This is a genomic window from Murimonas intestini (assembly GCF_024622195.1).
Taxonomy (GTDB): domain Bacteria; phylum Bacillota; class Clostridia; order Lachnospirales; family Lachnospiraceae; genus Murimonas; species Murimonas intestini.
In genome coordinates this window covers 461,372-519,042 of record NZ_JANKBI010000001.1, presented here as the reverse complement: position 1 = coordinate 519,042, position 57,671 = coordinate 461,372, and the positions used below count along the sequence as shown (strand labels likewise).

Annotated in this window: 42 protein-coding genes, 1 pseudogene and 1 other annotated feature (2 of these 44 running past the window's edge); of the genes and pseudogenes, 29 read left to right on the top strand and 14 right to left on the bottom strand. The window is 46.4% G+C overall.

From position 1 onward, the window contains the following. The 16 genes from NSB28_RS02400 to NSB28_RS02325 all read left to right on the top strand — a co-directional run. Nucleotides 1–1,910, top strand: partial view of a DUF5050 domain-containing protein gene (locus NSB28_RS02400; protein WP_109624377.1) — the 3' portion only. It extends 1,681 nt beyond the left edge of the window; the window shows 1,910 of its 3,591 coding nt (coding positions 1,682–3,591); its start codon lies beyond the left edge, outside the window; it ends in the stop codon at nucleotides 1,908–1,910. Nucleotides 1,911–2,012: 102 nt separating this feature from the next. Beyond that, on the top strand, nucleotides 2,013–5,357 hold the full coding sequence (locus NSB28_RS02395; RefSeq protein WP_257497400.1) for a DUF5050 domain-containing protein: 3,345 nt from the start codon (nucleotides 2,013–2,015) through the stop codon (nucleotides 5,355–5,357). A gap of 86 nt (nucleotides 5,358–5,443) precedes the next feature. After that, nucleotides 5,444–6,097 carry an FHA domain-containing protein gene (locus NSB28_RS02390; RefSeq protein ID WP_109624379.1) on the top strand — a complete coding sequence of 218 codons (654 nt, stop codon included), beginning with the start codon at nucleotides 5,444–5,446 and terminating at the stop codon, nucleotides 6,095–6,097. Then, on the top strand, nucleotides 6,079–7,668 hold the full coding sequence (locus NSB28_RS02385; RefSeq protein WP_109624380.1) for a protein phosphatase 2C domain-containing protein: 1,590 nt from the start codon (nucleotides 6,079–6,081) through the stop codon (nucleotides 7,666–7,668). Before NSB28_RS02390 ends, NSB28_RS02385 begins: the two co-directional genes overlap by 19 nt. After that, the gene (locus tag NSB28_RS02380) at nucleotides 7,655–9,070 is read left to right on the top strand and encodes an FHA domain-containing protein (RefSeq protein WP_187374090.1); all 1,416 of its coding nucleotides are present in this window, start codon (nucleotides 7,655–7,657) and stop codon (nucleotides 9,068–9,070) included. The genes NSB28_RS02385 and NSB28_RS02380 overlap by 14 nt, the downstream gene beginning before the upstream one ends. 10 nt (nucleotides 9,071–9,080) lie before the next feature. Then, nucleotides 9,081–10,487, top strand: coding sequence for a trypsin-like peptidase domain-containing protein (locus tag NSB28_RS02375; RefSeq protein WP_109624382.1), 1,407 nt, complete (start codon nucleotides 9,081–9,083; stop codon nucleotides 10,485–10,487). A gap of 11 nt (nucleotides 10,488–10,498) precedes the next feature. After that, nucleotides 10,499–11,890, top strand: a complete 1,392-nt coding sequence (locus NSB28_RS02370) for a PrsW family glutamic-type intramembrane protease (RefSeq protein ID WP_109624383.1) — start codon at nucleotides 10,499–10,501, stop codon at nucleotides 11,888–11,890. Between the two features lies 1 nt (nucleotide 11,891). Continuing rightward, the gene (locus NSB28_RS02365) at nucleotides 11,892–13,877 is read left to right on the top strand and encodes a protein kinase domain-containing protein (RefSeq protein WP_109624384.1); all 1,986 of its coding nucleotides are present in this window, start codon (nucleotides 11,892–11,894) and stop codon (nucleotides 13,875–13,877) included. Nucleotides 13,878–13,893: 16 nt separating this feature from the next. Continuing rightward, nucleotides 13,894–14,628, top strand: a complete 735-nt coding sequence (locus NSB28_RS02360; RefSeq protein WP_109624385.1) for a PP2C family protein-serine/threonine phosphatase — start codon at nucleotides 13,894–13,896, stop codon at nucleotides 14,626–14,628. Between the two features lie 245 nt (nucleotides 14,629–14,873). Next, nucleotides 14,874–15,743, top strand: coding sequence for a hypothetical protein (locus tag NSB28_RS02355; RefSeq protein WP_257497399.1), 870 nt, complete (start codon nucleotides 14,874–14,876; stop codon nucleotides 15,741–15,743). Further along, nucleotides 15,736–16,431 carry a polyphosphate polymerase domain-containing protein gene (locus NSB28_RS02350; protein ID WP_109624387.1) on the top strand — a complete coding sequence of 232 codons (696 nt, stop codon included), beginning with the start codon at nucleotides 15,736–15,738 and terminating at the stop codon, nucleotides 16,429–16,431. The genes NSB28_RS02355 and NSB28_RS02350 overlap by 8 nt, the downstream gene beginning before the upstream one ends. A gap of 13 nt (nucleotides 16,432–16,444) precedes the next feature. Next, nucleotides 16,445–17,122: a DUF4956 domain-containing protein gene (locus NSB28_RS02345; RefSeq protein WP_109624388.1), complete on the top strand. Its 678-nt coding sequence runs from the start codon at nucleotides 16,445–16,447 to the stop codon at nucleotides 17,120–17,122. Between the two features lie 5 nt (nucleotides 17,123–17,127). Next, the gene (locus tag NSB28_RS02340) at nucleotides 17,128–18,600 is read left to right on the top strand and encodes a CotH kinase family protein (RefSeq protein ID WP_109624389.1); all 1,473 of its coding nucleotides are present in this window, start codon (nucleotides 17,128–17,130) and stop codon (nucleotides 18,598–18,600) included. A 9-nt stretch (nucleotides 18,601–18,609) separates the two neighbouring features. Continuing rightward, nucleotides 18,610–20,748, top strand: coding sequence for a hypothetical protein (locus NSB28_RS02335; protein ID WP_109624390.1), 2,139 nt, complete (start codon nucleotides 18,610–18,612; stop codon nucleotides 20,746–20,748). Nucleotide 20,749: 1 nt separating this feature from the next. After that, entirely contained in the window at nucleotides 20,750–21,850 is a 1,101-nt protein-coding gene (locus NSB28_RS02330; protein WP_109624391.1) for a HEAT repeat domain-containing protein, read from the top strand. Then, a complete protein-coding gene (locus tag NSB28_RS02325; protein ID WP_109624392.1) occupies nucleotides 21,847–23,277 on the top strand; it encodes a glycosyltransferase family 2 protein in 1,431 nt (476 codons plus the stop codon). Before NSB28_RS02330 ends, NSB28_RS02325 begins: the two co-directional genes overlap by 4 nt. 7 nt (nucleotides 23,278–23,284) lie before the next feature. Here the strand turns inward: NSB28_RS02325 and NSB28_RS02320 are convergent, their stop codons facing one another. From NSB28_RS02320 to NSB28_RS02310, 3 genes are read right to left on the bottom strand one after another with little or no spacing between them, the layout of a single operon-like run. Further along, entirely contained in the window at nucleotides 23,285–24,001 is a 717-nt protein-coding gene (locus tag NSB28_RS02320; RefSeq protein ID WP_109624393.1) for an ABC transporter permease, read from the bottom strand. After that, on the bottom strand, nucleotides 23,998–24,813 hold the full coding sequence (locus tag NSB28_RS02315; RefSeq protein ID WP_109624394.1) for an ABC transporter ATP-binding protein: 816 nt from the start codon (nucleotides 24,811–24,813) through the stop codon (nucleotides 23,998–24,000). The genes NSB28_RS02320 and NSB28_RS02315 overlap by 4 nt, the downstream gene beginning before the upstream one ends. A 2-nt stretch (nucleotides 24,814–24,815) precedes the next feature. Next, nucleotides 24,816–25,622 (bottom strand): MerR family transcriptional regulator, encoded by an 807-nt coding sequence (locus tag NSB28_RS02310; protein ID WP_109624395.1) that lies wholly within the window; start codon nucleotides 25,620–25,622, stop codon nucleotides 24,816–24,818. 304 nt (nucleotides 25,623–25,926) lie between these two features. Here NSB28_RS02310 and NSB28_RS02305 point away from each other — a divergent pair, with 304 nt between their 5' ends. Continuing rightward, nucleotides 25,927–27,330 carry an amidophosphoribosyltransferase gene (locus NSB28_RS02305; protein ID WP_109624798.1) on the top strand — a complete coding sequence of 468 codons (1,404 nt, stop codon included), beginning with the start codon at nucleotides 25,927–25,929 and terminating at the stop codon, nucleotides 27,328–27,330. 113 nt (nucleotides 27,331–27,443) lie between these two features. Here the strand turns inward: NSB28_RS02305 and aroA are convergent, their stop codons facing one another. The 3 genes from aroA to aroF are packed head-to-tail and all read right to left on the bottom strand — an operon-like array spanning nucleotide 27,444 to nucleotide 30,867. Further along, nucleotides 27,444–28,730: a 3-phosphoshikimate 1-carboxyvinyltransferase gene (aroA, locus tag NSB28_RS02300; protein WP_109624396.1), complete on the bottom strand. Its 1,287-nt coding sequence runs from the start codon at nucleotides 28,728–28,730 to the stop codon at nucleotides 27,444–27,446. A 23-nt stretch (nucleotides 28,731–28,753) separates the two neighbouring features. Continuing rightward, nucleotides 28,754–29,854: a prephenate dehydrogenase gene (locus tag NSB28_RS02295; RefSeq protein WP_109624397.1), complete on the bottom strand. Its 1,101-nt coding sequence runs from the start codon at nucleotides 29,852–29,854 to the stop codon at nucleotides 28,754–28,756. Then, a complete protein-coding gene (gene aroF / locus NSB28_RS02290) occupies nucleotides 29,851–30,867 on the bottom strand; it encodes a 3-deoxy-7-phosphoheptulonate synthase (protein WP_109624398.1) in 1,017 nt (338 codons plus the stop codon). Before aroF ends, NSB28_RS02295 begins: the two co-directional genes overlap by 4 nt. A 332-nt stretch (nucleotides 30,868–31,199) precedes the next feature. On the opposite strand from aroF, the gene NSB28_RS02285 reads away from it, so the two are divergent. The 7 genes from NSB28_RS02285 to NSB28_RS02255 all read left to right on the top strand — a co-directional run bounded on the left by NSB28_RS02285 (nucleotide 31,200) and on the right by NSB28_RS02255 (nucleotide 42,257). Beyond that, complete coding sequence (locus NSB28_RS02285; RefSeq protein ID WP_109624399.1) at nucleotides 31,200–33,290, top strand: elongation factor G; 2,091 nt, start codon at nucleotides 31,200–31,202, stop codon at nucleotides 33,288–33,290. 71 nt (nucleotides 33,291–33,361) lie between these two features. Continuing rightward, complete coding sequence (gene scfA, locus NSB28_RS02280) at nucleotides 33,362–33,505, top strand: six-cysteine ranthipeptide SCIFF (protein WP_109624400.1); 144 nt, start codon at nucleotides 33,362–33,364, stop codon at nucleotides 33,503–33,505. 176 nt (nucleotides 33,506–33,681) lie between these two features. Continuing rightward, nucleotides 33,682–35,049: a thioether cross-link-forming SCIFF peptide maturase gene (gene scfB, locus NSB28_RS02275; protein WP_109624401.1), complete on the top strand. Its 1,368-nt coding sequence runs from the start codon at nucleotides 33,682–33,684 to the stop codon at nucleotides 35,047–35,049. Nucleotides 35,050–35,072: 23 nt separating this feature from the next. Further along, nucleotides 35,073–37,250, top strand: a complete 2,178-nt coding sequence (gene secD / locus NSB28_RS02270; RefSeq protein WP_109624402.1) for a protein translocase subunit SecD — start codon at nucleotides 35,073–35,075, stop codon at nucleotides 37,248–37,250. A 61-nt stretch (nucleotides 37,251–37,311) separates the two neighbouring features. Then, nucleotides 37,312–39,072 carry a single-stranded-DNA-specific exonuclease RecJ gene (gene recJ, locus NSB28_RS02265; protein WP_109624403.1) on the top strand — a complete coding sequence of 587 codons (1,761 nt, stop codon included), beginning with the start codon at nucleotides 37,312–37,314 and terminating at the stop codon, nucleotides 39,070–39,072. A gap of 23 nt (nucleotides 39,073–39,095) precedes the next feature. Then, nucleotides 39,096–40,691 carry a hypothetical protein gene (locus NSB28_RS02260; protein ID WP_109624404.1) on the top strand — a complete coding sequence of 532 codons (1,596 nt, stop codon included), beginning with the start codon at nucleotides 39,096–39,098 and terminating at the stop codon, nucleotides 40,689–40,691. Between the two features lie 120 nt (nucleotides 40,692–40,811). After that, nucleotides 40,812–42,257 carry a family 43 glycosylhydrolase gene (locus NSB28_RS02255; RefSeq protein WP_109624405.1) on the top strand — a complete coding sequence of 482 codons (1,446 nt, stop codon included), beginning with the start codon at nucleotides 40,812–40,814 and terminating at the stop codon, nucleotides 42,255–42,257. Between the two features lie 38 nt (nucleotides 42,258–42,295). Here NSB28_RS02255 and NSB28_RS02250 read toward each other — a convergent pair whose 3' ends face one another. Beyond that, nucleotides 42,296–43,150, bottom strand: coding sequence for an AraC family transcriptional regulator (locus NSB28_RS02250; RefSeq protein WP_109624406.1), 855 nt, complete (start codon nucleotides 43,148–43,150; stop codon nucleotides 42,296–42,298). Between the two features lie 80 nt (nucleotides 43,151–43,230). On the opposite strand from NSB28_RS02250, the gene NSB28_RS02245 reads away from it, so the two are divergent. Continuing rightward, nucleotides 43,231–44,643, top strand: coding sequence for an MATE family efflux transporter (locus NSB28_RS02245; RefSeq protein ID WP_109624407.1), 1,413 nt, complete (start codon nucleotides 43,231–43,233; stop codon nucleotides 44,641–44,643). A 30-nt stretch (nucleotides 44,644–44,673) separates the two neighbouring features. Here the strand turns inward: NSB28_RS02245 and NSB28_RS02240 are convergent, their stop codons facing one another. Further along, entirely contained in the window at nucleotides 44,674–45,324 is a 651-nt protein-coding gene (locus tag NSB28_RS02240) for a TIGR01906 family membrane protein (RefSeq protein WP_109624408.1), read from the bottom strand. Nucleotides 45,325–45,424: 100 nt separating this feature from the next. Next, nucleotides 45,425–45,706: a binding site (T-box leader), on the top strand. A gap of 64 nt (nucleotides 45,707–45,770) precedes the next feature. Between NSB28_RS02240 and leuS the strand changes: the two genes are divergently transcribed. Continuing rightward, nucleotides 45,771–48,182: a leucine--tRNA ligase gene (leuS, locus tag NSB28_RS02235; protein ID WP_109624409.1), complete on the top strand. Its 2,412-nt coding sequence runs from the start codon at nucleotides 45,771–45,773 to the stop codon at nucleotides 48,180–48,182. A gap of 60 nt (nucleotides 48,183–48,242) precedes the next feature. Here the strand turns inward: leuS and NSB28_RS02230 are convergent, their stop codons facing one another. The 6 genes and pseudogenes from NSB28_RS02230 to NSB28_RS02205 form a co-directional block, all read right to left on the bottom strand. Next, on the bottom strand, nucleotides 48,243–50,438 hold the full coding sequence (locus NSB28_RS02230; RefSeq protein WP_109624410.1) for an alpha-galactosidase: 2,196 nt from the start codon (nucleotides 50,436–50,438) through the stop codon (nucleotides 48,243–48,245). 43 nt (nucleotides 50,439–50,481) lie between these two features. Beyond that, a complete protein-coding gene (locus NSB28_RS02225) occupies nucleotides 50,482–51,345 on the bottom strand; it encodes a carbohydrate ABC transporter permease (RefSeq protein ID WP_109624411.1) in 864 nt (287 codons plus the stop codon). Beyond that, nucleotides 51,345–52,215, bottom strand: a pseudogene (locus tag NSB28_RS24950) (carbohydrate ABC transporter permease). Before NSB28_RS24950 ends, NSB28_RS02225 begins: the two are co-directional and overlap by 1 nt. Nucleotides 52,216–52,239: 24 nt before the next feature. After that, nucleotides 52,240–53,514, bottom strand: a complete 1,275-nt coding sequence (locus NSB28_RS02215; protein WP_109624412.1) for an ABC transporter substrate-binding protein — start codon at nucleotides 53,512–53,514, stop codon at nucleotides 52,240–52,242. A gap of 273 nt (nucleotides 53,515–53,787) precedes the next feature. Next, nucleotides 53,788–54,018 (bottom strand): hypothetical protein, encoded by a 231-nt coding sequence (locus tag NSB28_RS02210; RefSeq protein ID WP_109624413.1) that lies wholly within the window; start codon nucleotides 54,016–54,018, stop codon nucleotides 53,788–53,790. Between the two features lie 102 nt (nucleotides 54,019–54,120). Further along, nucleotides 54,121–55,626, bottom strand: coding sequence for a PucR family transcriptional regulator (locus tag NSB28_RS02205; RefSeq protein ID WP_109624414.1), 1,506 nt, complete (start codon nucleotides 55,624–55,626; stop codon nucleotides 54,121–54,123). 198 nt (nucleotides 55,627–55,824) lie between these two features. Here NSB28_RS02205 and NSB28_RS02200 point away from each other — a divergent pair, with 198 nt between their 5' ends. The 3 genes in view from NSB28_RS02200 to NSB28_RS02190 are tightly spaced (at most 55 nt apart) and all read left to right on the top strand, a layout consistent with a single transcriptional unit that may run on beyond the window. Next, the gene (locus tag NSB28_RS02200; protein WP_109624415.1) at nucleotides 55,825–56,574 is read left to right on the top strand and encodes an MFS transporter; all 750 of its coding nucleotides are present in this window, start codon (nucleotides 55,825–55,827) and stop codon (nucleotides 56,572–56,574) included. Next, entirely contained in the window at nucleotides 56,565–57,014 is a 450-nt protein-coding gene (locus tag NSB28_RS02195) for an MFS transporter (RefSeq protein ID WP_109624416.1), read from the top strand. Before NSB28_RS02200 ends, NSB28_RS02195 begins: the two co-directional genes overlap by 10 nt. Before the next feature lie 55 nt (nucleotides 57,015–57,069). Beyond that, nucleotides 57,070–57,671 carry the 5' end (the start) of a uroporphyrinogen decarboxylase/cobalamine-independent methonine synthase family protein gene (locus NSB28_RS02190; protein WP_109624417.1) on the top strand. 640 nt of this gene lie beyond the right edge of the window, so the window shows 602 of its 1,242 coding nt (coding positions 1–602); the start codon lies at nucleotides 57,070–57,072; the stop codon falls past the right edge of the window.

The window sequence follows — 57,671 nt, the reverse complement described above, 5'->3', positions numbered from 1 at the left end:
TGGAAGCGGACGGTTCATCGTGCACTGCCTTTGTCAATGGCCCGTGCGGAGCCTGTATAGGCGTCTGGGACGGATGGGTTTATTATTCAAAGCGTGAGGGCGGACAGCATAAGATTTACAGGATCAGGGCGGACAGGACAGAAAATACCTTTGTTTTTGCAATGGATGAGACACCTATATTTGCAGTGACGGAGAATGGGATCTACTATGAAGAGACGGATGAAGAAAAATGGAATGTGTCATTTTTAAAAAAGAAGAACCTGGATGGCAGCGAGGCGTCCATGCCCAGGATAGCAATGGAGACATCCGCGAATGACGCAATGTTTAATGTACATGACGGGTGGATCTACTATGGAAATGCTGACGAAGGGGCTGTCCTGTACCGCATCCGCGAAGACGGCACAGGAAAAGAAAAGATTACAGATAAGAAGCCCATGGCCGTCTATGAGGCTGGGAGCCATATTGTATTTGTAGATCAGGATTACCAATGGTACATGTGTGACGGGTCAGACGTATGGCCGAAATATTCAGGCGGGAAAGTGGAGAAGATGGAGGGCACAGCAGACGGGGAAGCGGTGGAAATGACAGAGGCAGCTGTGCAGCATTACGGGAACACTCCGGGCAACATCCTGAATATGGGTTTGGCGGCACAGACGGCAGAAGATAAATATTGCCGCATAGTAACTAAAATCGGGGAAGAAACCGGAGAAATAGCGGGCGTTTACCAGGATGCGGCAGAAAATTACAGGAAACGCCCATCACAGGTGATCACAAACGAGGAGGTACTTTTCTACAATGTGTGGGAAGACTGGCTTTATTGCCTGAATGGAAGAAGTCAGCTCTGCAGGGTAAAACTGGGTGGAACAGGGATGGAGATTATCAGAGATGATCCTATTAGCATGATATATCAGATCATGGATGGAAAAATTTATTATGTGGATTCGGGAGATGGTTTCCTGTATGAGATGGATGCTTCCAGCCTGGCTGAAAATTTACTGGCTGGCGTGGAATGTGGCTCCTGCCTGGGCGTTTGGGATAAGTCAGTTTATTACTGCAGGCGGAATAAGAACTCGGGGTCGGACATTTGCAGGCGGAATGTGGACAGCGGTGAAGAAAAGCGGATCACCACTATAGCTGAAGAAAATGCTTCCTTTTACGTGGCAGACGGCAGCATCTATTATTGTAAAGATATAGGTGATAAAGAGGGGATGAGAAGGCTGATACGCCTCTCTGCTGAAGATGGGACAGCCCAAAATGTTCCTGCTATATATGTAGCCGTGCCTTCGGATCTTCCGGGGATTGGGATAAATATAATCAATGGCTGGATCTATTACTGTGATGCCGAAAGGGACGGAGCCTTAAGCCGGGCAAAGCTGGAGGGCGGAGTAAAGGAAAATGTGTCAGAAAACTATCCGGCAGCCATCCTGGAGATTCAGGGCCATGCTGTCTATATGACTTATGACTTTGATTGGTATGCGGTAGAGGATAACGGCGGCTATGCAGCAGAATATGCCATAGAGCTCAACAGCGGCAGTACGGTAAAAGACAATAAACAGGAAGAAACACAGGCTGCGGCAGATTCCCAATCTGAAGAAGCGGAAAATCCGGCTGCAGAGCTTGAAGTCCTAATCGCAGGCTTAGCAGGTTTCGACGACTTAGATGACGAGGCTTTTTGGCAGAAGTGGGCTGATATCTGTAATGATTTTGAGGAGACTTATCATGTGACTATACAGACAAGCAGGATAAGCGCGGCTGATTTTGAGACCCAGCTGCAGGTGAGGATATCAGCGGGGATGGTTCCGGATGTAGCTATACTGGGAAAAGAAGCACAGATTCCTGAGGAAACGGAAAATCTACAACTGGCTGCAGCGTTTGTTGACTATTTAAGAGAAAAGGGGTATATCGCCTAGGCACCCCCTGTACTGCCGGAAAAAGAGATGTGCAGTAAGTGCGCAGAACTGCTGAACAGTTACAAAGTATGTATACAGGATTTGAAACAGGGAGGACATTCTATGAGGAAAGAGATTGACCCTAATATGCTATGTATGGGGTGCATGAGGGAGAGAGAAAAACTGCAGGGGCCATGCCAGTTCTGCGGCTTTGATGAGGAGGCCCAGGCAGGCCCCAGCTACCATCTGCCGTGCCGCTCTATCTTAAACGGAAAGTACCTTGTGGGAAGGGTGCTGGGGGAAGGCGGCTTCGGCATCACCTATCTGGGGTGGGACTTAAACCTGGATATGAAGGTGGCCATCAAGGAATATTATCCGTCCGGGCTGGTGACAAGGCAGGCTCCCGGGGTATCTGACGTGGTAAACTATGGTGGGGAAAAGGCCGTATACTTTGACAGCGGGAAAAATAAGTTCATGGATGAGGCGAAGACCCTGGCCAAATTCTATTCCATGCCCGGAATTGTCAGTGTGAAAGATTTCTTCATGGAGAGCAATACTTCATATATTGTCATGGAGTATCTGGATGGGATGACTCTGAAACAGTATCTGAAGGTACAGGGCGGAAGGATACCGGTACAGGTAGTGATAAATTGGATGAGGCCGGTCATCCATTCCATGGCGAAGGTACATAAAGCCGGGCTGATCCACCGTGATATCAGTCCGGATAATATCATGCTGACGACTGAGAGCGGGATAAAGCTTCTGGACTTTGGCTCTGCCAGAGACGTATCGCCGGACGGTGAGAGAAGCCTGTCTGTACTGCTAAAGCCGGGCTATGCCCCGGAGGAGCAGTACAGAAGCCATGGAAACCAGGGCGCATGGACAGACGTGTATGCCCTGTGCGCCACCATCTATAAATGCATTACAGGCGAGACGCCGCCTGAGCCACTGGAAAGGATGATAGAGGACAGCCTCGTGCCTCCGTCTAAGCTGGGAGTGGTTCTGCCGGAACATCAGGAGAAAGCCATCTTAAAAGGACTGTCTTTGCGGGCGGAGGACAGGTATCAGAGCATGGAAGAGCTGGAAGCGGCGCTGTATGGGGATGCAGTAACCGGACAGGGAGAACAGGCTGCTGTTCCTGTACGGGTGGATTTGCCGTATAAAAGCGCAGTGCTGGAAAAAGCGGACGCCAAGACAGAAGACAGGACATCCGACAGGATATCCGGCGGCCAGGAGGAAGAGAAGAAAGAGACAGATACTTCGTGGGAGGAACTTCGAAAATTATCTGGAATATATAAAACGGAAGGGAAGTCTGGGGAAAAACGAGAGGGCAATGCCAAAAAGAAAAAAATCCTGGCGGCAGCGGCGGCTGTAGCTGTGATATTTTGTATTGTATTGGCAGTGGGCCTGCATAAAGGGGAGAGTAAGTATGGGAACTCGCCGTGCAATCTTATGCTGAATGGTGGATATATGGTAAAAGCAGAGGAAAATAAATATATTTACTCAGACCTGCAGAAGATCGGGGGCGAAATTAAGTTAACAGAGATAAAAGAAGTATCCGGAATAAATAAATATTCCACTCCGGAAGATTTTATGAAGGAACCTGCGTGTCGTTTTAGTGTGTGGAATGATTCGCTTTATTATCTAAAGTGGAATGATTCATCCCTGTACAGGTCAACATTATGGGGCGCTGATGAGACAAAACTTCTGGAAGACTGTTCTGTATATCAGATAGTGGATGGGGATATCTATTATGTGGATACATCTGGAACGCTGTATTTAACAGATATTAATGGGGAAGAGAAAACAGAACTTGCGGGGTATACAGCAGGATGTTTTGCGGTAAGAAAGGGGGAGGTCTATTACATGGATGTTGGAGAGGTTGACGGCAGGTTTTGCTATAAACTGTATAAAACAAAAAAAGGCGGGAAAGAAAGGGAATTACTGGCTTTTCTGGATACCTCGGCCTTTGTGGTTGATAAAGATTATATTTATGCTTATCAAAAAAATGAAAACACAGGATATTATATTGAGAAGATTTCTTTGGACGGGAAGAAGCGTGAAAATACGGAGATTGTGATAAATAATGCGGCCTTTAATATTACTGATGATCAAATCTACTACTCTAATGCGGAAGATAGTGGTTATCTCTATACAGCTAATAAAGATGGAACGCAAAAGAGGAAGGTTTCTGATTTGATTCCAATCTCAATTTACGTACTTGAATCTAAAAATAGTTCCGGTTCAGAGGATGTCATATGCCTGGGCAGTGATTTTAAGTGGTATGACTGTTATTATAGTGAGCCAGAGCTTATCTTTGAAGAAAGTATTGACGGTGAAGCCGAGGGGATTACAGAGAAGGAAATAAAGGCAGAAAAATCCGAGACAGAAAAACCGCAGACAGAAAAACCACAGATAGAAAAACCACAGGTTCAGACAGAAGAAACAGCGGCGGCTGAGACAACAGCACCGCAGTACCAAGAGCCCGGGACTGGGGAAATACAGGCTGTGCAAGAAGAAACTGCGATGATGGACAGCGGAGTCATGATAAACGGAGTAAAGTACGGGAATACTCCGTGCAATATGATGCAGTCAGATCTGCACAGTGCAGTCATTGCAGCAGATGGAACATTTTTTGAATCAAGGTATGGAGAAGGGATAGAGGGACACACTGATGCAGGCAGTGCAATTCAAAAATTAGATTCAGGTCAGGATTTTTCGCGGTTAAGTATCTATGAAGGATATTTATATTATGTGGATAACTTCGAACTTTACCGTAAAGATTTACAGAAGGATTCTGAACCGGAATTAATTGTGAAGCATATTTACACTTATCAAATAGTAGATGGAATCATTTATTATACAAATGCGAGCAGTGAACTTAAGTCTGTTAATATAAATGATTTTACATGGAAAATGATAAAACGAAATGTGAATTATCACTTCCTTTCTGTTGAAGACAATTGGATTTATTTCTGCCTGGAAGCAGAGAAGAATGAGGAAAGTGAGGTTTATAATTATGCGCTTTATAAAATCAGGACAGATGGGAGTGATGAAAGGAAAATCTGTGATATTCCGGGGGAAGACTATCCAGGGCCTTATTTTTGTGTTGTAGATAGTAAAATTTATTATTCAGAGCCTTTTGAAGGGGAGTTTCTATTAAAAAGTATAGATGTGGAAGGCGCCCCGGTACAACTGCCAAAGATTTCGATGAAAGAAAGTGATTTGTTCCAAATCATAGATGGGTGGATTTATTATGCAGATTCAAGGCATCCGTATGATTTGATGAAAACACCAATAGATGGTTCTGAACCTTCGGTTGGAATCTTTAATGAGTATGTGGGAAACTTTTATCAAGTAGGTAATAGGCTCCATGTGTATACATTAAGTGATAATCTTTGGAGTTTCTACAGTATAGATTTCGATGGCGGCAATAAAACCAAAATATATGATTTTTCAAAATTCTAATCAGTGCCATCTATATCACAGCGCCTGCCTATCACCACCCACAGCCAGGTAACAATCAAAATTATAAATAAACGGAGGAATGAATTATGGAAATGAAACGTTGTCCAAACGGCCATTTTTATGACCAGTCGAAAAGTGCTGAGTGTCCTTATTGCCAGGGAGGGTCGGCAAATGCTAATGTGACGGTACCCCTGGGGGGCGCTGCTGGGGGAGTAGGGCCGACTGTCCCGGTGAGGCCTGCAGGAAACATGCCGCCTCAGGGGCAGCCCCAGGGAATGCCTCCTCAGGGAATACCCGGACAGAACGGTATGGGGGCCGGCGCTGTACCTTTCTACGCAGGCGTAGAGGAGGATTCTCCCACGATCGGGCTTTACAGCAAGAAGGTGGGGATAGACCCTGTAGTGGGCTGGCTGGTCTGTGTGGAAGGCAAGGATAAGGGAAATGATTACAGGATCCATGCGGATAATAATTTTATCGGGCGCTCTGAGAGGATGGACATCTGTGTACACGGAGATGAGACTATTTCAAGGGACAACCATGCTGTGATCAGCTATGACAGTATGGAAAAAGTCTATTATTTCTCATCCGGCGGAGGACGTAATATTGTCAGGGTAAACGGCAAGGTAGTTATCAGCGGAAGTATACTGCTTCAGCCATATGACAGAATAAAGATTGGAAATACTGTTTTAGTATTTATTCCATTGTGCGGGGAGGAGTTCGATTGGGAAAACGAACAATAAAAACGTTTCTGTGCATTACCGCACTGCTTGTATCCGTGACATTTTCAGCGGCGGGCTGCGGCAGCAGCGGTAATGGAGGCAGTGAGGGTCAAAAAGATGGCCCAAAAACAGAGACGCAGGAGGAAAAAAGTCAGGAGACTGCTGCTCTGGGCAGTGAGGAGCAGCAAGAAACCGGCGGGACGCCGGAAATACAGTCTGAGATCCAGAATATACTGGGACCGGCAATAGGCGAAGCAGAGAGCGGCGGTGATGAGAACGGCGTGAGCGGAGCGAAGAAAGCAGACGGCCAGACAGGAGAAACCCAAAAGGATGGAGCAGGATCACAGATAACAGAAAACAAAGAGGATGGAGCTGGATCTCAAATTACAGAAAACAAAGAAGACGGAGCAGGATCTCAGGAGACAGAAGATAAAGAAAGCGGCGCAGAACCCAATGAGACAGAAAATAAAGAAGAAGTCACAGAGGCTCAGACAGTGACAGGGGATAAGGAAGGCAGCGGGGAGCAGCAGGAACCGGGAGATGGCGGACAGGAAGCCGCAGGCAGGAATAAATGGTTCATGATAGCTGTTGGAGCCGCTATTCTGATTGTGGCAGCAGGTATCTTCCTGGCTGGATTTCGCAGAAAAGGAAAAAAGGATGAGGGCAGCATGTCAGCTGATAAAAAACAGTTATCTCCGAAAGAATCAGGAGAGTGGAAAAGGCAGGATGCAGGTAACGGCCCGCAGAAGAGTCCTGGCATAGCAGAGAATAGCAGCCGGGATATACCATCTTCCTTTGGATGGGGCGACGGCGGCTTTGCAGTGAGGATTGGAAATGCCCATCATATTGGCGCCCGGCAGAACCAGCAGGACAGTTTCTCCATATCAGACGTGACAGATGATAAGCTGTGCCGGGAAAGAGGGATCTTTGCAGTGGTGGCGGATGGTATGGGAGGACTTTCAAATGGAGCGCAGATCAGTGCCACAGTTACTTCCAGTATGCAGAGCAGTTTTCTGACAGGAGGTCCTGCAGAACCTTCCATGAAGCTTCTGGAAATGCTCCACTATGCGAACCGCCAGGTAAATGATTACCTCAGATGGAATCCGGGAACCCAGAGCGGTTCTACAGTAGTGGCTGTGCTTATCAAGGGAGCATCCATGCATTTTATTTCAGTGGGAGACAGCAGGATCTATCTGTGCAGGGGAAAGACTCTGACACAGCTGAACAGAGAGCACACGTATGCCTCGGATCTGGATGAAAAAGCGGCAAAGGGTGAGATCTCTCTGGAAGAAGCTATGTCGGATCCCCAGAGAAAGGCGCTTACCAGCTATATTGGAATGGGTGAGCTGGCTAAAATTGACAGAAGTGTACACCCCTTCCAGCTGGTACCCGGCGACAGGATCCTGCTGATGTCCGATGGTGTATTTGGCACGCTTACTGCCAAGGAGATCTGGGAAGCAGTACAGACAGATGCCTATCACGGAGCGGAGAGGATAGAACAGCTTGTGCTGGCAAAGAATAAGGCATCCCAGGATAATTTTACGGCTGTGGTCATCGAGTGCGTGGGGGATGTTCAGTATGAAAAAGGATAAAAATAAAAGGGCAGTGTGCCTGATGTGTGTGCTGGCAGCAGTTCTGCTGGCTGTTCCTGGCAGGGTATCGGCAAAGGGCTCTCCCGGTGATGCCAGGGGTGCAGTTGTGCGTATTGTGGCTGAGGGAGCAGACATGATCACCTCCGCCTCCGGGTTTGCCATAGGGCAGAAAGGAAGCGCTGCCCAGTATTTTGTGACTTCTAAGGCAGCAATTGAGGATTCATCTGCCTGTTATGCTGTGCTGGATCATCTGTATGACCAGCAGGGAAATGTGGGCAGCATTGTGCCATTGACCCAGATATGGTCAGATGGGGGACTGGACCTTGCTATTCTGAAGTCAGACAATGCCCTGCAGCGATTTACCCCTGTCTGTGTATCCACAGGAAAAAATGTGAAAAAGGGAGATCAGGTTTACATGATGGGATATTACCTGACCCAGGATAACAGTCAGTCATCTGGTGCCAATGATGTTATCATGGAGGCAAATGCAGTAAGTGAACTAAACGCAGGCAATCTGGGAGGCTCATCCAGCATGCTCTTTGAAGAAGATATAACCCTGGATCTGTTGGGCGGCCCTGTCATTGATGAAAATGGAAATGCGGCAGGGGTATTTACTCTCGGAATTGATAATTCAGGGTATGTGGCGCGGGCTGTTTACGGAGAAGAGGTCATAGCTGCTGCCAAAAGGGCAGGGGTTGATGTCTGGAGCAGCAGCGAAGGCCAGGCATCAGGAGAGTACTGGGGGATTATTGTGATCGTGGCAGCTGCAGCCGTTGGAAGCTGGCTGTGGAGGAGAAGAAGGGGAACAGGTAAAAAGCAATATAACAGACATGACGCTGAAGCTTCCCTAAATAGAAACCAAAATGGAACGGCCGGAGTACAGGGAAATAGCGGCCAGGCATTTCATAATGCAGGAGCCGGAATGGGCAGCGGGTCAGGTACCGGTATTGGAAATGGGCCGGGAGCAGGAACAGGCGGTGCGCCTGGAAATGGAATGGGCGGCGAGGCCAGGATGCCCGTGGAAGGAATACCGCCTGCCCCGCAAAATGTGGTTATGGGTGGATACCAGAATCCGGAGTATGTTCCTGTGCTCACGGGGGTGAGAGGTTACTTCCTGAATAACAGTGTACCGGTGAAGGACGCTATACGCATCGGCAGGGACAGCCGGCGCTGCCACCTCATTTATCCGGAAAAGGAACCGGGGATCAGTTCGCTTCACTGTGAAGTTATCAATATGGGCGGAACGGCAAATCTCATAGACCGGGGTTCTACTTATGGGACGTACCTTGCCGACGGCACAAGGCTGGGGCCAAACCAGCCATATGCCCTGAGGCCCGGAGCAGAATTCTATATTGGAACAAAAGGAAATGCCTTCAGGGTAGATAACTGCCGTAAAAAATGAGGTGAAGTTGATGGAGAATGAACAAAAGAAACGGCGGGGAATGACGGCCCTGTTATGTATCCTGGCAATGGCAGCAGTACAGCTGTTTCCGGGTATCACGGCTCTGGCGGCTAATCCAGCTGTTAAGGATGCAAGGCAGGGGATTGTCAGGGTGGTATGTATATCAAAAGAGGAAGACGGTGCATGGACGGGGTCTGGATTTGCTGTAGGGACAGCAGGGCAGCCTGTCAGCATGTTTGTGACAAATCATCATGTGATTGCAGAAAATCCGGATGGTGTTTTTATTGTACTTGATTATGTGGGGGATGGAGGCACGATCATACCCGCAGCAGTTGTGGCCACCTCTGAGTCGCCTGACCTGGCAATCCTGCAGATAGCTACCCCCATATCAGACAGGATACCTTTGACACTGCTGTCTGCGGAGTCGGTGGAAGTCACGCAGAGCGTGTTTGCGCTGGGTTTCCCGTCAGTAGCTGATTCTCTGAGTGATGCAGGGGAAGAGCTGCCTTCTACGATAGATGATGTGACTGTGACTACAGGGACGGTTACCAGGGAGAAGGTGGAGAGCTCAGGCATGACATGCCTGCAGATTGACACAGTGATTAACAACGGTAATTCAGGCGGCCCTCTTGTGAACGAAGACGGGTACGTGGTGGGAATCAATACCTTCGGCGCCGTTAATCAGGATGACGGGACGCGTGCGGACGGCACGAACCTGGCGGTATACATAGACTATGTAATAGCATTTTTCCAGGAAAATAATATTGCCTTTGAACTGGCATCTGCCGGATCCTCCGATTCCCTGCTGCCCGGCGCTGACGGCTCCCCTTTTGGACAGGGAGGTGAACCTGCCGGAGGGCAGCAGGATCAGCCGTCAGGAGGGCAGCAGAACCAGCCTTCCGGAGAAGGGACAGGCGGGGCGGATAATACGGGAAGCGATGACAAGTGGGATGCTGTATACACTGCAATTGGAGTGGGTGTCGTATTAATAGCACTGATCTGTATTGTATCCATGAGAAGAAGGAAAAAACACACATCCGCGGGACAGCCTCCGCCCGCCGCTCCATCAGCGCCGCCTGTACAAGCGCAGTCTTCTGTACAGGCCGGGCCGGGCTATAAGCTGGCAGCGGAAGCAGGGCTGATGGCAGGCGAATTTTATGATATCGGTAATGGCATTATTATCGGGAGGGATCCTGCCAGATGCAGCCTTATATTTCCGGCAGATACGCCTGGTGTCAGCGCCTGCCACTGTGAATTGCGGGCGGTGTCCCAGGGGGTGATGCTGACAGATAAAGGGTCCAGTTATGGGACATTTCTGGAAAATGGCATGAGATTAACTCCAAACCAGCCATATACGCTGCAGAAGGCAGAAGGCTTCTACCTGGCAGACGGCAAAAACCGTTTCAGGATCATGTAAGGGGTGAAAATATGAATTGTCCTCAATGTAAAAAGCAGGTACCTGAAGGAAGCCAGACCTGCCCGTACTGCGGCAGGAGCCTCAGATACGGAGGAAATACGGAATTTTACAGAAAGGCGGCTGGGTCAGGCCTGAAGCTGAAGGATGTTTTTACGGATGTGCTGAAGCATCATGACAAATCTGACGGAGAAAGGCTGTTTATGGCCGGAACTCAGATGACAACCCCAAGTGAATCAAATATGCTGCGAGAATGGCAGAAACCGTGGGTGTTTGCCAGGGTAGGCCTCATAGGTATCCTTATTTCCTTCGCTTTATATTTGATGGCATATTATTTGAAAACGTATGCAGCTTTTATGATGATCGGGTCATTTGTCATTCCGGTCACAGCACTTATGTTTTACTGGGAAATGAATATTCCAAGGAATATCCCGCTCTATGAGGTAGCGCTGATGTTTTTGACAGGCGGAGTTATTTCCCTGTTTGTATCTATGCTGTTTTTTCAGGTAGTGGATACTGAGATATCCTCGTTCGCGGCATTTTGTGAGGAACCGGGAAAACTCCTGGCCCTTGCATTCTTTTTGAGAAAGCCGGAGAAAAAGTATATCTTGAATGGGATACTGATAGGAGGGGCGGTGGGCGCAGGTTTTTCAGCCATGGAAACAGCAGGCTATGCGCTGGAGGTACTGACCAGGTCAGGGGATGCAGCAAGTGTGGTAATTACCAGGGGAATCCTCTCTCCGGGCGGCCATGTAGTGTGGGCGGCCATGTACGGCGGAGCGCTGGCCATGGTTAAAGGGTCAGGCAGGCTGGAGATACGCCAATTGGGTGATATGCGTTTCCTTAAATATTTTCTGGCGGCGGTTGGCCTTCACTTTATATGGAATTCTGGTATCGCTATCCTGCCGCTGCCTTATGTGGGAGATCTGAGTTATGTGATCCTGACAGCAGCGGGCTGGATCTTGCTGTTTACTGTAATACAGAAAGGGATCTCTCAGATCGTTGGGGTAACAGGAGGCACTGCAGTGTCCGCAGGGCATGCAGGCCAGGCGCAGACTGGACGCAAAGAAGCTGTCAGTTTTCAGGATACAGCAGTCCTCATGGGAGTCAGCGGCCCTTACAAGGGACAGAGCATTATGCTCCAGAACGGAAAGATAATTCTGGGGCGTGATCCGGGCGCCTGCAGCCTGGTGTTCCCCCCGCAGCAGGCGGGTATCAGCAGGATTCACTGCAGCCTGACATTTGACGGAAATGCTGTATGGCTGTCAGATGAAGGTTCGGCATATGGCACATATCTGGCTGACGGGAGAAGGCTGACAGCTGGCAACAGAGTCCGGCTCTGCAAAGGGGACAGATTCTGCCTGGGGACCGCAGATGTGATGTTTGAAGTGAGGGGCGGGAGGTAATATGGATTTTGACAGGCTATGTTTAAAGTGTATGCGTGAAGGGGTTGAGAATGGAGTATGTATATACTGCGGCACGCAGGCGGGATTTGTGCAGGAGCCTCCATTTGCCCTGCCGGCGGGAACAATACTCCACGGGCAGTACATGGCAGGAGGTGTTCTGGGCTGCGGCGGGTTTGGGATCACATATGCTGCAGTGGATCTGCGGGACGGCCACAGGGTGGCGATCAAAGAATATTTCCCTAATGGCCTGGGGACCAGGAGCATGGGGGAGACTGGAGTCATCAGCCTGGTGGATATGGAGGACTTCAGATATGGACTGGAGCAGTTTCTAAGCGAGGCCAGGATCATCTATAACTGTCGTGGAACTCCCAATATCATACAGGTAGAGAAGCTGTTTGAAGAAAATAATACTGCCTACTATGCCATGGAGTATCTGGAAGGGCAGGACCTGAAGCATTATTTGAAGGAACGGGGAGGAAAGCTGACCTATAGAGAAACATCAGAGCTGCTGGAACCAATTTTTGATGTATTGTCGCAGGTACATTCTAAAAATATTATCCATCGGGATATCAGCCCAGACAATATTTACCTGTGTAGAGACGGGACAGTAAAACTTCTGGACTTTGGGGCCGCAAGGGCGGCGCTTCAGGAGAAGAGCAAGAGTCTGGACGTAATACTGAAAAGAGGGTATGCACCAGTAGAACAGTATTACTCTCATGGCAGGCAGGGGCCATGGACAGACGTGTATGCCCTGGGGTGCACGATCTACAAATGTATTACAGGGATCGTGCCTCCGGAATCACCTCAGAGGCTTCAGAAAGATGAATGCATACCTCCCTCAGAGCTTTGTGATGATATACCCGGGCAGGCGTCCGCGGTTCTCATGAAGGCTATGGAAGTCTTGTATGAGGCCAGGATCCAGAATGCCGCAGAGTTTAAGGCGGCACTGTATGGGAGAACTTTTATGGACGGAGCAGGCCGGAAAGGCTCATACGGGGGAGGGGACACAGGCGGCACTTCAGGAGAGGATGGCACTGTGGGTACAGAGCCGCCACAAGTAACCGCACCGACATCCCCGGGAAATATGGATCAGCCAGGAAATATGACCCAGCCGGGATATATAAACGGCACCCGGACCGGCACATCTAAAAGGGTGACGGTTATTACCAGTTCCCAGGTCAGCCAGGAAGATAAATGGACTTTACTTGCAAAGCGTTTTGGCGCCTATGTGATCGATTGTCTGATTGTGGGGTTTATGGCAGCTGCAGTTGGCGGGTTTGCAGAGATCGATACTTTACAGAGTTTATATGTATTGACATTTTTACTCTATTTTTTATATGGATTTATATCAGAAGCATCATATATGAGGGCAACAGCAGGGAAAAAAATAATGAAGCTGCAGGTATTTACAAGCAGCGGTGATAATCTGCCGGCAGGAAAAGCCGCACTCAGGAACCTGATCAAATATGCAGCGATCCTGGTAAGTGTGGGGATGCCGTTCTATTTGGCAGCAGCCCTGGAGCTGGCGGATGTCCTGTGTGCCTTACTTACTAAAAAAGGGGAGCCGCTTCATGATCTTATAAGTGGTTCAAGAGTGGCAGGGCCGGTCCATTACCGCGTCAGTGAACAGGCGGCAGAGGTAAAAGTTGAAGCAGAAAAGCCTCAGGGAATACCCGTAATTAACTGTGTGTCGGGACACTTCTCAGGGCAGTATTTCCCTTTGGAGGGCGGAAAACTGATATTGGGCAGAAATGCTGCCAGATGTAATGTTGTGTTTCCTCAGGATGCTGCCGGCGTCAGCTCTGTGCATTGTGAGGTTATATATGACAGCAGCACAAAATCGGTCATTGTCAAAGATCTGGGTTCCACATATGGTACCTTTGCAGTAGAGGGCAGGAAGCTGGAAGCACAGCAGATGGCTATGCTGCAGATAGGAGACAGTTTTACGATCGGGGATCAGAATACATTCTTAGTGGTAATCCGATGAAAGGAGGCATGAGCCGATGAAGATTCAATCTGCACAGTGTTCTATGAAGGGAGGCAGGCCATATAACGAAGATACAGCATTTTTTACATCCACCCCGTCAGGCTTCCTGGCAGTAGTGGCTGATGGACTGGGAGGATGCGGAGGAGGAGAGACAGCGTCAAGAGTCGCAGCAGAAGTCTTAACAGAAGAATTTTTGGCAAAGCCGGAAATAACAGAAGAAAATATAAATGCCATCCTGCAGTGCGCCAATAAAGCTGTTTTATCTCACCAGACACCCGGACAGGAGATGAAGACTACACTTGCGGCGCTGCTTGCACATAAAGATGTGTATGCAGCTGTACATGTGGGAGATTCCCGGATTTATCACTTCAGAGACGGTCAGCTGATCTTCAGGACAGAAGACCACAGCGTACCTCAGATGGCGGTGCTGGCGGGTGAGATCACAGAGGGCCAGATACGGTTTCATGAGGACAGGAACAGAGTACTCAGGGCGCTTGGAGGAGATAAAGGAGTAAAACCGAATATCAGGATATGGGAGGGAAGTACTGACAGGGATGCTTTCCTGCTCTGTTCAGACGGGTTCTGGGAATACGTGTGGGAGACAGAGATGATGGCAGATCTGGCAAAGTCAGACACCCCGCAGAAATGGCTGGATTATATGATAGGAAGGCTTGGAAAGCGTTACAGTGAAAAAAATGATAATTTTTCGGCCGTGGCAGTCTTCACCGACGGAGGATTTCAGAATCTGTAAAACAGGATCAGGCGTCAGACAGAGGTATTGGACAGACAAGGGTTGAACAGACCGGAGATGAAAAATGAAAAGAATAAACATTGACTTTTGCATCTTGTATTGATATAATGAATGTTACGAATGAGCGGTGTTGGGAGGTGTCCTGGCATCGCTTTTTTTAAGGAGCAGAGTGTAATAAATATGCTGTTTGAAAAACGTCTGTTTTTTAGAAGCGGAGGTTTTGCAGCAATGAAATGAGGAGCAGGATGAATAGAAAGAAAATATGTATCATCTGTGTCCAGTGTCTTTTACTGTCTATTGCCTCTTTTTTGAGTGGATGCACAAATCAGTGGGAAGAATTTGATAGCATTCTGTTTTCATGGAAAAAAGACGTATTCGAAGATAAGCGGGAAAACCTATTTAAAACTATGGACAGGCAGGGATTGTCTGTCCTTTATCAGGCTTTTCCAAGTGAGCCGGATATGGATATTCTGCAGATATTTCTTGAAGATGCCGGGAACCATGGCATAGGGGTGTACTATCTTTCAGGAGATCCGCAGTGGTCGCTGGATGAATCAGGCCAAAACCAGATCAGGAAGATTGAAGCAGCAGCAGAAATAAACAAATGTCTGACACGGGAAGCGGCTCTCAAGGGAATTGTATTTGATATTGAACCATACCTGCTGGATGAGTGGAAGGATAACAAGACAGAAATAATGGACAGCTTCGTATCGGGAATGAAGGCTGCCTATACAGAGGCGGGAAAGCATGGCCTTAAAGTCATCCTATGCATTCCATACTATTATGACAGCAGCGGGCTGGAAAAGCAGCTTGAAACTATGATATCTTCCTGCTGTGACGGAGTGGCGGTCATGAATTATTACCGGGGCAAAGAGATTGAACATATCAGCACAGAGGCAGAAATGGCTGAGAAATATGGAAAAGAACTGGTTAACATTTATGAGATGCAGCCTCCGGGGGAGCATGGTTTAGTGGAGATGAATACTTATTTTAATGAGGGGATAGAGAAAATGAAGGAAAATTTCAGGGAACTAAGAAATAAATACAGAAAACAGCCAGTATCCATGGCACTTCATGACTATGAGGCTTTAAGGGAGGCTATGGAAATTGAATGAAGTATTAAGACAGGAAAAGAAGTATCTGATTAATATCTCACAGTTTTATAAATACAGCAATGACCTGTGCAATATACTTTCACTGGATGAACACAGCGATGGCGAGGGGTATCTGATTCGTTCTCTTTATTTTGACACCCTGGATGATAAAGATTATGAAGAAAAAGAAGATGGTGTGGAGTTGAGGAGGAAGATTCGTTTGCGCAACTATGGCCCTGAGACACCTTTTGCGATGCTGGAGATGAAGCAAAAACAGGGAGCTAACCAGAAAAAACGTTCACTGCGCATGAAAAGAGAAGATGCCAAAAGACTCTCTGTCGGAGATTACCCGGTTCTTCTGAATTATGATGAGCCGTTTGCGGCGGAATGCTATTCTCTCATGAACATGCTCTGCTACAGGCCAAAAGCAGTAATCACATATCACAGGAAGGCTTTTGTGGCAAAAGAAAATAAAATACGTATAACTTTTGACCATCATATTGTTGGGACAGAGAGCTGCTATGATATTTTTGCAGACCAGCTTCTGGAAAACAGCATCCTGGATCCCTGTCTTGTTGTTATGGAAGTAAAATATAATGGTTTTTTGCTCAGCTACATTAAGGATATGCTGCGGGAATGTGACAGCAGTGAACTTTCAGTCAGTAAATACTGCCTGGGAAGGGCAGTCAGTAAACACTATAGATTCTAGGAGGAAAAATAAATTGAGAGAATTAATTGCAAGTATGCTGGAAGGAAGCGGTTCGCTGAGCACAGAGGCGATAATACTGCATATAGTATCCTCAGCAATTATCAGTATGGCAATCTATATATCATATTGGTATACACATACAGGTACTGCATACAGCAGGAAGTTTAATGTCAGCCTGGTAACGCTTACGATTCTGACAGGTACTGTTATGACAGTTATTGGCAACAACATTGCACTTTCCCTTGGTATGGTAGGTGCACTTTCTATTGTTCGTTTCCGTACAGCTATCAAGGATTCCAGGGATACTACATATATCTTCTGGGCTATTATTGTGGGTATCTGCTGCGGTGTAGGCGATTATCTTGTGGCAAGCGTGGGCAGCTGTGCAGTTTTTGTGGTGCTCCTGTTTTTGGGGCGTGTCCGTAATGAGAACAGGATTCTTCTTATCATCAGGTCACAGCGGGAAAAGGAGATGGATATTGAAGGCGTGGTTTTCTCTTATTTTAACAAGAAAGCGCTCTTAAAAGTGAAGAATACGACAGAAAATATTGTTGAGTTTATCTATGAGATGCCCCGCAGTACTTATAATCTGACTTATAAGCAGGATCAGGGAATCACACAGAAGCTGTATTCACTGGGAGGCATTGAATATGTCAATATCGTAACACAGAGCGATGAGATCAGCGGGTAAACAATATGAAAAGCAAATGTTTATATATGCTGACAGCAGTTCTGGCTGTCATAGCCGGTATTGTATTTTACAAGTTTGATGCAAAGACAGATATAAACAGAGTACATCAGCACAGGATGGCGCAGTGGCAGGGACCTGATACAGAGGAGACGGTGAATCCCGGTACAAAGCTGCCCATTATCAGTATAGAGACAGGGGGACAGGCTGTTCCAGGAACTCCTGTGTCCGGGTCGGATAGGGGCGCTTTTGAGACAGCTGCTGATGGTGGGAATACAATAGAGGCATCGTTTGAACTTATTGACGGACAAAAGGGCAGCAATCATCCTGAAGACGAACCATGTGCGGTTTCTGCGGCCAGAATACGCTATCGTGGCAATTCATCCAGATATTTTGATAAAAAATCTTATTCTGTCCATTTAATTAAAGAAGACGGCAGTGAAAATGCACTTGAACTTGCGGGCATGAGTGCACATGACGAGTGGGTGCTGAACGGACCATTCCTGGACCGCTCGCTGCTGAGAAATTATCTCTGCCTGAATATAGCGAGAGAGATAATGGAGTATGCTCCGAATGTCCGGTACTGTGAACTTTATGTGAATGGTGAATATCAGGGGTTGTACCTGCTCATGGAGAGTATAGGAAGAGGTGACGGACGCATCAGTATCCCAAAGCCTGAGAAAAACAGTGATGTTACCAGTTATATCGTCCGCTGGGACAGGACCGGCAAGGGAGACCATGAACTGAACAACTATACTTTTTATACCTATAAAAATGACGTGTCATCCCTTGATGTCAGGTATCCGGGAAACAATCAGATTACCGCCGGAAGATTCTCTTATATTGAGAATGATATTAGCAGGGTTGAAAAGGCCATATATTCCTGTGACCTGACAGATGACCGGAGGGGTGCTGCCAGTTACATTGATATTAATTCCTTTGCAGAATATTTTGTGATTAATGAATTTTTCCGCAACGTGGATGCGGGCCGTTTTTCAACTTTTTACTATAAGGATGCACGGGGAAAACTTAAGACATGTGTCTGGGATTTTAATAATGCCTGTGATAACTATATTGATTATGTGTGGGGAGAGGCAGGGTTTACCATGCAGGATGCACCCTGGTTCGGTCAGCTTTTGAAGGATGAACGCTTTGTCACAGCAGTCGTTGCCAAGTACAGGAAACTCCGGAAGAGCGTCCTGAGTGAGGAATACCTTCTGTCTTACGTGGATGAGACAGTGGACTGGCTGGGGGATGAAATAGACAAGAATTTTTATAAATGGGGCTATGTGTTTGACCTGTCCCAATATAACGGCATGAATTATCTGACACCTGCAGAGCGGAATGATACCAGCCATCAGGAGGCTGTTAAGCGTTTAAAGGATTTTATAACAGTCCGCGGCAGATGGCTGGATGAACATATAGATACCCTGTTCCAGTATTGCCATGAATCTAAGAATATAAATGAGTTGACGAGATAGGAGAAAGACATGAAAAGATTTCTCATCGGGGCCGCAGTTGTGGCCATTTGTCTTCTGGGACTGAGATATGCTGTTTATTACGGGGGGTTCTATCTGGATCTTCATCCTGAAGCATCGATAGAAGTGAATGTAAGAACGGATGGAAAGAATATTCTTGTCAGAAATGAGAAGGGTGAATTTGAAAAATTTATAGTGCGGGGAGTAGATTTGCCCAGCAGTATAGCCGGTCACTTTGCTACAGACTATGCCGTAGATGAAGACACCTGGCTCAGGTGGTTCGGAATGATACAGGATATGGGGGCAAATACAGTCCGTGCGTATACGATATATGATGATTCATTTTATAATGCGTTTTATGAATTTAATAAAAACAATAATACACCACTATACCTGCTTCAGGGACTCCAGGTGTCAGACTATGCCAACAGTTCAGGGAATGATGCCTATGGGGCGGAATTTTACGCAGCTCTGAAGGAGGATTCCATAGATATTATAGATGTTCTTCATGGACGCAAGAATATTTTTCTTAATCGCATGAAAGGCAGCGGTATATACAGAAAAGATGTGTCTGACTGGGTGCTGGGATATGTGGTTGGAAATGAATGGGAACCGGGTACGATAGCTTATACAGACAATAATGCAAAAAGACCTTCCTCCTACAGCGGAACTTATTTTCAGACCGTGGATGACTCAACAGTTTTTGAGGCAATGCTGGCTAAAATCATGGATGAGATGGTGATATATGAGAGCAGTAAGTATAAGGTACAGAAGCTTATGTCTTTCCAGAATGATCCTGAGAATGACCCTTTTGTGTATGAGCCTCTGTATGCAAGGCAGCTGGGCAAGTTCAGCCATGTCAATGCTGAACATCTGATACCTACAGAGCAGCTGAAGAGCGGGTATTTTGCGGCTTACCGCCTGTTTGAATTTTGTCCTGATTTTTCGGAATATCTCGTACAAGACCAGGATCCTGGCTTTAAAGCAATGCTTGATGGTCTTGACAAAGAGACATACTGCCAGGGATATACACAATTACTGAGTGAATATCATACGATGCCTGTTGTCATCACCAGCTATGGTTTTTCCTCATCAAGAGGAACCGACACAGAGAAAGGCCCTTTGACAGAAAAAGAACAGGGCAGGCGCCTGGCAGAAGTTTATAATGAGATTGTGGAGTCAGGCTGCAGTGGCGCGCTTATTGCGTCATGGCAGGATGAATGGGGGCGGAGGACCTGGAATACGTCTTATGCAGTTGATATTCAGAATACCGATCTGTGGCATGATATACAGACAGACGGTCAGGGCTATGGTCTCTTGTCCTTTGAACCGGGAGAGACTGAGAGCATCTGCTGTGTTGATGGAGATATTGCAGAATGGACCGAGGAGGACAGGGTTTTAGAGCAGGACGGGATATCCCTGTCAGCAAAGTATGATGAGCGCTGTCTTTATCTGCTGATCGGACAGGAGGGGCTCTCCAGAGATTCAGAGCTTTACATTCCATTGGATATAACAACGAAGTCCGGGAGTATGAAAAGTGATTCCCATGGATTGAAATTTGAGCGCGGGGCAGATTTTCTGCTGTGTATTCATGGGGAAGATAAGAGCAGGCTGCTGGTTCAGGCAAGATATGAATCATTGAGAGAGAATTATCAGCTGCAGATAACAGGAGAGGACCCGTTTGTCTATTTTCCGGATACGGATGCGGACAGTTTTCTGCCCATCCGCATGATTTTACAGAATCACAAGCTGGTGGCTGAGGATGTATCTGATGATGAGCTTCTGGCATCAAAGAGATATGATACTTTTGAAACTGGCAGATTAGTTTATGGAAATGGGAATCCGTCTGACAGTACTTATAATTCCTTGGCTGATTTTTGCTATGGTGAAAATATTGTGGAGGTCAGGCTGCCCTGGGCACTGCTTAACTTCAGTAATCCTTCCGTGATGGCTGTCCATGATGACTATTATGAAAATTATGGCGTTGAGTGGTTTAGGATAAAGGAGATCTGGCTTGGAGCAGGAACAGCAGGCCAAAAGGAGCCAATCGCCATGGAAGCACTCCGACTTAAGGGGTGGGGAGACAAGCCTGTATTTCACGAACGGCTGAAGCAGTCTTATGATATTGTGAAAGAAAGCTGGGAAAAGTAGGATGTTTTTTAATATAGAGACTTTAATCTATACGTACCTGTTCATATGCATCTCATTGCTGGTGTTTAACCTGCTTTATATTTTCCGCTCAAAGGGGAGGGAGAGAAGACAGAAAAGAAATGCAGATGCGTGGGTCAAAAGAATAGAATGGCAGATGCAGAGGATTGCACAGGGAGAAAATATAGAACAGGAGCATCTGAAGCTTGCTGAGAAAAAGCTGGTGAAGACAGAGGCATTGTTTTCCTTTGGAGCAGCCCTTGATGCGCTGGAAGAAAAATCACCTGGTCAAACTGACGCCTATATGTACTCTATCCAGGGAGGAATTCAGGTGCTTGCTTCCAGGTATGCTAAAAAGGACAGCATGGACAGAGCATATTTTGCTTTTTTGATTTCCAGACACTGTCCTGGCAGTACAGAGGAATTCAAACCGGTTATGGAAATATTGATTTCTTTTCTCGATGATTCTACTGTATATTGTAAAGAAAACGTTCTGAAAGCGTTATATTCGCTGGGAAATGTACAGGCGGTAGAAAATGCCCTTCAGGTATTTAATGACAGGGGCTGGTTCCATCATCAAAAGCTTCTGTCAGACGGGCTTTTGACCTTCCGGGGGGATTTGGAGAAACTGGCAGAGAGGCTCTGGAGCCATCACCGGGAATGGAATGATAGGATTATGCTATCTGTAATCCAATTTATAACGGGTTTTTCAGAAAATTATAAAGAAATTTTTCTGCCGTTCCTGGAACAGGAGACGGCAGGCCGGGAGATACGTCTGGCAATTATGAGATATTACAGGCGGCATACATATGAACCTGCCAGGCCTTTGCTGATTTCTCTTTTGCTGGATGAGAAAGGGGAAGACAATGCAAAGATAGTTGCTGCTTCTGTTCTGTCCCAGTACCCGGGAGAAGATACTGCGGCGGCGCTTAAAAAGGCATTGCAGTATTATAACTGGTATGTGCGCTATAATGCTGCGTCGTCCCTGGCAGCCCAGAGAATTCCCGCCCGGGAGCTTTTAGATGTGCTGGAAGGAAAGGATCGGTATGCAAAGGAGATTCTGGAATATATGCTTGAAGATGCAAAGGCAGGTGAATATGAATGATTAATGCGGCAGATGCCTTTCTAAGAGGAGTAGGTGTATTTTTCATAGTATATCTGATATTATATGCTTCTTATCTGTTCTTTTCCGTGACAGTGGGGGCATGGAAGCTGTATCAGCGTGATAAGATGCAGCGGATACGAAATGAATTGAAGCATGACTATTATATGCCAGTTTCGGTGCTGGTACCGGCTTATAATGAGGAGGTTACAATTGCAGACAGTGTGGAGTCACTGTTGAACCTGGATTACCGTCTGTATGAGATAATCGTGGTAGATGACGGCTCGAAGGACAGAACAGCGGAAGAGCTGATCAAGGCATATCATCTCAGAAAAGTGCAAAGGCCCATACACAAAAAAGTTGCATGTAAGCCGCATACAGCCATATATGAAACGAAGGTAAATAATATACGTCTGACACTTATCTGCAAAGAGAATGGAGGGAAGGGTGATGCACTGAATATGGGGATAAATGCCTCACGCTATCCATATTTTCTGTGTCTGGATGCCGATTCAATGCTGCAGAGGGATTCACTGGAGAAAATAGTACAGCCTGTCATGGAAGATGATAATATTGTAGCAGTAGGCGGATTAATACGTGTGGCCCAGTGTGTGGTAATGGAAAAAGGAACAGTAAAAGAATATCATATGCCCCTGAACCCTATAACCTGCATGCAGGTAGTAGAGTATGACCGTTCATTTCTGGCGTCCAGGATACTGATGGACCAGTTTAATGGAAACCTTATCATTTCCGGAGCTTTTGGCTTATTTAAGAAAGATGTGGCGGTGGCGGCAGGAGGATATGATACAGATACACTGGGGGAAGACATGGAACTGGTAGTGAAACTCCATGTATTCTGCAGGAATAACCAGATAAAATATTCCATCCGGTATGAACCTAATGCAGTCTGCTGGAGTCAGGCTCCCTCATGCCTGAAGGATCTTATGAAGCAGAGGCGGCGCTGGCACCTTGGCCTTTTTCAGAGCATGACAAAATATCATCAGATTTTTGCAAATTTCAGGTTTGGCCTTATAAGCTTTATATCTTATTTGTATTATCTGCTGTTTGAACTGCTTTCACCTGTCATTGAAGTGTTTGGATTATTAACCATGGTGCTTGCTTTTTGCCTGGGGCTTTTGAATCTGCCCTTTATGATTGAATTCTTTTTGATCTATTCAGTGTATGGCGCTATATTGACTATGACAGCTTTTTTCCAGAGAATTTATACTCAGGGACTTAAGATATCTGCGGCTGATACTGCAAAAGCTGTATGGATCTGTCTGCTTGAGGGGCTCTTTTTCCGGTATATCCTGGCGTTTGTAAGGGCTACAGCCTTCGTCGGATATAAGAGACGAAAACGGGAATGGGGCAGTATTAAACGGATAAGCCAGCAGGACAAAAACTGGAAGCAGGAAAACAATGAAAAATAAGGTGTAACTATTCAGCCCGGGCTTTCTTTAACAGCAGACCGCTTAAAATAAATGCTGTTATGAAAATGAGAAGTAAAGGCAGGAAGTTACTAAATGTGGTCTCTTTTTGAGAAAGCAGTATATATGCCCATGATGCGGGAAACAGCCTGCCTGTATTCTCCAGGAATGCAGGGAGCAGATCAGCAGGAAACATAATGCCGGACAGCATGATTGAGGGTAAAAATACAATCTGGCTGTACATGGTCAGTTTTGCCTGACTTTTAACCATCAGTCCTAATACGCATGCGATACACAGTGAGACAATAATAAATAAAACTAATACTCCAAAATACAGTGGCAGATCAGAGGGGATAACTGCGTTAAAAGCAAGCGGCGCTGTAAAAAAGATGATTCCGCTCATGATCAGCAGATGGATAAATGCAGATATAATCAGGGAGGACAGTCCAAAAGACAGCGGTATCCCGTTAGCATGGTACATTTTTTTTATGTCTGTTCCGTAGATTTCCACTATTGACGGCGGCACACCGACAAATGCGCCCATTGACACCCCCATGACCGTCATGGACTGTATAAGAGTATCCTTTGCTTCAGGCATCAGTGAAGTGAAGATGCCGCCCATAATTGCAAAGAACAGAAGGGGGACAAGATAACATGTAATTAAAAGTGATTTACTTCGTATATCCAGTTTGAATTGTAAACCAATTCCATATAGGAAAGCGTTCATAAAAAATCCCCCTTTGCAATATCAACGAAGTGCTGTTCGAGTGTTCCGCGGTTAACTTTTATATCTAAGACATTGATGCTTTTTGATCTGTAGTTTTCAAGTATGGCCAGCATAGTATCTCCTATATTATCGGCTGTATAGTTATCCTCGCCAGATTCTGTCAATACTTTTATCTGGTACTTCTTTCCGATTTTTGAGGCCAATTCATCTGTAGTACCTATAAAAGCTATATTGCCGCTGTTTAAAATAGCAATACGGTCACACAGTGTTTCTACCTCTGTCATATCATGACTTGCCAAAATGATTGTTGTCCCCTGTTCTTTTAACTGGCGGATTTGATTGTGCAGGGATATTCTTCCTTCTATATCAAGTCCGGCCGTTGGTTCATCAAGAAAAAGAATGTCCGGATTTCCTGTAAGGGCAATGGCCAGATGAAGGCGGCGTTTTTGTCCGGTAGATAATTCCATATATTTTTTGCTTTTCAATTCATTTATCCCAAGAGCAGCTAAAAGAGAAGTATCTATTGCTGTGTTTTTCCACTTGGTGAACAGGCGTATTGCTTCCATTGGCTTTATATAAGCCGGCAGAGAAGCGGATTGTAGCTGAATACCGGCTTTTCCATTGATTGTGATCTTGCCATGTTCGTACTTTCTGAATCCTTCGATACATTCTAAAACAGTTGTTTTTCCGGCTCCGTTGACACCGAGTATTCCAAAAATCTCTCCCTTTTCAACATGAAAAGATAGACCTTTTAAGACTTCTGTTTTTCCGTAGCTTTTCTTTAATCCGGAAATTTGTATTGCGTGCTCCATCGTTATTCCCCCTCAAAAGGATTTATCCCTGCTTTTTGAAAATACAGTTCAAATGCCGGCTGCAGATATTCATTTACATTTACTTGTTTTTTTGTCCATTCATTATTACTGTCTGAGCTGGTGCTGATATCATCTTTAAATTCCACAAGCTTTGAGATCATACTCATATCCCCGTTAGTAAATTCTATAACCATATCCCAGAACTCTTTTACAAGTGCCTGGACTTTATCATCTTCAGGGGGGATATTGTTTTTTTGAAGATCGGCAGCTTTATTATTTAACTGATTGAAGCGTTCCATAAATACACCCCCGCTTTCCTTGTCAAAGCGGCTGCGCAGGTGGTCTAAGATATCATTGTCAAAATGCTTGATCAGCCAGTAATATTCATTGTTCATCTGAAGATTTACAATAATGTCAGCGTATTTTTTAAAATCAACCGTCTGCATTTGTAATACTTCTGTTCTTAATGCCTCTACTGCCTTTAATGATGATGTAAGCTGCTGGATTTTTTCCTGAATATATAAGGCCTGTTGGTCAAGGACTTTTGCCACTTCCGCCGGCGTATCAAGGGAGATCAGTTTGTTTTTTATATCATCCAGTGAAAATCCCAGGGATTTTAAAGACTGTATCTGATGAAATTTTATCATGTCCTTATACGTGTATAATCTCCGGCCGCCTTCGCTTTCAGCAGTGGGAGAGAGTACGCCTTCTTTATCGTAGTATTGTAAAGTCCGGACAGTAGTTCCCATTTTTTTGGCAAGCTCTCCAACTGTCATATAATCGTCTGTTATATTTCCTTTTTTCTGCATATGCATACCTCCTGCATCTATTATAATTCATGACGCAGCGTCACAAGCAAGTAAATTTTGCTCTGCTATAGTAATCTGTTATGATGATTTACGTGAAAATAGCCTATTGCCAATACTTCCATCTTTCGCTATAATCTACCATATGGCATACACTGCCATGCGGGGCATGCCGGCAAACGGCTATGGCTGCGGAGACCTGCATGGGGTGCGCTGTCGTGCGGAGCACGCTCATCTGACGCAGAAGCTGTGGGATGCCCGTGTGAGAATAATAATACAGAATCAGGTAAAAAAAGGAGCAGATAAAATGGGTGGAATTTTTGGAGTGGCATCAAAGGAAGATTGTGTGAATGATCTGTTTTTCGGTATCGATTACCATTCACATCTCGGTACAAAGAGAGGTGGGATGGCTGTTTACGGAGAAAGAGGATTTGACAGGGCAATCCACAATATTGAGAACTCACCTTTCCGTACTAAATTTGAACGAGATGTAGAAGAACTGAATGGAAACCTGGGGATCGGCTGTATCTCAGATAATGAGCCCCAGCCGCTGCTGGTGCAGTCACATCTCGGGAGTTTTGCGATCACCACAGTAGGAAGGATCAATAATACTGAAGAACTTGTAGATTATTCATATAAAAACGGGTCAATACATTTCCTGGAAATGAGCGGAGGCAGGATCAATGCCACTGAGCTGGTTGCCTCTCTGATCAACCAGAGAGACAGTATTGTTGAAGGAATACGTCACGCCCAGCAGATGATCGACGGCAGCATGAGCATGCTTCTGATGACTGAGAAAGGTATCTATGCGGCAAGGGACCGTGTAGGACGTACACCGATCGTTATTGGAAAGAAAGACGGTGCATTCTGTGCGTCCTTTGAGAGCTTTGCCTACTTTAATCTGGGATACCAGGATTATAAGGAATTGGGACCGGGTGAGATCGTCTATATCACGCCTGAAGGTGTGGAGACTGTGGGAGAGCCCGGGGAAGAGATGAAGATCTGCAGTTTCCTTTGGGTCTATTTCGGCTATCCAACCTCCTCCTATGAGGGTGTTAATGTGGAAGAAATGAGGTACCGCTGCGGCAGCATGCTCGCAAAGAGGGATAATGTAAAGCCTGATTTCGTAGCGGGAGTTCCTGATTCTGGTATCGCCCATGCCATCGGATATGCCAATGAATCCGGCATTCCGTTTGCCCGGCCATTTATTAAATATACACCTACATGGCCCCGTTCTTTTATGCCTCAGAAGCAGAGCCAGCGCAGTCTGATAGCTAAGATGAAGCTGATCCCTGTCCACAAGCTGATAAAGGATAAGAGTCTGCTTCTGATCGATGATTCTATTGTGCGCGGGACACAGCTGAGAGAGACGACAGAATTCCTGTATCAGAGCGGAGCAAAAGAGGTTCACGTAAGGCCTGCCTGCCCGCCTCTTCTCTATGGGTGCAAGTATTTAAATTTCTCACGTTCTAAATCTGACCTGGATCTGATCACCAGAAGGATCATCAGAGAGAGGGAAGGGGAGAAAGAGCTGGATAAGCTTTCAGATTACGCAGATCCGAACAGCACGAGTTATAAAGAGATGGTAGATGAGATCAGGAAAGAGCAGAACTTTACATCACTGCGTTTCCACAGGCTGGATGATATGGAGAAATCCATAGGGATATCACCCTGCAAGCTCTGTACTTACTGTTTCAGCGGAAAAGAATAATGAAGATATAATGGTATATGCCATTGCGCGTGAGGGAGCTGCAAAATGCAGCTCCCTCCTATTTATGCAGTCAACTCACCAAAAGGAGTGAAAACCTGCTGGAATGGTCAAAATCAGCCCTGCCTTACAAGTTTCTCAAGATCATGGTAAAATCCAGGGTAGCTGATATTCACGCAGTCTGCTCCAAGTATTTCAGTCTCACCGGAAGCTGTGAGGGCAGCTACAGCAAATGTCATGGCAATGCGGTGGTCTGCCACGCTGTCAATGACTGCGCCATGGAGAGGACTGCCGCCCTCGATGACCATACCGTCATCCATAGCTGTCACATTTGCTCCCATGGCGGAAAGGCTTTTTACCATCACATCCAGCCGGTTAGATTCCTTGACCTTCAGCTCCTGAGCGTCTTTTATCACTGTAGTTCCCCTGGCATGGCAGGCCAGAACAGCGATCACAGGAAGTTCATCTATCAGGGTGGGGATGATGTCACCGCCTATTTCTGTCCCGTGCAGCTCACTGTATTTTACAAGCAGGTCGGCCACTGGCTCGCCTGCATCAAAGCTTTCATTCAGAAGGGTAATATCGGCTCCCATGGCCTGGCATACTCTCAGGATTCCATCCCTTGTAGGATTGATCCCCACATTTTTGATGAGGATCTCTGAACCTGGAACAAGAAGCCCTGCCGCTATAAAATAAGCAGCGGAAGAGATATCGCCAGGGACGCATATATTCTGGCAGTGCAGCTTTGGAGACGGATAGATCCGGGCAGTTCTGCCATGTGAAATGACATCCGCGCCAAAAGAGCGCAGCATGATCTCTGTGTGGTTTCTAGTGAGGGCCGGTTCTGTCACGCTGACCGGACCGTCAGCATAGAGGCCTGCCAGAAGGATGCAGGATTTTACCTGGGCGGATGCGACCTCAGTAGAATAGCTGATGCCCTTAAGCAGGCGGCCTTTGATGAGCAGAGGAGCACAGCCATTTCCCTTCAGGCTTGTGATATTTGCGCCCATCTGGGTAAGAGGTCTGATAATACGGCCCATGGGACGGCTCTGGATAGAGCTGTCCCCGGTAAGCACTGTCTCAAAGGACTGTCCTGAGAGGATGCCGGATATAAGTCTTGTGGTGGTTCCGCTGTTCCCTGTATCCAGGATGCCGGAAGGGGCTGACAGCCCATGCAGTCCCCTGCCGTGTATTTTTATAAGATCAGGAGTATTTTCAATTTCGATCCCCATCCTGCGGAAACAGTCGATTGTTGACAGGCAGTCAGCGCCCTGGAGAAAGTTTGTCACCTCAGTAGTGCCTTCGGCCAGAGCACCGAACATGACGGCCCGGTGCGATATGGACTTATCTCCCGGAATGGAGACTGTACCCTTAAGGGGGGAAGTTGCTCTTGTAAGTTTCATGGAATCAATACCTTTCTTTGCGGCTATCTTTCATATACTGTGTAGCGGTACCGTCTCAATAGTGCCACGGCCTTTTCCTCAGCTTCTTTTTCATAAAATTCCACGCGCAGCACTGCTTCCTCAAATTCTCTGTTGTGGACGATGCCGATATTTTTTATACTGATGCCATTTGTGGCAAGTATGGTAGAGAGCGCAGCAATTCCGCCGGCTTCATCTACCATATCGCAGTAGATGGCGTATACTTTTTTCAGCGGACCGCTGGAAGTATCGCTGATGGAATTCCTGTATTCCCGGGAGGCGGAGAAGAGATTGTATATCTCACCGGCGTCCTGTTCGGCCAGGGCGAACTTTACCGAGATCAGGCTGTTAATATAGTTATCCAGCACTTTTATTATATTGTCTCTGTTGGCAGAGCAGATCTGCTCCCACATCTCAGGGGAAGAGGAGGCGATCCGGGTGATATCCTTAAAACCTCCGGCTGCCATTGTCCTCATAGTCTCTTTTTCATTATCGGAATCCCTGACCAGATTTACCAGGGTGGATGCAATGATGTGGGGCAGATGGCTGATAGCGGCTGTTATATAATCATGCTCATGGTAATCCAGTATAAGGGGGATGGCTTTGAGAGAAGATGCAAGTTCTTCCATCCTCTTAAGCATTTCCTGGGAAACTTCCTCTGAAGGCGTCAGCACATAGTAGGCATTTTCTATCAGATGCCTTTTCGAATTCTGTATACCTGTCTTTTCTGAACCGGCCATAGGATGGCCGCCGATAAAGTTCTTCTGCATTCCCAGGACATTGACCTTCTCATGGATATCCGTCTTTGTGCTGCCCACATCGGTAAGGATGCAGTCAGCTCCGATCAGGGGCTTAAGGCGCTCAAGACAGGATGCATTTGTTTCCACAGGGGCGCACAAAAAAATGTAGTCACATCTGCCAAAAGCTTCAGAGATCCCGTCATATGCTTCGTCAATGATATTCTCATCCAGGGCATAGTCCAGGGTGGAACGGCTGCGCGTATGTGCGATCAGACGCGCGTCAGGGTAGAAGAAGCGGATCGCCCTTGCTATAGAGCCTCCTATCAATCCAAGGCCGATAAATCCGGCCGTAAAGTCTGATTTCATCTGAATTTCCTTCCTGCCAGTTCTGCATAAGGCGCCAGTTCGTCAGTCAGTGAATCGAACTGTTCAAATGTAAGTGACTGCGGCCCGTCGGAGAGCGCGCAGGCAGGGTTGTTATGTACCTCGATCATGAGTCCGTCAGCGCCTGCAGCTATGGCACATTTGGCAAGGGGAGCTACATAGTTCCTTACTCCCGTGGCGTGGCTTGGATCAACTATGATAGGAAGATGGGACTTTGCCTTTATGACAGGAACTGCGCTGATATCGAGAGTATTTCTGGTGGCTGTCTCAAAGGTACGTATACCGCGCTCACAGAGAACTACATTTGGATTCCCCTCAGAGATAATGTATTCCGCTGCGTTCAGCCATTCATCAATTGTGGCGGCCAGGCCGCGTTTTAGCAGGACAGGAAGTCCGGAACGCCCGGCTTCTTTTAATAGCTGGAAATTCTGCATATTTCTTGCGCCTATCTGGATCATATCCACGTATTTTGCAGCCGCCTCAATAGCCGCTTCACTGATCACTTCGCAGATAGTAGAGAGACCGGTCTCTTCTCTGGCTGTCTGCATATAACGCAGGCCCTCCTCCTCCAGACCCTGGAAGGAATAAGGGGATGTGCGGGGTTTATATGCTCCTCCGCGCACAAAAGTAGCTCCAGCCTTTTTAACTGCCCTGGCTATGAGCATGAGCTGTTCTTCTGACTCCACTGCGCAGGGGCCTGCCATGATCGTCATTGTGTCAGGACCTATCTCTGCATTGCCTACCTTTACATAGGTGGGCTGCGGGTGGAATTTTTTGTTGGAGAGCTTGTAGCTCTCTGTTACCGGGACTATTTTATCTACTTCGGGAGCAAGCTCCAGGTTCTGGTTGGCCAGTCTTGTCTTATCGCCCACAACACCGATGATCGTAACTTCCTCACCTTGAGAGAGATGAACCTGAAGACCCTTTGACTTGACAATTTCTGTCACATTATTTATAGACGCCTGTGACGCATGCGGTTTCATTACAATAATCATAATATATACCTTTTCTTTCTGACTCTTTTGGAGCACGGATTTTCTGTAACATACATTCTACTATCGAAATGGAAATGTGTCAACACTATGTTGCGTTAAAGTGCGAAAAATCTATGCGCGGTTCTCATTACAGGCAAAAGCCATGGAAATTCCAATAGAAAACCTGAGAAAAGCCTGTAAATAAGGCCTTTTTGCACCCCTAAAAAAATATTTGGTAAAAATGGATAAAAAGCTTGAAATATTATGACAATTTTAGTAAAATGTATCCATAGACTTATTCGAAGAGATACGTGTGAAACGTTCTCAAATAACTAGTATTGGAGGATATGTATATGAAGGTTTACACAACGGACAAAATTCGAAACGTCGTCATCTTAGGTCATGGCGGAGCAGGAAAGACTAGCCTTGTAGAGGCGATGGCTTACTTAGGCGGAATTACCAGCAGGCTTGGAAATGTTACAGAAGGAAATACCATCAGTGATTATGATAAAGAAGAGATCAAGAGAAAATTTTCAATTAATATGACGATGGTTCCCGTAATCTGGGGCGATACAAAAGTCAATGTGCTGGATACACCGGGATACTTTGATTTTGTCGGTGAAGCTGAAGAAGCAGCGGCAGCGGCAGACGCAGCCGTAATCGTAGTCTCCGGCAAGAGCGGAGTGGAAGTAGGCACTCAGAAGGCATGGGATCTCTGTGAGAAATATAAACTCCCCAGAATGTTCTTTGTGACGAACATGGATGTGGATAATGCCAGCTACCGTGAAGTTGTTGAGAAGCTGACAGATCTCTATGGAAAGAAGATAGCTCCTATCCATCTGCCCATCCGTGAGAATGAGAAGTTTGTCGGATATGTAAATGTAGTTAAAAAAGCGGGCAGAAGGTGGGTAGACCGCGGAAATAAAGTAGAGTGTGAGATTCCGGAATATTCTATGGAATACCTGGAGAAATACCGCGAGTCACTTCTGGAAGCAGTTGCTGAGACAAGTGAAGAATTTATGGATCGCTATTTCTCAGGTGATGAGTTCTCAGTGGCAGAGATCATGATGGCCCTCACGGCAAATGTGGATGATGGGACGATCGTACCGGTGGCTATGGGGTCCAGCGTAAATGTTCAGGGCGTTGCCAACCTGCTGGATGATATCGTACAGTATTTCCCGAGCCCGGACAAACGGAGTGTCAATGGGATCAACACAAAGACAAATGAGATATTCGAGGCGAATTATGATTTCTCAAAAGCTAAATCCGCCCTTATCTTTAAGACAATCGTGGATCCGTTCATCGGAAAATATTCACTTATAAAAGTATGCTCCGGCGTTATCAAGAATGATGATACCTTATATAATATCGATAAGGATACAGAAGAGAAGCTGAATAAGCTTTACATATTCGAAGGAAGCAAGCCGGTGGAGGTACCGGAGCTGCACGCAGGAGATATCGGCGCTATCGGCAAGCTTGCCAAGGCACGTACCGGCGATACTCTCTCCACAAAGGCTGCGCCTATCCGCTACGGCAGGATCGAGGTCTCCACACCGTATACTTATAAGAGGTATAAAGCGGTGAACAAGGGTGATGAGGATAAGATCTCCCAGGCACTGACAAAGATGATGCATGAGGACCTCACCATGAAGGCTGTCAATGACGCTGAGAACCATCAGTCACTGATTTACGGCATGGGTGACCAGCATATCGATATCATTCAGAGCAAACTGAATACAAAATATAAAATCGAGATCGAACTGGATAAGCCGAAGGTGGCTTTCCGTGAGACTATCCGCAAAAAAGCTGATGTGGAAGCTAAATATAAAAAACAGTCAGGCGGACATGGACAGTATGGACACGTTAAGATGCGCTTTGAGCCTTCAGGAGATTTAGAGACAGCTTATGTATTTGATCAGGAAGTAGTAGGCGGAGCAGTTCCGAAAAACTATTTCCCGGCAGTAGAAAAAGGAGTCCAGGAAGCCGTACAGAAAGGCCCTCTGGCCGCATATCCAGTTGTAGGCGTCAAGGCAGTGCTCTATGACGGATCTTATCATCCGGTAGACTCCTCCGAGATGGCATTTAAGACAGCTTCCGTCCAGGCATTTAAGAAAGGCTTTATGGAAGCTTCACCGGTACTCCTTGAGCCGATCGCTTCCATGAAAGTGACAGTTCCTGACAAGTATACAGGAGATGTCATGGGTGATCTGAATAAGCGCCGCGGCCGTGTGCTGGGTATGAATCCTGACCACAAGGGCAACCAGGTCATTGAGGCTGATATTCCTATGACAGAGGTCTACGGCTATTCCACAACGCTTCGCTCTATGACAGGAGGCAGCGGTGATTTCTCATATGAGTTTGCACGCTATGAGCAGGCTCCGTCAGATGTTCAGGCTAAAGAAGTGGCTGAGAGGGCAAGTAAGGTCAATACAAACGAAGAGTAAAAAAGTACTTTAAAAATCTTGATACTTATGCTATAATAGCAAAAGTTAATCAAAGTGAGGAGGCTAATAGCATGAAGCATATCAAGACACTGAATACACAGACTTTACAGAACACCTTGAAAAAAGGCGGCTGCGGAGAATGCCAGACTTCCTGCCAGTCAGCATGCAAGACATCCTGTACAGTAGGAAATCAGAGCTGCGAAAATAATAAATAAGTATAATGATATAAGCAGCGGATATTGATCCGCTGCTTATTGTACTTAAATTGTCACTGTTCGCAGAACCGCGGTCAAGCCGCAGAAAATAAGTACTTCCGGATACTCGATAGCTTGTTTGGGAACGGGCGGCAATCGGGTATTTTGTTATGGAATTGAGTTGAAAGGGGATTAAAGTGGTCCATCAATATAAAAATAATGGCTATAATATAGTCTTGGACGTTAACAGCGGTGCAGTGCATGTGGTGGATGACGTAGTATACGATGTGATTCCTTTTATGGAAAAGGGAGAACCAGATGAGAACATAGTCAGCAGTCTGAAAGAGAAATACGGTATTGAAGAAATAGAAGAGGCCGTATCTGACTGCAGGGAACTGAAGGAAGCAGGGTTCTTATTCACAGAAGATAACTACAAGCCGTCGATCGAGGCATTCAAAAAACGTCCTACGGTAGTAAAAGCCCTCTGTCTCCACATCGCACATGACTGTAATCTGGCCTGTCGCTACTGCTTTGCTGAAGAAGGGGAATACCATGGGCGCAGGGCTCTGATGAGTTTTGAGGTTGGAAAACAGGCTCTGGACTTTCTGATTGCAAATTCAGGGAACAGAAGGAACCTGGAGGTGGATTTCTTCGGCGGGGAACCTCTGATGAACTGGCAGGTGGTAAAGGATCTTGTGGAATACGGCCGCAGTCAGGAGAAGCTCCATGATAAGAATTTCAGGTTTACGCTGACCACAAACGGAGTTCTTTTAAATGATGAGATTATGGAATTCTGCAATAAAGAGATGGCAAATGTAGTCCTCAGCATTGACGGCAGGAAAGAAGTCAATGATAAAATGAGGCCTTTCAGGAACGGCAGCGGCAGCTATGATCTGATCGTACCGAAGTTCAAAAAATTTGCTGACAGCAGAAACCAGGAGAAGTATTATGTGAGAGGAACTTTCACGCATGAAAACCTGGATTTTGCAGAGGATGTGCTGCATCTGGCCGATATGGGATTTAAACAGGTATCGGTGGAGCCGGTGGTAGCCTCGCCGGAGGAAGAGTATGCCATCCGCGAAGAAGACATCGCCAGAATATGCGAAGAGTATGATAAGCTTGCCGCAGAGATGGTGAAAAGGGAGAGAGAAGGAAGAGGATTTACCTTTTTCCATTTTATGATCGATCTGACAGGAGGCCCCTGTGTCTATAAGAGATTATCAGGGTGCGGCTCCGGAACAGAATATCTGGCAGTGACACCGTGGGGGGATTTCTATCCGTGCCATCAGTTCGTCGGAGAGGAAGAATTTCTTATGGGAAATGTCTTTGACGGAATAAAGCGGGAGGATATCCAGGAAGAATTTAAAGGATGTAATGTCTATGCCAAGGACAAATGCAGGGACTGCTTTGCCAGATTCTACTGCAGCGGCGGATGCGCAGCCAACTCCTATAAATTTCACGGCTCGATTAATGATGCCTATGATATCGGGTGCGAGCTCCAGAGAAAACGTGTGGAGTGCGCCATCATGATAAAGGCTGCTTTGGCAGAAGAAAGTGAAGAATAGGAACAGAAGGAGAAGAAAAAGAAATGAAGAAAAACAGAGCAATTTTAGTGGTTGTTCTGGCAGCCCTGGTCTTAGGCCTGCTGTCTTTTACAGCGGGAATTGGATTTGGACCTACCGGGACAGGTTCAGCAAAGAACATCAAGACAGGTCTTGACCTGGCTGGCGGAGTCAGCATAACGTATCAGGTAGTGGGGGATGAGGCGCCGTCTGCTGAAGATATGGCAGATACTATTTATAAGCTGCAGCAGCGTGTAGACCAGTACAGCACAGAGGCACAGGTCTATCAGGAAGGCAGTGACAGGATCAATATCGAGATCCCTGGCGTTACAGATGCAAATGCGATCCTGGAGGATTTAGGAAAGCCTGGTTCTCTGGAATTTAAGACCCAGGACGGAGAGGTGGTTATCACTGGTATTGATGTGGAGACTGCTTCTGCACAGGCAGGTGCGGATGAAATGGGAAATAAGCAGTACTCTGTTGAACTGCGTCTGACAGATGAAGGCGCGAAAAAGTTCGGTGAAGCTACTACAAATAATATCGGAAAGCCGATCTATATTATTTATAATGGTGAGACGATCAGCTATCCTACAGTAGAAGCAGCCATCACAGGCGGTGTGGCTTATATTACAAAGATGGGAAGCCAGGAAGCAGCTGAAAGCCTTGCGTCCTATATCCGTATAGGATCACTTTCACTGACACTGGAAGAGCTGCGCTCTAATGTGGTCGGTGCACAGCTGGGTGAGGAAGCTATTTCTACAAGCCTTCTGGCAGGTATCATAGGCCTTATCATTGTTATCATATTCATGATCATTGTTTACCGTGTCCCTGGTGTAGTTGCGAGTATCTCACTGCTGATCTATACCACGCTGATGCTGGTAATGTTAAACGCATTTGATATTACGCTGACCCTTTCCGGTATAGCAGGTATCATTCTGAGTATCGGTATGGCCGTAGATGCCAATGTTATTATCTACGCACGTATCCGTGAGGAGATAGCTGCTGATAAGAGTGTGAAGGCTTCCATACAGTCAGGTTTCCAGAAGGCTCTCTCAGCGATTGTGGACGGCAATATCACTACCCTGATCGCAGCGGCAGTACTTGGACTTATGGGAATGGGAAGTATCAAAGGCTTTGCACAGACGCTGGCTCTTGGTATCGTGTTATCCATGTTTACAGCTCTTGTTGTATCAAGGCTTCTCATGAATGCTCTGTTTGCCCTGGGCGTTAAGGATGAGAAATACTATGGAAGACAGAAGGAAAGAAAAGTAATTAATTTCCTTGGCAAGAAACATATATTCTTTGTGATCTCGATCGTTCTTGTGCTGGCAGGTCCTCTGACCATGCTTGTGCACAGCAGTTCAGGCGGAGCGCTGAATTACAGCCTGGAATTTAAGGGCGGTACCTCCACAGATGTGACCTTCAATGAAGACCTGACTATCGCTGACATTGATTCTCAGGTGAAGCCGGTCGTACAGGAGATCACAAATGATGCAAACATACAGACACAGAAGGTGGCGGGCACAAACCAGGTCATCATTAAGACAAGAGAACTCAGCCTGGACGAAAGGGAAGCACTGAATACGGCGCTTGCAGATAAGTTCGGAGTTGATGAGAGCCTGATAACTGCAGAGAGTATTTCTTCTACGATCAGCAATGAGATGAGAAGCGATGCAATTATAGCAGTAATCATAGCTACGATCTGTATGCTGATCTATATCTGGTTCCGCTTTAAAGATATCCGCTTTGCCACGAGTGCAGTTATCGCCCTTGTGCATGACGTGCTTGTTGTACTTGCATTTTACGCTATAGCATGGGTATCCGTGGGCAATACATTTATTGCATGTATGCTGACAATCGTTGGTTACTCTATCAATGCCACCATCGTTATCTTTGACCGTATCCGTGAAAATATGAAGCTGATGCAGAAGAAGGATACCATTGCTGACGTTGTAAATAAGAGTATTACACAGACTCTGACAAGAAGTATCTATACTTCCTTTACTACATTTGTCATGGTGGCTGCCCTCTACATACTGGGTGTGCCTTCCATTCAGGAATTTGCCCTTCCTCTGATGGTAGGTATCCTCTGCGGAGCATACTCTTCAGTGTGCATCACAGGAGCGCTGTGGTATGTTATGAAGACAAAGTCATTGAAAAAGCAGGATGAAGTTAAAAAAGTAACATCTAAGAAAAACAAGTAATAATTTTAGCGGAGGCGTTGCAGAGTGCAGCGCCTCTTTGACTATACAGAGGAGGAACATTATGGAAAAATGGGTGGTTTCGGCCAAGCGGGCAGATTTTGCCGCAATAGCTGAGAGATTCCATATCGACCAGGTGACAGCCAGGATCATCAGAAACAGGGATGTGGTCACAGAAGAAGAAATAGAGGAATATCTGACAGGCACGCTGGAGAGCCTGGCCAGCCCCCATCTGCTCATGGACTGCGATAAAGCGGCCGGTATCCTGGCTGAGAAGATAAGAGAACAGAAAGCTGTAAGGGTCATAGGAGACTATGATATTGACGGGGTGTGTTCAACCTATATCCTGTTGTCGGGCCTGAAAAGATGCGGGGCAAATGTGGACATTGAGATACCTGACAGGATCAGGGACGGCTATGGTATCAATGAGCAGCTCATACAGCAGGCATATGAGGACGGGACCGACACGATCCTCACCTGTGACAATGGGATTGCGGCAATTGAACAGGTGGCCTATGCTAAGAAGCTGGGTATGTGTGTGATCGTCACAGACCATCATGAACTTCATTTCGATGAGAAAGAAGGAGAGAAAGTACTTAAGATGCCTGAAGCAGATGCAGTAGTCAATCCCAAAAGGCCTGACTGTGCATATCCGTTTAAAGGGCTCTGCGGGGCTGCCGTAGCCTATAAGCTTATCAGATGCCTCTATGGAGCCATGGGGCTTCCGGAAGAGGAGGCTGATGCTTTTGTGGAATATGCGGCGATAGCAACTGTTGGGGATGTGATGGACTTAAAGGGCGAGAACAGGATCCTTGTAAAAGAAGGGCTGAAGATGCTGCGCAGGACAGGCAATGCGGGGCTTAGGGCTCTTATACATGAGAACGGGCTGGAGGATGCCCACATAGGTGCATATCATATAGGTTTTGTATTAGGACCATGTATAAATGCCAGCGGCCGGCTGGACACTGCTAAAAAGGCTCTGGCGCTGCTCGCTGAGGAAGACGGGGAGAAGGCTGCCCTCCTGGCAGCTGAACTGAGGCAGTTGAATGATGAGCGGAAGCAGATGACGTCAGAAGGCCTGGAAGAAGCCATAAAGATCATCGAGGAAGGGGCGCTGAAGCTGGATAAGGTACTTGTTGTTTATCTGCCCTCCTGCCACGAGAGCCTTGCGGGGATCATAGCGGGGCGGATCAGGGAAAGATACAATAAGCCTGTTTTTGTGCTGACAGATTCAGAAGGAAAGGTAAAGGGATCAGGCCGCTCTATTGAGGCCTATAATATGTTTGAGGGGATGATGTCTGTTCAGGAGCTTTTCGTAAAATTCGGGGGGCATCCCATGGCGGGAGGGCTTACACTGGAGAAAGAGAATGTGGAGCTCTTCAGAAAAAAAATAAATATGCAGGCAGCCTTGACAGATGAAGACTTTATTCCTAAAATAACAATTGACGTCCCTATGCCCATCCATTACATAACGGAAAAGCTGATAGGTGAACTGGAGCTTCTGGAGCCTTTTGGAAAAGGCAATACAAAGCCTGTATTTGCTGAAAAAGGCCTGACAGTCACAGGAGCCAGAATTCTTGGCAAAAACAGGAATGTACTGAAGTTCCAGGTGCTGAACCAGTCAGGTACCGTGATGGACGCCATGTATTTCGGGGATGTGAATAAGATGCTGGACTATCTGAGTGAAAAGTTCGGGCCGGGTGAAGTGCAGAAGATGCTGCAGCAGCGGGAAAATAATATTTCCATGTCCGTCACTTATTATCCTTCTGTAAATGAATTCAGGGATAAGAGGAGCATACAGATAGTCATACAAAATTATCAGTAAAGGCAAAATGCCAAAGGAGGATTATGAAAAAAATAGGATTAAAAATCGGAGCAGTACTGGCTGTGATTATCCTGGCAGGAATTTATTACTACGTAAATCTGCCGGCAATCAATATCCATGCATCAGGGTTCTGGACATTTCTTATGGTTGCAGTGGTATTTATACTTGTTATCTATGGTTTCAGGAAAAAGGTGCGCACTGTAGATGATGTGAAAGACAGCAAAGGATTAAAGATCGGCATCGGAGTCCTGATATTGATCGTAATCGTGTATCTGGGCGGCAGCGTACTGTCCTCTCCGATCGTGAATGCCAAGAAGTATCAGGCGCTCATCAATGCACAGAGCAGGGACTTTACAGAGGATATCAAAGAAGTAAATTATAACCAGATCCCTCTTTTGGACAAGGATTCTGCAGCGCTTCTTGGAAACAGGAAAATGGGAAGCATGGTAGACATGGTATCTCAGTTTGAGGTGAGCAATCTGTATACCCAGATCAATTACCAGGATATGCCTGTGAGGGTTACACCGCTTGTATATGCCAGCCCGATCAAGTGGCTGACAAACCAGTCAAAGGGAATTCCGGCTTATATAAGGATCGATATGGCAAACCAGAATACAGAGCTTGTCAAGCTGGACCAGCCTATCAAGTATTCCCAGTCAGAATACTTTAACAGGAATATTAACAGACATCTCAGATTCCGTTATCCGACATATATTTTTGATACATTGAGCTTTGAGATAGATGATGAGGGAACACCGTACTGGGTGTGCCCTGTAAAGAAGTTTAACATTGGCCTGTTCGGCGGGGTAACTATAGGAAGAGTGGTGCTCTGTAATGCCATAACAGGGGAGACGCAGGATTATACTGTGGAGGACTGTCCTACGTGGGTTGACCATGTGTTCTCGGCAGATCTTCTGATCCAGCTGTATGATTATCACGGCAGCCTCCAGAACGGATACTTTAACAGTATCCTGGGACAGAAGGGGTGCCTGAAAACTACAGACGGCTATAACTACCTGGCAATGGATGATGATGTCTGGGTATATTCAGGCATCACCTCCGTGAGCGGTGACCAGTCTAATGTGGGCTTTGTGCTCATGAACCAGAGGACCATGGAATGCCGCAGATATGACATAGCAGGGGCGGAGGAATACTCTGCCATGGGCTCTGCTGAGGGACAGGTGCAGAACTTAGGATACAAGGCGACCTTCCCGCTGCTGTTAAATATTGCAGGGGAGCCTACGTACTTCATGGCGCTGAAGGACGGCGCAGGTCTTGTTAAGAAGTATGCCATGGTCAATATCCAGAAATACCAGAATGTGGCTATAGGCGATACAGTATCTGAATGTGAGAAGGCATATATCAACCTGCTTAAAGAGGGTGGCATCACTACGACAGATACAGAGTCTATCAAGACTGCTTCAGGGAAAATAGCGAAGATAGCACAGGGAGTCATTGATGGGAATTCACATTATTACATCATGCTGGAAGGCAGTGATGAGATTTATGACGTGTCTGTTGTAGATTACCTGAATATCATCAAGTATAATGTGGGAGATAAGATCACACTGGAATATACAGAAGGGCAGGACAGCAATGCCGTCCTGGGCATCAAATAAGATATGCCGGACAGGCAATAGGAATTGAAAACTGAAGTGCTGCCCGCGGGCTCTGTCATGGAAGGCAGAAGCCCGGCGGGCAGCCATATTATCTGGAAAAATAATGAGGAGGTATAGTAGATGAAAAAACAGGCATTCAACCCTTATCTGCCAAGCTGTGAGTACATCCCGGACGGGGAGCCGTATGTGTTTGGGGACAGGCTTTATGTATATGGCTCCCATGATAAGTTTAATGGGGAAGCTTTCTGCATGAATGATTATGTATGCTGGTCTGCGCCTGTGGACGATCTGTCAGACTGGAGATGTGAGGGAGTAATATACAGAAGGAGCCAGGATCCAAGAAATGCGGACGGCACGCATTACATGTATGCCCCAGATATCGTCAGAGGGCCGGATGGAAGATATTATCTGTATTACACACTTGATATGATTGGTATTATGGCGGTGGCGGCCGGGGATTCTCCCACAGGCCCGTTTGAATACTATGGGGAAGTGCGCCATGCATCAGGGGCGGCTGTGGGTGAGGCGAAGGGAGATATTTATCAGTTTGATCCGGGAGTCCTCCTGGATGATGACGGAAGAGTATTCCTCTATACCGGGTTTGGCGCGCCTGTAAGCGAGTCCAGTGAGGAAAAGTTTATGCATGGACGGCGCTATGAGGGGGCATACTGCATGGAACTGGAGAGTGATATGCTGACAGTGAAAGGAGAGCCTGTGTGCATTATACCTCAGGTGTCTTATTCTGCGGGCACAGAATTCGAGGGTCACGCTTTCTTTGAAGCAAGTTCGATCAGAAAGACAGGCGGTACATATTATTTTATATATTCTTCAATCAACAGCCATGAGCTCTGTTATGCTGTCAGCAGATATCCTGACAGAGGATATTCTTATGGGGGAACGGTTGTTTCAAATGGTGATGTAGGGTTAAACGGCTGGACAACAAAGCATTCTTCTAATTATATCGGAAATAATCATGGAGGTATGGTCAGGGTAAAGGATCAGTGGTATATTTTCTATCACCGCCATACGAACCAGCATGCGTTTTCCCGTCAGGGATGCGCAGAGCCTATAGAGTTTGACAAAAACGGAAGGATCCTGCAGGCTGAGATTACAAGCTGCGGACTCAACGGAAAACCGCTGAGGGGGACAGGCAGGTATGAGGCATCAATAGCATGTTCTCTTTTTTCTAAAGATGGTGCGGGATTTATTTATGAGATCGGTGATTTATCAGTTCATCCCTACTTTACACAGACAGGAGAAGACAGAGAGGAGCAGGGGGATCAGTACATAGCGAATATGCAGGACGGAGCTGTTGCAGGCTTCAAGTATTTTGACCTTACTGAGACGAGAAGGATTAGGATAGAGATATCAGGAAATGGAAAAGGATACATGGAAGTTATGAGCGGCCCTGAGGGCAGCGTCTGCTGCAGGATCCCCGTGGATACGGGAAACCCTGCGGCTGTTATGGAATCAAAGCTGAACCTGCATGATGACAGGGCGCAGCTGTATTTCAGATTTACAGGGGAGGGAAGCATCAATTTCCATTCGTTTGAACTGGAAAGCTGATAAAGTCCTGACGGGCTTTAGGCGGCCGTCAGACGTCTTTACGGTTCCCGGATTTTATTCTTTAACCTGTATTGGCTGGGTGAGATGCCGTATACATTTTTGAAGGCTCTTGAGAAATGCAGCTGGTTGGGATAGCCTACAGAGCCGCAGATCTTGCTGATGGGAAGGTCTGTGGTTTTCAGCTGTTCTGCAGCCTTGGACATGCGGAAATGGATCAGGAATTCCTGGGGGCTCTGGGAGAGGGCCTCCTTAAAGATTTTTCCGAAATAGCTGCGGTTCAGGCTGCAGCCTCTGGCCATATCTTCCACAGTGATGTTCTGTGCATAGTTTTGTTCAATGAAACCGATAGCTTCACGCACATAAAAATCCCTCAGCCTGCCTTCCTGAAGGCGTTTTTTGGAAGATGACGAGGTGATAAGGGCATCCAGGGCCAGAAACAGATGACCTGTGAGGTTGAGCGGCGAGGCTTGGGAATGGCTTGCAATATAGAGCAGCTCATCTCTCAGAATGGCCCCAAGCTCCGGATAGTTGGGGACATAAACAGGAGCTTCCTCCGCAAGTCCGGCCATTTCCAGGGATTCGCGGACCTTGATCCCGTCAAATTCAATCCATGTATACTCCCAGGGTTCGTGTTCGTCAGCGTAATAGGTGTTCACAAGTCCCGGATAAATAAGAAAGCCTGTGTCAGCGGCCAGCTCGAATTTCCTTGTGATCCCTTTGGAATCTGTAGCGTTTAAGACACCTTTTCCGGAAATGACATAATGGAAAAGATAATGATTGCGTATATAAGGGCCGTAGGAATGAAGAGGATCACATTTTTCATAGCCATACTGGAAAAGCGAGAGGTCGACAAAACGCTCATTTGGGAATACAGAAAATAAAACATCGCTCATAGAATATCCTCCCGGGGGTTACCGTTTTTTTTATTATATACTAAAATGTGCCGGGACAGCAATAAAAAGGGGAAAATATAATGAGAAAGAGAAAAGACCTGACAGCAGAAAATGAGTCTGCCGGGGCGGAAAAAAATGATTTCAGCAGGGGAAGCGTATCCGGCAATATATTAAGCCTGGCAATACCCATGACGCTTGCCCAGCTGATAAATGTCCTGTACAGTGTGGTGGACAGGATCTATATAGGGCACATTCCTGATGCCTCTACCCAGGCGCTGACTGGGATTGGGCTTACACTGCCCATCATTACCATCATCACAGCTTTTGCAAATCTGTTCGGCATGGGGGGAGCGCCTCTGTGTTCCATCGCCAGGGGGAAGAAGGATTATAAGAGAGCGGCGTCCATTATGGGGACATCTTTTTCTATGCTGCTTGTATCAGGCATTATCCTGATGGCTGCCTGCTATATATTTAAAAAACCTGTCCTCTATCTGTTTGGGGCCAGCGACGCTACATATCCTTATGCAGATGATTATATCTCAATCTATCTGGTGGGCACGCTTTTTGTCATGATCAGCCTGGGGATGAACAGCTTTATTAATTCCCAGGGCTTTGGGAAAACGGGGATGGCCACAGTCATGCTGGGAGCAGTAACAAACCTGGTGCTTGACCCGGTCTTTATATTTGTATTCCATATGGGAGTGAGGGGAGCTGCCGCAGCCACAGTGATATCTCAGGGAATATCAGCCCTCTGGGTGCTGCGCTTCCTGACGGGAGAAAAGGCGATCCTGAAACTGGATAAGAAGAATATAAAGATAAAATGGGGCCTTGTAAAAGAGATATCAGCCCTGGGGCTTTCCGGTTTTGTAATGGCTGTCACAAACGGCTCCGTACAGATAATGTGCAATGCCACTCTGGCACGATACGGAGGGGATCTGTATGTTGGGATCATGACTGTGATAAATTCCGTGAGGGAGATCATTAATATGCCTGTTAATGGAATCACTAACGGAGCGCAGCCTGTCATGGGATTTAACTATGGGGCAGGAGAGTACGGGCGGGTAAAATCCGCGATCAAGTTTACAACTGTCTCCTGTATTGCATTTACGTGCGTGGCATGGGCCCTGATCTTTTTTGCGCCTGAATTCTTTATCAGGCTTTTTAACAGCGATCCTGCGCTGCTCAGCCAGGGCGTGCCGGCGATGAAGATTTATTTCTTTGGTATTTTTATGATGGCGCTGCAGTTTTCAGGGCAGTCTACCTTTGTGGCCCTGGGAAAATCAAAGCAGGCTGTATTTTTCTCGATTTTCAGGAAGGTGATCATAGTCATCCCCCTGACTCTGCTGCTGCCGAAGCTTAGCGGTCTGGGGGCAAACGGTGTCTTTCTGGCTGAGCCTGTCTCAAACTTCATAGGCGGTATTGCCAGCTTTGTGACTATGCTTATTACCGTTATGCCGGTGCTCTCTAAAAAAGATACAGCAGCAGGCAGGTGATTTGACAATGCGCTCCAGGCATTGGCTGTGTCATGCCCTCCTGCTGCGCTTTGCAAGTATCTTTCCTGCCGTGAAGCAGAGAATGCTTCCAAGTACAACGCCGCCCAGGATCATCAGCGCACAGTGCATGAAAAAGGTATCTGGCAGTATGGTGATGACAGGGTCCGTTGCGGCATCGAAGATCCAATAATCATTATTGAAGAAAATATGATGGAAGGTCACAAAAAAATTATCCCAGTTGAGAGCGATCAGCGCCCCCAGCACAGCCGGAACGACGATACTTAGAAGAGAAGCTCCGAACAGGAAGGAAAAATCCTTCTTTTTGGCTTTAATGACTGTCCATACCAGGGCAGCCAGGAAAGCGGCAATACACAGGTACTGTACGGCAACGAAGATATTTTTTACTTCCACAAAGTGGATCCTGCCTGTATCTGACATGGCAAGAGTAGGGAATTTAAGCTCACTGTGATTGAACATAGAATTGTAATCGATCAGAGCGTCATAATTTTCCCGTATCTCATCTGCCGGATAACCTGATTCTGCCGGAATATCCAGATGGCCGATGTCAAAATAATACAGCGGACGGAAATTCAGAGTAATGACTACTGAAAATGAAATGATGAAAAGCATATAAATGACAGCAAGTATAAGGCTGTCTGGTGAATACCACTTATTTTTCATGAGTGCCTCCTGTTTAAATTTTGGTTTTGTGTTTTAGTATACAACATCTCTTGACAAATGCAAGCAAAATGAGTAGAATAACTAAAAGTAACAAATATATGCAAAGACAGTGAAGAGGAGTATTAAGAACCCACCGTTTACAGAGAGCTGCCGGCAGGTGGAAGGCAGCAGCGTAAGTTCCCAACTCGCCTCGGAGTTCCCTGGCTGAAATATTTCCCGATGATGGCAAGTCAGTTATATGCAGTGCGCATCATTTTGGAGATCCATAGGGCAGGGCGGGCTTTCCCGTTACAGAATATAAATGAGTGCACCGCAGCAGAGTATTCTGCCGGCAGGTGAATTAGAGTGGTACCACGGAATCGCAAGCCCTTTCGTCTCTAAATAATGTATAGAGAGGGCTTTTTTTGATGTTTTTATTTAGATGTTATTAAAGGAGGAATTTAACAATGGCTGTACCTTATAATCATAAGGCAATCGAGAAGAAATGGCGTCAGAACTGGGAGAAGAACCCTGTAAACGTAGATGACGGCAAAAAACAAAAATATTACTGTCTGGACATGTTTCCGTATCCGTCAGGAAACGGACTGCATGTAGGCCATTGGAGAGGCTATGTTATCTCTGATGTGTGGAGCAGGTATAAAATGCTTCAGGGATATTACCTGATCCATCCCATGGGCTGGGACGCTTTCGGGCTTCCAGCGGAAAATTACGCGATCAAGATGGGCGTTCATCCGGCAATCTCCACAGCTGAGAACGTGGCAAACATTAAACGCCAGATCAATGAGATCGCTGCAGTTTACGACTGGGACAGGGAAGTTAATACGACAGACCCTGATTTCTATAAGTGGACACAGTGGATATTTGTAAAGATGTTCAAGGCAGGACTGGCATATGAGAAAGAGTTCCCCATCAACTGGTGTCCGTCATGCAAGACGGGACTGGCTAATGAAGAGGTAGTGAACGGCGCATGTGAGCGCTGCGGAACTCCTGTAACGAAAAAGAACCTGCGCCAGTGGATGCTGAAGATCACAGCATATGCAGAGAGGCTCTTAAATGACCTGGATAAGCTGGACTGGCCTGAAAAGGTTAAAAAGATGCAGTCTGACTGGATAGGCAAGAGCCATGGCGCTGAGATAGACTTCGAGATCGATGGCAGCGACAAGACAGTGAAGGTATACACTACAAGGCCTGACACACTCTATGGAGCTACATTCATGGTACTGGCCCCGGAGCACGCCATGGCAAAGGAGCTGGCTTCAGAGGAAAAGAGGGCAGAAGTAGAGGATTATATTTTCAAGGCATCCATGAAATCTTCTGTAGACAGGCTGCAGGATAAGGAAAAGACAGGCGTATTTACGGGAAGCTATGCAATCAATCCCATCAATGGCGCGAAAGTGCCTATCTGGCTCTCTGACTATGTTCTGGCTGATTATGGAACAGGCGCCATCATGTGTGTGCCTGCCCACGATGACCGTGACTTTGAGTTTGCCAGAAAATTTGATATTCCTATTATCCAGGTGATCGCAAAAGACGGTGTTGAAATAGAGAATATGACAGAGGCGTATACTGCGCCGGGAATCATGATAAATTCCGGAGAATTTAATGGAATGAATTCAGAGGATGCCAAGAGGGATCTTCCGGAGATGCTGGAAAAACGCGGTATCGGCAAGGTAACGACAAATTACAAGCTGCGTGACTGGGTATTTTCCAGACAGCGTTACTGGGGAGAGCCTATCCCCATCATCCACTGCGACCACTGCGGAGCAGTGCCTGTACCGGAGGAAGAGCTGCCGTTGCGCCTGCCTGAGGTAGAGAGCTATCAGCCTACAGGCACAGGAGAATCACCGCTGGCAGCCATAGACGAATGGGTGAATACCACATGCCCTGTATGCGGGCGTCCTGCAAAAAGAGAGACAAATACAATGCCTCAGTGGGCAGGTTCCTCCTGGTATTTCCTGCGCTATGTAGACAGCCACAATGACAAAGAGCTTGTTTCAAGGGAAAAGGCCAACAAATACCTGCCTGTAGATATGTATATCGGCGGTGTGGAGCATGCTGTCCTGCATCTGCTGTATTCCAGGTTCTATACTAAATTCCTGCATGATATCGGTGTGGTGGATTTTGATGAGCCGTTTGCAAAACTGTTCAACCAGGGTATGATCACAGGCAAGAATGGGATCAAGATGAGCAAATCCAAGGGAAATGTAGTGTCACCGGATGACCTTGTGAGGGATTACGGATGCGACTCCCTGAGGATGTATGAGCTTTTCGTAGGACCGCCTGAGCTGGATGCAGAGTGGGATGACAGAGGAATCGACGGTGTATACCGCTTCATCAACCGTTTCTGGACTCTGGTGACGGACAATAAGGATAAAGATGTGCAGGCCTCCAAAGAGATGGTGAAGCTGCGCCACAGGATGGTCCATGACATTACCCAGAGGCTGGAGAGCTTCAGCCTGAATACAGTTATCTCCAAATTCATGGAGTATAATAATAAGATGATCGACCTGGCTAAGGAAGAGGGCGGAATCGACAAAGAGACATTAAAGACAGCAGTGATCCTGCTTGCTCCGTTTGCGCCGCATCTCTCAGAAGAGCTGTGGGAGCAGCTGGGAGGCAGCTCTTCAGTATTTGAGAATACATGGCCGGAGCATGACGAAGAAGCCATGAAGGACGACGAGGTAGAGGTACCTGTCCAGATCAACGGAAAGACACGCGCTGTGATCAAGGTTCCGGCAGAGATCTCCAAAGAGGATGCCATAGCAGCCGGAAAAGCGGCAGTGGCTGATAAGATCACAGGAAATATCATAAAAGAAATCTATGTTCCTAAGAAAATAGTGAATCTTGTTGTGAAATAAAAAATAAGAGGCAGTGTACCAGGCTGATAGATCAGCGGTACATTGCCTCTTATATGCTTGTCACTCAGCAGTGAGATAGAACTGCCAGCTCTCGTACTCAGCAGACGGCACAGGCAGGGGAAGTCCTCCGTTCATCAGGGCGGAGCCTGGGTACTGCTCCTGTCCGCCGTTGATCCTGTACAGGGCGCTGCTGCAAAGTCCTTTCAGCCTTATATAGACTGTTGAAGGATTCGGAGCTGTCCTTGTATTGACTACATTCACCAGAGCCGTGCGGCCGTCCTGGTCAGAAAATTCCCAGGCACAGTAGCGGTCGTCTGTAAAAGGATCTGTCAGTCTGTGGTAAATACCGTCCTGGATCAGAAAATAATACTTTTTAAAGTCTTTGATCTGCTCTTTGACGGCAGATTTTTCAGCAGCAGTCATTTTGCTGATATCCAGCTCGTATCCAAAGGTTCCTGACATGGCCACCACAGCTCTTGTGGACAGCGGCGTCACCCTTCCTGTCTGGTGGTTGGGCACTGCAGATACGTGGGAGCCTGCAGCGCTGACAGGATAGCCGAAGGAAGTGCCGTACTGGATCTTCAGCCTCTCTATTGCATCTGTATCATCACTGCACCAGATCTGGGGGGTATAATAAAGCATACCGGCATCAAAGCGTCCGCCGCCCCCGCTGCAGCCTTCAAACAGGATATCAGGAAAGCGTGATGTGAGCTTTTCAAGCATGTCATACAGGCCCAGGACATAGCGGTGGGCTGTTTCGCCCTGTCTGTCAGCAGGCAGGACGGCGCTGTAGATATCGCTCAGGCTCCTGTTAAAGTCCCATTTGACATATTCAATCCTGGCGCTGTCCAGAACAGAGCATAACTGGCTGTAGATATGTTCTCTTACATCTTCCCTTGAGAAATCCAGGACCAGCTGGTAACGGCTGCGAACAGGAGCTTTGCCCGGAACCTTCAGCGCCCAGTCAGGGTGAGAGCGGTAGAGGCTGCTGTCTTCGGAAATGCACTCAGGCTCGAACCAGATGCCGAACACCATCCCTGTCCCGTGTATCCTGTCAGACAGCTCCTTAAGAGTACATCCCAGTTTCTCTTCGTTTACAGTCCAGTCACCCAGCCCTGTATTATCGTCATTTCTGTTTCCAAACCATCCGTCATCCATGACAAAGAGCTCCACACCCAGCTCGGAAGCTTCTTTTGCCATTGAGACAAGCTTTTCTCCATTAAAATCAAAATATGTCCCTTCCCAGTTATTGATCAGGATGGGCCTTCTTGTTTTCTTGTGTTTTCCCCGGCAGAGATTGTTCCTGTACGCATTGTGGTAGATGCGGGAGAGGGCTGAGAGTCCGTCTGATGTATATGCTAGGGCGGCTTCGGGAACAGTGAAGGCAGCGCCCGGCTCTACCTTGAAATTGAAGTTGCCGGGGTGTATTCCCAGGACGATCCTGGTCTGGTCCATCTGGTCATATTCAGCCTCTCCCAGAAAATCTCCGCTGTAGAGGAAGGAAAAACCATAGCAGTCGCCGAAGTCTTCTGCTGTGTCACTTCCGGCGAGGATCATAAATGGATTGTAGTGATGGCTTGATGCGCCGCGTGTGCTGCCCGCAGACTGTATGCCTGGATGGATGGGGTTTCTTGTCAGCTGGCGTTCCATGGCATGTTTTCCGTGGAAGGTAATGAGGTCACGGGATCCGGACAGAAAATCCAGATTCAGGCTCATGGCTCTTTCCAGGTGGAAAGGCTGGCTGCCGGTATTTTCGATTACAGCAGCCCTTGTGATGATATCAGCCTCCTCCATCACTCCGTAATACAGATGTACGCGTACAGTGTCTGATTCATCTTTGAGAGTAATGATAAGGGTCTGAGCCTGTTCTCCCTCATTCAGATAGAGGGCGGGAAGGCCCTCAAGGGAATATTTCCCGTCTTCTGTCTGATAGGAATCGTACACAAGCTCTGTGGACGCACTGCCGTCTGCACGCCTGATTTTAAGTGCGCTGGGGCGGAAATCCCCGCTGCCATAGCAGGAATATTCCTGTGGCAGCGTATCCGGGGAATACGTCCTCTCATTGCCGGCCCTGTAGGGATTTCCTGAAAAACCATGATCTCCGTTTACAATGAGGTAGGACATGTCAAAGGGTGTTATTTTGGCTCCATAGTAAGTATGGAGAAGGGTCCCGTATTTGTCAGCTTTCATCTGATAGGTACTGCTTTTTGTCTGAAGGGTAAATAATTTTTTCTGCTCGTCAATAATAATAGCCATAGTTTCCTCCATATAGATTAGTCATGTTAATTGTTTGCTGCAATTATTTTACAGCACCGTTTACGACGCCGTTGATGATCTGTTTCTGGGCGAAGAGATAGAACAGCAGTATCGGTATCATAGCCAGCAGGTAAGATGCAAATGCCAGGTTATAATTTGTGCCGAACTTTGTCTGGAACAGCAGCTGTGCCAAAGGAAGTGTAGTATCACTTCCATCGCCGCCGCTTAACATTACCAGCGGTGTCATAACATCGTTCCATACTCCCAGTGCAGTGACGACAGCCACCGTAGCGTGCATGGGGCGCAGCAGCGGGAAACATATCTTCCAGAAGGTTGTCCAGGTATTGGCTCCGTCCACATAGGCCGCCTCCTCCAGGGCGATGGGAATATTCTTTAAGTAGCCTGTATAGAGCAGGAGGTTCATCGGGAAATAGAAGACTGCATACAGCAGTATCAGGCCGATCTTGTTGTCCAGTCCCAGGATGCTGACCTCTTTTACAAGAGGGAGCATGAGCATGGAGAAGGGAACGAACATTCCGCTGATAAAATACAGGTAGAGGAAGTTATAAAATTTCTTGTGTTCCTTATTGCGTCCCACAGCAAATGCGGCAATAGAATGGAGCACTATAGTAACGATCAGGGTGAGGGCTGTGATTAAGAAGGAATTTCCGATAGTACGGAAAAAATCTGTAACTCTGATCGCCTCTATAAAATTTGAAAAGTTCCAGGAAGCGGGGAAGGACAGGGCTCCCGCGATATCATTTGTCATTTCGCTTGGGTTTTTAAAAGCGATGATAATTGTCATGTATAATGGAAATAATACGGTAAAAGCCAGGAGAATAAGGATGATTGTCATCAGCCAGGATTTTCCGCTCTTTGGTTTTCTAACTGCTGCAGAATTTGCCATTATAACTGCACCTCCCTCTTATTTAAGAACTTCATCTGGAATACGGATATTGCTACTATTACGATAAAGTAGATCACTGAGTTTGCACTCTGGTAGCCGAACTGGTTGCCTGCCAGACCTGCCTTATAGATCAGGATCGAGATAGATTCAGTGGACTGGTTAGGACCGCCGTTTGTCATGGAGACGATCTGGTCAAATACCATAAGGAAATTCTTCATGCACAGCACCATATTGATCGTAAAAAATGGTGCAATGAGGGGAAAGGAAATCTTCCAGAATTTCTGCCACGGAGTAGTCCCGTCAATAGCAGCAGCCTCATATACTTCCTCAGGGATCGTCTGAAGCCCTGAGATATAGATGATCGTGTTAAATGCTATAGCCTGCCAGGAGGCGCAGACTACTATGGCCAGCCATGCAGTACCTTCACGGCTCAGAAGGCTGGTGCCCAGGAAGCTGCTTCCCACAGAAGAACCGATGCTGGGCAGGGATGAATGTGAAGATGAAGTTAAATACATAACCGATAACCAGGCCTCCAAGGATGTTAGGCAGGAAGAACAGGCCGCGGAAGAAGCCTTTCGCCCTGATCCTGGCATTCAGCAGCAGAGCCATGACCATACTCAGGACATTTACAATAATTGTAGCCGTAATGGCAAATTTAAATGTGAATAAGTAAGAATTGCCCACCCGGGAATCCCCAAACAGGTCAATATAGTTGCGAAGACCTACCCAGTCATAGCTTCCGAAGCCTTTGGAATTTGTAAGGCTGTATACGAATCCGCGCAGCAGCGGAAACGTGTTGAAAGCAAAGAACAGGATGAGCATTGGCAGCACAAATAATAGATACATCCGATTGCTTTTTTTACCACGCATAGCGTTCCCTCCATTATCAATTTATCAATTGTTTCTCTCTTCTTTTAATATTGCGATCAGGTCACGGTTTGTTTTCTGCCATTCATTGTCGAACTTGTTCAGGAAAGTATCCAGATCTTTGTTCATCAGGTATCCCTGCAGCATATCTGCGGCGGGAAGCTCTGCCGGATAGTGGTGGTCGGGAAAGTCTATGACCTTGCCGTCCTCCCAGTAGGATGCCATCTCGGACAGTGACTGCGGCACTTCAAAATCTCCCTTCAGGCAGGCCACAGCATTCTGGTTTTCGTAATATCTGGCAGCGTTTTCATCACGCAGCATAAAATCCATAAACTTTTCACATGCCTCCAGGTTCTCATCACGCATAACAGTGAAGCAGAAGTCTATTCCGGATACGAGGAGAGTTTCGCCAGCCTGGTCGGATACAGGAAGTGTGAAGGCTCCGATATTGATATCAGGATTAGCGCTTAATATCTGCGGGATGGCCCAGTTACCCTGAAGAAGCATGGCGGATTCGCCGTTTCCAAAGGCAGTGCAGCCGTCATTGTATCCGTAGGCAAATGGATCGCTCTGGCTGAATTCAAGCAGTTCATCCATCTTATGGGCCGATGAGGCGTAATTCTCGGTGAAGGTAGTATCACCCAGGCTTACCTCAGTGTAGATATCAGGCGTGGTAAGATTGGCAGCCAGTGCATTCCAGGGTGTGATGCCTGTCCAGGAATCCTTGAGCATGAAATAAAATGGTGTTGTGCCTGAATCACGGATGGTCTGGCATAATGACATAAATTCATTCCAGGTCTGGGGAATCTCCCAGCCATTTTCTTTGAACATGTCTCGGTTGTAGAGTACGCCGGCGGCATTGGATGCAAACGGGACACAGTACTGGCCTTCCTTTTGTCTGAGTTCCAGCTGTTTAGCCATGGTCAGATAGACATCCTGGACTTTATCAAGCCCTGCGTAATCGCTTAAGTCCACCATAATGTCCGCATCCACAAAGTCGGCGTAGGCCCTGTCGCCGCCGATCATGGCAATGTCCGGCGGATCCTCCTTAACGAGCCTTGTCTTCAGGATATTTGTGGCATCGGAAGGGGAATCCAGCTGAATATGTATATCAGGATTCTCTTTCTCAAAATCGGCAGCCAGTTCCTCAAGGATATCTACAGCCTCACGTTTGTAGTTGAGGACCTGCAATGTTACTTTTTGCGAACTTTTTGCAGGATTTCCGCAACCGGTGAACATTGTACCGGTTGCCAGCAATATGCTCACTGTTATTGCTGTTCTTTGTGCAAATTTACTTTTCACTTTCTGAACCCTCCTTTTTTATTGTCTCTTATGCCGTTTATTCTTTGCTTTTGTTAATCAAATTATAACAATTAATTAGTGGAAGGTAAATATTTTAGTGATGCTAATTATATATCACAATACGACATATATATTAAATAATGCAAATGATATAGCATAATGATATATTGGATTTAAAAACTTCGTCGATATGACGATACAGATACTGGATAGTGATTTTTAGAAAGGCAATTTAACAAAAAAGCTGCAGAACAGGACTGCAGCTTCAGCAACTTATTTTTCAAATTCAGCGATGACATCAAATCCCATCAGAGTTTCACTGATATCTTTTATGACACCTTTGCGGGACTGTATCCGTTCTCTTGCCGGATAACAGCCGGACATGGCAACGGCCGGCTCAATGATGTAGGCAAAATTCATATTTGTCTGGAATTCGGTGATTTCAACTTCCTGTCCGATCTCGATCTGTCCTCCGCGTACCATTGTAAAGTGTTCCTGTCTCAATCTGCATCAGCTCCTTTTGGTTTTAATATGCGTATAAGTATACCATTTGGGAATAAGATTTACAAGCCGGGATATGAGGCATGTGGTCTTCAGGTGTTGGCATTACGGGGCACTGAGCGGACAGCAGTGTTTGCGGAAGTTGTTTTTAAGCTGCATACAGAGCAGATAATAATGTCTTTTTTCCAGGTCATCCGGCTGATAATCAAGAAATGTAAAAATTTTGCGCAGGCGGTACTTTAAGGTGTTGGTATGGATATGGAGCTGAGCTGATGACGGCTGAAGCTGCTGTCCGTTCTCCAGATAGCAGAAAAAAGTCTGATAATAATCGGAATGTAGTTTGTTATCCAGTTCTTCTAATGCCTGCAATTCGGGCGGAAAATAATCCTCCCATTCAAAGGAGTCTGCAATTTCACAACAGATACCATGAAAACCGCATTCCTGGAACCGCATGAGATTTCTGGAACTGCCTCTGATTTGGTTTAGGGAATATACGGCCTGGGAATAATGGCTCTTTAGCGACTGAAAATTCTTAAAAGACAGGCTGGCGCCGCATTGGAAAGAAAAACCAGGCACATAATTTTCTAATACCTGAGTCAGTAAAAACTCAATAGAAAGATGCTGGCGGGGAATAAGCAAAGCTACCTGTTCATCAATTGTAAACGCGATGGAATTCTGGATATTAAGCTCCAGAATGCCGCAGCACCAGCGCAGTTCAGGAATGGAGAGACGTCGGCAGGAATCTTTAAGCACACAGAGGGTGAAAATGGTATCTTGCTCCCAATGGCGCATATTGTAGATCACTCTCTCCTCCTCCTTAGAATAATAATTCCGGCGGATAGCATTCTCAAAGTAAGATGCCATACTGTATGTATCCTCATCTGCTGAAGAAATCCTTGAGAAATAATCAGCAAATATATCACCCATAAGAAGACTTCCGGGTGAGAGAGTCTCGTCAAAGACATTAATAAGCACTTTCCCGGCGGAGATGCGGTTAGATTCAAAGGGGATTACGAATAGTTTTCTATAAAATTTTGCTGCGTTTGGGTTTACAGGATTCATCAGGAACGGCTTTTTACATGTTATAAAACGACGGTTATTTTTTTCATTATTAAAGACAGAGAAAAAAGTGACAGGCATATAATGAGTCTTAAATATTATGTCCCATTCGTCTGCAATAGCACTGATTACATCAGTCGCCGCCAGAATTTTCAGATTGTTGTTAGTAATGACAATTGGGAGATGGTAATAATCATATAAAATATTAAGCATATCTTCATAAGGAACCGGGCTTTGACAGGCACGCTCCAGATTCTGTTCTATTTTCCGGAAACAGTCAAAAATGTCCATGATCTTGTTCATGACATCATAAAAGGCGGCATTATGAAGTATAACCATATCTTTTCTGTGAATTAGTATGATGGTGTCCTGGGGGGGCTTCCAGCCGTATTCCGGATCCAGGCTTACCAGGTATACATAATCAGCAAAATAAACATGACCATCAGGAGAGAGTACTCTCACATCCTGGATTTCACAGGCTCCATTAGAGATATGAGCTGTAGGTGAATACTCCATAAGCCTTTCATACAGGTGCCAGATACTTATTTTCATTGGGACGGCAGCCTCCTTTCAAAGACAGACATTATTATATATTCAGTATATCACAGAAGGATTTACATTGTCGAAAAATAACAAAAAAAGATGTTTGATTTTCAGATGATTTGTCCGTGCAGGACATTGAAGCAGCAGGCTTGTAAGTTATAATAAACACAGAAGCTGTTAATCTTGTATGTTGGTGGAGGGTGTGCTATGGGTGAACAAAAAAGAAGTTTGACAATGGGAAACACAATAGGGATTCTGGCAATATCTCTTATGATGTATGCCAGCGGCTCGCTGATTGCTCCGGCTCTGAATGCGCTGCAGGAAGCTTTTCCCGATACTCCGTATGGGACAATCAGGATGATAATGTCATCCATGTATCTGACAGTTCTTATTTTTTCATTGATTTCCGGGAAACTGGGAGATTTGGTATCTAAAAAAATGCTTGTTGTGGCAGGACTGGCAGTCTACGGAGCCATGGGCCTTCTGGGAGCATCCATGAATTCAGTGACAGGGCTGATGATCACAAGAATTCTGATGGGCTGTGGAGTAGGGCTGGTTCTGCCTCAGTCAACTGCAATCATTATGATGTTTTATGAGGGAAGGGCAAAGGACAGGAATCTTGGATTTGCTTCAGGAACATCTAACTTTGGCTCCATGCTTGGGAGTATCATCGGAGGCAGTCTGGCAGCTGTGAGCTGGCGTTATAATTTTTACGCATTCGCATTTGCTTTTGTAATTATGGTCCTGGTGCTGATCCTGGTGCCGGCCACTCCGGTTCAGAAAAAAAGTAAGGAGAGCAAAAAAGAAGAGGATAAACTGCCGGGTAAATTTTTTATTCTTATCATAGGAATGTTTCTGATCCAGGTGTATTCTCTGGTAACACCAACTAATATGGCAAAATTTTATCTGGGGAACAGATCGGACCTCCGGCGCTGCTTGGAATCACTATGGCTCTGATCACAGGGACAGGCTGTTTAGCAGGTTTTGTGCTCCCGGCTGTGAGAAGAGTGTTTAAAGGAGCAACGATACTCTTTTCATGTATATTGCTTGGGGTGGGATTTCTGATATTGAGCAGGGCGTATTCTGTAGCGGCGGCAATGTGTGCCCAGATTCTGATAGGCTTTGGATATGGCTGTATTACACCTATGATATTTATTTCTAATTCAAAAATAGTTCCGGCCGGACAGATACAGAAATCAAATGGGATTTTGTCAGCCAGTCTTTACTTGGGATGTTTTATGACTTCTTATATACAGGAGTGGATAGGTTCTGCTTCGGGTAATGGGACACAGAGATATATGTTTCAGACATTTGGTATAGGAGCATTTATAGCGGCAGCAGTAATTCTGGCTGTTCTGGCAGTGATGAAAAAAAGGAAGGACAGCAATAGGGAATAGCGGAGTACTGTGCCGCAGAAATGATAAACATTAGAGAAAGCGGGAGGAGACTTGTATGGGCAATACAAATCAGGAAGAGATGATCAGGCGGGAAAAACGAATATCAGATGCCGTGGAATTGAAATTGACGGACAGAGTACCATTTGTGCCTCAAATCGGAAATTTTTATGCGCTTGGATATGGTCTTACGATCCAAAATGTTATGGAGGACATCACGACTTTGATTCCAGTGATGGAACAATATATTAGAAAATATGATCCGGATATGGTATATGCTCCCGGCTTTTATCCGGCAGCGGTACTTGAATGTGCAGAGTACTCAAATGCAAGGTGGCCAGGAACTTATCATAATTTGCCGGAAAATACACCATATCAGTTTATAGACAGAGAATATATGGGGGAGGATGATTATGAAGAATATCTGAGGGATCCCAGCGGTTTTTTGTTTGGCAGGGTATTGCCGCAGAAATTCAGGGGATTTGAAGGACTTGAATATCTGAAGGCTCCTGTAATGTGCGGACAGGCCATATTCCGGCTGGCCTCTCTTAGTCTTCCTCCTGTAAGAGCGGCGCTGCGAAGAATGATAGAAACCGGGGAAGCACTTCAAAAAAATCTGTCGGGATTGTCAGAAGTAAACTCTTATGTGAAGAAGATGGG

Coding starts and splice junctions, on each gene's coding strand:
- NSB28_RS02395 (WP_257497400.1), top strand. CDS start 2,013: ATGAGGAAAGAGATTGACCCTAATATGCTATGTATGGGGTGCATGAGG.
- NSB28_RS02390 (WP_109624379.1), top strand. CDS start 5,444: ATGGAAATGAAACGTTGTCCAAACGGCCATTTTTATGACCAGTCGAAA.
- NSB28_RS02380 (WP_187374090.1), top strand. CDS start 7,655: ATGAAAAAGGATAAAAATAAAAGGGCAGTGTGCCTGATGTGTGTGCTG.
- NSB28_RS02375 (WP_109624382.1), top strand. CDS start 9,081: ATGGAGAATGAACAAAAGAAACGGCGGGGAATGACGGCCCTGTTATGT.
- NSB28_RS02370 (WP_109624383.1), top strand. CDS start 10,499: ATGAATTGTCCTCAATGTAAAAAGCAGGTACCTGAAGGAAGCCAGACC.
- NSB28_RS02365 (WP_109624384.1), top strand. CDS start 11,892: ATGGATTTTGACAGGCTATGTTTAAAGTGTATGCGTGAAGGGGTTGAG.
- NSB28_RS02360 (WP_109624385.1), top strand. CDS start 13,894: ATGAAGATTCAATCTGCACAGTGTTCTATGAAGGGAGGCAGGCCATAT.
- NSB28_RS02355 (WP_257497399.1), top strand. CDS start 14,874: ATGAATAGAAAGAAAATATGTATCATCTGTGTCCAGTGTCTTTTACTG.
- NSB28_RS02340 (WP_109624389.1), top strand. CDS start 17,128: ATGAAAAGCAAATGTTTATATATGCTGACAGCAGTTCTGGCTGTCATA.
- NSB28_RS02335 (WP_109624390.1), top strand. CDS start 18,610: ATGAAAAGATTTCTCATCGGGGCCGCAGTTGTGGCCATTTGTCTTCTG.
- NSB28_RS02330 (WP_109624391.1), top strand. CDS start 20,750: ATGTTTTTTAATATAGAGACTTTAATCTATACGTACCTGTTCATATGC.
- NSB28_RS02325 (WP_109624392.1), top strand. CDS start 21,847: ATGATTAATGCGGCAGATGCCTTTCTAAGAGGAGTAGGTGTATTTTTC.
- NSB28_RS02320 (WP_109624393.1), bottom strand. CDS start 24,001: ATGAACGCTTTCCTATATGGAATTGGTTTACAATTCAAACTGGATATA.
- NSB28_RS02315 (WP_109624394.1), bottom strand. CDS start 24,813: ATGGAGCACGCAATACAAATTTCCGGATTAAAGAAAAGCTACGGAAAA.
- NSB28_RS02310 (WP_109624395.1), bottom strand. CDS start 25,622: ATGCAGAAAAAAGGAAATATAACAGACGATTATATGACAGTTGGAGAG.
- NSB28_RS02305 (WP_109624798.1), top strand. CDS start 25,927: ATGGGTGGAATTTTTGGAGTGGCATCAAAGGAAGATTGTGTGAATGAT.
- aroA (WP_109624396.1), bottom strand. CDS start 28,730: ATGAAACTTACAAGAGCAACTTCCCCCCTTAAGGGTACAGTCTCCATT.
- NSB28_RS02295 (WP_109624397.1), bottom strand. CDS start 29,854: ATGAAATCAGACTTTACGGCCGGATTTATCGGCCTTGGATTGATAGGA.
- aroF (WP_109624398.1), bottom strand. CDS start 30,867: ATGATTATTGTAATGAAACCGCATGCGTCACAGGCGTCTATAAATAAT.
- NSB28_RS02285 (WP_109624399.1), top strand. CDS start 31,200: ATGAAGGTTTACACAACGGACAAAATTCGAAACGTCGTCATCTTAGGT.
- scfA (WP_109624400.1), top strand. CDS start 33,362: ATGAAGCATATCAAGACACTGAATACACAGACTTTACAGAACACCTTG.
- secD (WP_109624402.1), top strand. CDS start 35,073: ATGAAGAAAAACAGAGCAATTTTAGTGGTTGTTCTGGCAGCCCTGGTC.
- recJ (WP_109624403.1), top strand. CDS start 37,312: ATGGAAAAATGGGTGGTTTCGGCCAAGCGGGCAGATTTTGCCGCAATA.
- NSB28_RS02260 (WP_109624404.1), top strand. CDS start 39,096: ATGAAAAAAATAGGATTAAAAATCGGAGCAGTACTGGCTGTGATTATC.
- NSB28_RS02255 (WP_109624405.1), top strand. CDS start 40,812: ATGAAAAAACAGGCATTCAACCCTTATCTGCCAAGCTGTGAGTACATC.
- NSB28_RS02250 (WP_109624406.1), bottom strand. CDS start 43,150: ATGAGCGATGTTTTATTTTCTGTATTCCCAAATGAGCGTTTTGTCGAC.
- NSB28_RS02245 (WP_109624407.1), top strand. CDS start 43,231: ATGAGAAAGAGAAAAGACCTGACAGCAGAAAATGAGTCTGCCGGGGCG.
- NSB28_RS02240 (WP_109624408.1), bottom strand. CDS start 45,324: ATGAAAAATAAGTGGTATTCACCAGACAGCCTTATACTTGCTGTCATT.
- leuS (WP_109624409.1), top strand. CDS start 45,771: ATGGCTGTACCTTATAATCATAAGGCAATCGAGAAGAAATGGCGTCAG.
- NSB28_RS02230 (WP_109624410.1), bottom strand. CDS start 50,438: ATGGCTATTATTATTGACGAGCAGAAAAAATTATTTACCCTTCAGACA.
- NSB28_RS02225 (WP_109624411.1), bottom strand. CDS start 51,345: ATGGCAAATTCTGCAGCAGTTAGAAAACCAAAGAGCGGAAAATCCTGG.
- NSB28_RS02205 (WP_109624414.1), bottom strand. CDS start 55,626: ATGAAAATAAGTATCTGGCACCTGTATGAAAGGCTTATGGAGTATTCA.
- NSB28_RS02200 (WP_109624415.1), top strand. CDS start 55,825: ATGGGTGAACAAAAAAGAAGTTTGACAATGGGAAACACAATAGGGATT.
- NSB28_RS02195 (WP_109624416.1), top strand. CDS start 56,565: ATGGCTCTGATCACAGGGACAGGCTGTTTAGCAGGTTTTGTGCTCCCG.